The sequence below is a fragment of the Pelotomaculum isophthalicicum JI genome (assembly GCF_029478095.1).
In the GTDB taxonomy this organism is placed as follows: Bacteria; Bacillota; Desulfotomaculia; order Desulfotomaculales; family Pelotomaculaceae; genus Pelotomaculum_D; species Pelotomaculum_D isophthalicicum.
Genome location: NZ_JAKOAV010000024.1, coordinates 1 through 55,747, shown reverse-complemented (window position 1 = coordinate 55,747; position 55,747 = coordinate 1). Strand labels below are relative to the sequence as shown.

General features: G+C 44.9%; 48 protein-coding genes, 1 tRNA gene and 2 pseudogenes. 18 read left to right on the top strand and 33 right to left on the bottom strand.

Going from position 1 to position 55,747, the window contains the following annotated elements:
• Positions 1-638: 638 nt before the first annotated feature.
• Genes pseB through L7E55_RS12440 form a run of 4 tightly spaced genes read left to right on the top strand, consistent with a single transcriptional unit; the run spans position 639 to position 4,755 of the window.
• Positions 639-1,613: a UDP-N-acetylglucosamine 4,6-dehydratase (inverting) gene (gene pseB, locus L7E55_RS12455; RefSeq protein WP_277444598.1), complete on the top strand. Its 975-nt coding sequence runs from the start codon at positions 639-641 to the stop codon at positions 1,611-1,613.
• Positions 1,531-2,832 carry a UDP-4-amino-4,6-dideoxy-N-acetyl-beta-L-altrosamine transaminase gene (gene pseC / locus L7E55_RS12450; protein WP_277444597.1) on the top strand — a complete coding sequence of 434 codons (1,302 nt, stop codon included), beginning with the start codon at positions 1,531-1,533 and terminating at the stop codon, positions 2,830-2,832. The genes pseB and pseC overlap by 83 nt, the downstream gene beginning before the upstream one ends.
• 42 nt (positions 2,833-2,874) lie before the next feature.
• Entirely contained in the window at positions 2,875-3,270 is a 396-nt protein-coding gene (locus L7E55_RS12445; protein WP_277444596.1) for a DUF8042 domain-containing protein, read from the top strand.
• A 60-nt stretch (positions 3,271-3,330) separates the two neighbouring features.
• Positions 3,331-4,755 carry a glycoside hydrolase family protein gene (locus L7E55_RS12440; protein WP_277444595.1) on the top strand — a complete coding sequence of 475 codons (1,425 nt, stop codon included), beginning with the start codon at positions 3,331-3,333 and terminating at the stop codon, positions 4,753-4,755.
• 4 nt (positions 4,756-4,759) lie between these two features.
• On the opposite strand, the gene L7E55_RS12435 is transcribed toward L7E55_RS12440, so the two are convergent.
• From L7E55_RS12435 to L7E55_RS12400, 8 genes are read right to left on the bottom strand one after another with little or no spacing between them, the layout of a single operon-like run.
• Complete coding sequence (locus L7E55_RS12435) at positions 4,760-6,055, bottom strand: UDP-glucose dehydrogenase family protein (protein ID WP_277444594.1); 1,296 nt, start codon at positions 6,053-6,055, stop codon at positions 4,760-4,762.
• 2 nt (positions 6,056-6,057) lie between these two features.
• Entirely contained in the window at positions 6,058-8,442 is a 2,385-nt protein-coding gene (locus tag L7E55_RS12430; RefSeq protein WP_277444599.1) for a hypothetical protein, read from the bottom strand.
• A 12-nt stretch (positions 8,443-8,454) separates the two neighbouring features.
• Positions 8,455-9,474, bottom strand: a complete 1,020-nt coding sequence (locus L7E55_RS12425) for an NAD-dependent epimerase/dehydratase family protein (RefSeq protein ID WP_277444593.1) — start codon at positions 9,472-9,474, stop codon at positions 8,455-8,457.
• Complete coding sequence (locus tag L7E55_RS12420) at positions 9,458-10,684, bottom strand: ATP-grasp domain-containing protein (RefSeq protein WP_277444592.1); 1,227 nt, start codon at positions 10,682-10,684, stop codon at positions 9,458-9,460. The genes L7E55_RS12425 and L7E55_RS12420 overlap by 17 nt, the downstream gene beginning before the upstream one ends.
• Positions 10,674-11,867 carry a methyltransferase domain-containing protein gene (locus L7E55_RS12415; RefSeq protein ID WP_277444591.1) on the bottom strand — a complete coding sequence of 398 codons (1,194 nt, stop codon included), beginning with the start codon at positions 11,865-11,867 and terminating at the stop codon, positions 10,674-10,676. The genes L7E55_RS12420 and L7E55_RS12415 overlap by 11 nt, the downstream gene beginning before the upstream one ends.
• On the bottom strand, positions 11,837-13,030 hold the full coding sequence (locus L7E55_RS12410; protein WP_277444590.1) for a methyltransferase domain-containing protein: 1,194 nt from the start codon (positions 13,028-13,030) through the stop codon (positions 11,837-11,839). The genes L7E55_RS12415 and L7E55_RS12410 overlap by 31 nt, the downstream gene beginning before the upstream one ends.
• Before the next feature lie 18 nt (positions 13,031-13,048).
• Positions 13,049-14,851, bottom strand: a complete 1,803-nt coding sequence (locus tag L7E55_RS12405) for a cytidylyltransferase domain-containing protein (RefSeq protein WP_277444589.1) — start codon at positions 14,849-14,851, stop codon at positions 13,049-13,051.
• Positions 14,852-14,887: 36 nt separating this feature from the next.
• The gene (locus tag L7E55_RS12400; protein WP_277444587.1) at positions 14,888-15,925 is read right to left on the bottom strand and encodes an N-acetylneuraminate synthase family protein; all 1,038 of its coding nucleotides are present in this window, start codon (positions 15,923-15,925) and stop codon (positions 14,888-14,890) included.
• A gap of 1,120 nt (positions 15,926-17,045) precedes the next feature.
• Between L7E55_RS12400 and L7E55_RS12395 the strand changes: the two genes are divergently transcribed.
• The 8 genes and pseudogenes from L7E55_RS12395 (at position 17,046) to L7E55_RS12360 (ending at position 26,435) form a co-directional block, all read left to right on the top strand.
• Positions 17,046-17,798: a class I SAM-dependent methyltransferase gene (locus tag L7E55_RS12395; protein WP_277444586.1), complete on the top strand. Its 753-nt coding sequence runs from the start codon at positions 17,046-17,048 to the stop codon at positions 17,796-17,798.
• Between the two features lie 31 nt (positions 17,799-17,829).
• On the top strand, positions 17,830-19,848 hold the full coding sequence (locus tag L7E55_RS12390) for a motility associated factor glycosyltransferase family protein (RefSeq protein WP_277444585.1): 2,019 nt from the start codon (positions 17,830-17,832) through the stop codon (positions 19,846-19,848).
• A 123-nt stretch (positions 19,849-19,971) separates the two neighbouring features.
• Positions 19,972-20,409 (top strand): annotated as a pseudogene (locus L7E55_RS12385) (flagellin N-terminal helical domain-containing protein); the annotation flags it as partial.
• 210 nt (positions 20,410-20,619) lie between these two features.
• Positions 20,620-22,338 (top strand): flagellin, encoded by a 1,719-nt coding sequence (locus L7E55_RS17610; protein WP_338091222.1) that lies wholly within the window; start codon positions 20,620-20,622, stop codon positions 22,336-22,338.
• Between the two features lie 249 nt (positions 22,339-22,587).
• Positions 22,588-22,983 carry a flagellar protein FlaG gene (locus tag L7E55_RS12375; protein WP_277444584.1) on the top strand — a complete coding sequence of 132 codons (396 nt, stop codon included), beginning with the start codon at positions 22,588-22,590 and terminating at the stop codon, positions 22,981-22,983.
• A gap of 69 nt (positions 22,984-23,052) precedes the next feature.
• Positions 23,053-25,485: a flagellar filament capping protein FliD gene (gene fliD, locus L7E55_RS12370; RefSeq protein WP_277444583.1), complete on the top strand. Its 2,433-nt coding sequence runs from the start codon at positions 23,053-23,055 to the stop codon at positions 25,483-25,485.
• A gap of 65 nt (positions 25,486-25,550) precedes the next feature.
• Positions 25,551-25,961, top strand: a complete 411-nt coding sequence (gene fliS / locus L7E55_RS12365) for a flagellar export chaperone FliS (RefSeq protein WP_277444582.1) — start codon at positions 25,551-25,553, stop codon at positions 25,959-25,961.
• Between the two features lie 24 nt (positions 25,962-25,985).
• A complete protein-coding gene (locus L7E55_RS12360) occupies positions 25,986-26,435 on the top strand; it encodes a hypothetical protein (protein ID WP_277444581.1) in 450 nt (149 codons plus the stop codon).
• Between the two features lie 25 nt (positions 26,436-26,460).
• Here the strand turns inward: L7E55_RS12360 and L7E55_RS12355 are convergent, their stop codons facing one another.
• From L7E55_RS12355 to L7E55_RS12260, 21 genes are all read right to left on the bottom strand, one after another.
• Complete coding sequence (locus tag L7E55_RS12355) at positions 26,461-26,817, bottom strand: flagellar protein FlaG (RefSeq protein ID WP_277444580.1); 357 nt, start codon at positions 26,815-26,817, stop codon at positions 26,461-26,463.
• Between the two features lie 36 nt (positions 26,818-26,853).
• Positions 26,854-29,034, bottom strand: a complete 2,181-nt coding sequence (flgL, locus tag L7E55_RS12350; RefSeq protein ID WP_277444579.1) for a flagellar hook-associated protein FlgL — start codon at positions 29,032-29,034, stop codon at positions 26,854-26,856.
• Positions 29,035-29,057: 23 nt separating this feature from the next.
• Positions 29,058-30,395, bottom strand: a complete 1,338-nt coding sequence (flgK, locus tag L7E55_RS12345; RefSeq protein ID WP_277444578.1) for a flagellar hook-associated protein FlgK — start codon at positions 30,393-30,395, stop codon at positions 29,058-29,060.
• 211 nt (positions 30,396-30,606) lie between these two features.
• The gene (locus tag L7E55_RS12340; RefSeq protein WP_277444577.1) at positions 30,607-31,113 is read right to left on the bottom strand and encodes a flagellar protein FlgN; all 507 of its coding nucleotides are present in this window, start codon (positions 31,111-31,113) and stop codon (positions 30,607-30,609) included.
• Positions 31,114-31,118: 5 nt separating this feature from the next.
• A complete protein-coding gene (flgM, locus tag L7E55_RS12335) occupies positions 31,119-31,430 on the bottom strand; it encodes a flagellar biosynthesis anti-sigma factor FlgM (protein WP_277444576.1) in 312 nt (103 codons plus the stop codon).
• A 67-nt stretch (positions 31,431-31,497) separates the two neighbouring features.
• A complete protein-coding gene (locus L7E55_RS12330; RefSeq protein WP_277444575.1) occupies positions 31,498-32,625 on the bottom strand; it encodes a protein-glutamate methylesterase/protein-glutamine glutaminase in 1,128 nt (375 codons plus the stop codon).
• Positions 32,612-34,675 (bottom strand): chemotaxis protein CheA, encoded by a 2,064-nt coding sequence (locus L7E55_RS12325; protein WP_277444574.1) that lies wholly within the window; start codon positions 34,673-34,675, stop codon positions 32,612-32,614. Before L7E55_RS12325 ends, L7E55_RS12330 begins: the two co-directional genes overlap by 14 nt.
• 11 nt (positions 34,676-34,686) lie before the next feature.
• Positions 34,687-35,178, bottom strand: coding sequence for a chemotaxis protein CheW (locus L7E55_RS12320; protein ID WP_277444573.1), 492 nt, complete (start codon positions 35,176-35,178; stop codon positions 34,687-34,689).
• 196 nt (positions 35,179-35,374) lie between these two features.
• The gene (locus L7E55_RS12315) at positions 35,375-36,133 is read right to left on the bottom strand and encodes an OmpA/MotB family protein (RefSeq protein ID WP_277444572.1); all 759 of its coding nucleotides are present in this window, start codon (positions 36,131-36,133) and stop codon (positions 35,375-35,377) included.
• A 6-nt stretch (positions 36,134-36,139) separates the two neighbouring features.
• Positions 36,140-36,922 (bottom strand): flagellar motor protein, encoded by a 783-nt coding sequence (locus tag L7E55_RS12310; RefSeq protein WP_277444571.1) that lies wholly within the window; start codon positions 36,920-36,922, stop codon positions 36,140-36,142.
• Between the two features lie 180 nt (positions 36,923-37,102).
• Positions 37,103-38,173, bottom strand: a complete 1,071-nt coding sequence (gene buk, locus L7E55_RS12305; RefSeq protein WP_277444570.1) for a butyrate kinase — start codon at positions 38,171-38,173, stop codon at positions 37,103-37,105.
• A 51-nt stretch (positions 38,174-38,224) separates the two neighbouring features.
• Complete coding sequence (locus tag L7E55_RS12300) at positions 38,225-39,145, bottom strand: phosphate butyryltransferase (protein ID WP_277444569.1); 921 nt, start codon at positions 39,143-39,145, stop codon at positions 38,225-38,227.
• A 61-nt stretch (positions 39,146-39,206) separates the two neighbouring features.
• Positions 39,207-40,310 (bottom strand): DUF362 domain-containing protein, encoded by a 1,104-nt coding sequence (locus L7E55_RS12295; protein WP_277444568.1) that lies wholly within the window; start codon positions 40,308-40,310, stop codon positions 39,207-39,209.
• 92 nt (positions 40,311-40,402) lie between these two features.
• Positions 40,403-40,771: a toxin-antitoxin system HicB family antitoxin gene (locus L7E55_RS12290; RefSeq protein ID WP_277444567.1), complete on the bottom strand. Its 369-nt coding sequence runs from the start codon at positions 40,769-40,771 to the stop codon at positions 40,403-40,405.
• A gap of 69 nt (positions 40,772-40,840) precedes the next feature.
• Positions 40,841-41,320 (bottom strand): PIN domain-containing protein, encoded by a 480-nt coding sequence (locus L7E55_RS12285; RefSeq protein WP_277444566.1) that lies wholly within the window; start codon positions 41,318-41,320, stop codon positions 40,841-40,843.
• Positions 41,317-42,480, bottom strand: a complete 1,164-nt coding sequence (locus L7E55_RS12280; protein ID WP_277444565.1) for an ImmA/IrrE family metallo-endopeptidase — start codon at positions 42,478-42,480, stop codon at positions 41,317-41,319. Before L7E55_RS12280 ends, L7E55_RS12285 begins: the two co-directional genes overlap by 4 nt.
• 220 nt (positions 42,481-42,700) lie before the next feature.
• The gene (locus tag L7E55_RS12275) at positions 42,701-43,033 is read right to left on the bottom strand and encodes a hypothetical protein (protein WP_277444564.1); all 333 of its coding nucleotides are present in this window, start codon (positions 43,031-43,033) and stop codon (positions 42,701-42,703) included.
• Between the two features lie 122 nt (positions 43,034-43,155).
• Positions 43,156-43,497, bottom strand: a complete 342-nt coding sequence (locus L7E55_RS17755; RefSeq protein WP_420852044.1) for a fibronectin type III domain-containing protein — start codon at positions 43,495-43,497, stop codon at positions 43,156-43,158.
• A gap of 457 nt (positions 43,498-43,954) precedes the next feature.
• Positions 43,955-46,540 carry an ATP-dependent chaperone ClpB gene (clpB, locus tag L7E55_RS12270; protein ID WP_277444563.1) on the bottom strand — a complete coding sequence of 862 codons (2,586 nt, stop codon included), beginning with the start codon at positions 46,538-46,540 and terminating at the stop codon, positions 43,955-43,957.
• A 3-nt stretch (positions 46,541-46,543) separates the two neighbouring features.
• Positions 46,544-47,524, bottom strand: a complete 981-nt coding sequence (locus L7E55_RS12265) for a J domain-containing protein (protein WP_277444562.1) — start codon at positions 47,522-47,524, stop codon at positions 46,544-46,546.
• A gap of 118 nt (positions 47,525-47,642) precedes the next feature.
• Positions 47,643-48,092 (bottom strand): Hsp20/alpha crystallin family protein, encoded by a 450-nt coding sequence (locus L7E55_RS12260; RefSeq protein WP_277444561.1) that lies wholly within the window; start codon positions 48,090-48,092, stop codon positions 47,643-47,645.
• 561 nt (positions 48,093-48,653) lie between these two features.
• On the opposite strand from L7E55_RS12260, the gene L7E55_RS12255 reads away from it, so the two are divergent.
• From L7E55_RS12255 to L7E55_RS12235, 5 genes are all read left to right on the top strand, one after another.
• A complete protein-coding gene (locus L7E55_RS12255; RefSeq protein ID WP_277444560.1) occupies positions 48,654-49,064 on the top strand; it encodes a hypothetical protein in 411 nt (136 codons plus the stop codon).
• Between the two features lie 174 nt (positions 49,065-49,238).
• Positions 49,239-49,448 (top strand): spore coat protein, encoded by a 210-nt coding sequence (locus L7E55_RS12250; protein ID WP_277444558.1) that lies wholly within the window; start codon positions 49,239-49,241, stop codon positions 49,446-49,448.
• Between the two features lie 13 nt (positions 49,449-49,461).
• Entirely contained in the window at positions 49,462-49,830 is a 369-nt protein-coding gene (locus L7E55_RS12245; RefSeq protein WP_277444556.1) for a spore coat protein, read from the top strand.
• A 256-nt stretch (positions 49,831-50,086) separates the two neighbouring features.
• A complete protein-coding gene (gene acs, locus L7E55_RS12240; RefSeq protein ID WP_277444555.1) occupies positions 50,087-52,048 on the top strand; it encodes an acetate--CoA ligase in 1,962 nt (653 codons plus the stop codon).
• A 164-nt stretch (positions 52,049-52,212) separates the two neighbouring features.
• Positions 52,213-52,773, top strand: coding sequence for an FxLYD domain-containing protein (locus L7E55_RS12235; protein WP_277444554.1), 561 nt, complete (start codon positions 52,213-52,215; stop codon positions 52,771-52,773).
• A gap of 84 nt (positions 52,774-52,857) precedes the next feature.
• Here the strand turns inward: L7E55_RS12235 and L7E55_RS12230 are convergent, their stop codons facing one another.
• From L7E55_RS12230 to L7E55_RS12220, 3 genes are all read right to left on the bottom strand, one after another.
• Positions 52,858-53,079 carry a NifU family protein gene (locus tag L7E55_RS12230; protein ID WP_277444552.1) on the bottom strand — a complete coding sequence of 74 codons (222 nt, stop codon included), beginning with the start codon at positions 53,077-53,079 and terminating at the stop codon, positions 52,858-52,860.
• Between the two features lie 127 nt (positions 53,080-53,206).
• Positions 53,207-54,295, bottom strand: a complete 1,089-nt coding sequence (locus tag L7E55_RS12225) for a DUF4349 domain-containing protein (protein WP_277444550.1) — start codon at positions 54,293-54,295, stop codon at positions 53,207-53,209.
• 13 nt (positions 54,296-54,308) lie between these two features.
• Entirely contained in the window at positions 54,309-54,911 is a 603-nt protein-coding gene (locus L7E55_RS12220) for an RNA polymerase sigma factor (RefSeq protein ID WP_277444548.1), read from the bottom strand.
• 263 nt (positions 54,912-55,174) lie between these two features.
• Between L7E55_RS12220 and L7E55_RS12215 the strand changes: the two genes are divergently transcribed.
• Positions 55,175-55,260, top strand: a tRNA-Leu gene (locus L7E55_RS12215).
• Between the two features lie 171 nt (positions 55,261-55,431).
• Here L7E55_RS12215 and L7E55_RS12210 read toward each other — a convergent pair.
• A pseudogene (locus L7E55_RS12210) lies at positions 55,432-55,599 on the bottom strand (tyrosine-type recombinase/integrase); the annotation flags it as partial.
• Positions 55,600-55,747: the final 148 nt, after the last annotated feature.

Genomic DNA, 55,747 nt, shown 5'->3' with positions numbered 1-55,747 from the left:
ATGCATTACTGTAAAATCAAACAACCGACAAGCGGTGTCCGGATGCCTCCGGAATCACTGTCCGGATGTTTCCGGAACGGTGTCCGGATGTTCCCGGATTCGCTGTCCGGATAAACCGGAATACGCAGTTTATCCTTCTAAAAAGGACAAAATAATACCAATTATTTTAAATTTTTTTACACAAAATTCTATAAAAAACCACTTAATGCTAAAAATTATACATGAATAAAAATTTAATAATCAAACAATAAAAGACCTAAACACCTAGCCTTCTTTTTCCCGCTATCCCTGCGACAAAATATGCCATTACTAAGACCAGGCACATGCTACCTGTTAATAACCCCAACATATTTCCTTTTTCAACATTGTTCGCTTCTTTTAGGTAAATTTACCTAATTTTATCCCTCATCTATTTTGTAGCAAATAGGACCAAGGTACTATTTTTCTTAGGACTTATCCCAAATTGTCAATTAAGGTCATAGATATTCAAACCGAACTATTGTTAGTAAAGCGTTTTATACTGAGCAATAAGTCATATGAAAAAATATCCATTCGTGGACATAATTCGCAAGGAAATTGTCATTTTGTGTTGAATATTTTTAATATGAAAACTAAACAACACAAACAAGAGGTATGATATGAGTGTAATCGACAGTAAGACTATCCTCATAACCGGCGGCACCGGCTCATTTGGCAAGAAATTTGTAGAAATTGCCTTGCGCGAGCATAATCCCCAAAAAATTATAGTGTTCAGCAGGGATGAATTAAAGCAATTTGAGATGGCCCATCAATTTAACAATCACCCCGACCTGCGTTTTTTTATCGGCGACGTACGGGACAAGGACCGCCTCTACCGCGCCTTTGACGGTGTTGATATAGTGGTACACGCAGCCGCTTTAAAACAAATTCCTGTTGCTGAGTACAATCCCTTTGAGGCAATCAAGACAAATGTATTGGGCGCCCAAAACATCATTGACGCCGCCATCGATTGTGGCGTGTGGCGGGTAATTGCCCTCAGCACCGATAAAGCGGCCAACCCGGTCAACCTCTACGGTGCCACCAAGCTCTGCTCAGATAAGCTTTTCGTTTCCGGCAATTCGTATGCCGCAGGCAAGAACACAAAATTCGCCGTGGTGCGTTACGGCAACGTGGTGGGCAGCCGGGGGAGCGTCATCCCCTTCTTCAAGTCCATCCGCCACACCGGCAGGCTGCCCATAACCGACCCGCGCATGACTCGCTTCTGGATAACGCTAGATCAAGGAGTGAATTTCGTGATCGCTTCACTTGGCCGGATGCACGGCGGGGAGATCTTCGTACCAAAACTACCCAGCATGCGTATCACTGACCTGGCTGAAGCCATAGCGCGCGATTGCCAACAGGAGTTCACCGGCATACGGCCGGGTGAAAAAATACATGAAGTAATGATCACAGAGGACGACGCCAGGCACACCCTGGAGTTCAACGACCATTTCATTATCATGCCGGAATTCCCCTGGTGGAGCAGGGAAAAAGTTAACGGCGGACTTCCTCTTGAAGAAGGCTTCGTTTACTCCAGCGGCACCAATACTTGCTGGCTTTCACCAGAAGAACTACGTCAAATGGTCGGCGAATAAAATTGTCAAACAGGGGATTCACCCGTTAATGGCCAACTTTATACCTTACGCTAAACAACAGGTTGACGAAGATGATATAGCCGCTGTAACAGCAGTTTTGCGATCTGACTGGCTAACCACAGGCCCGCAGGTTGCCAGCTTCGAGCAGGCGCTTGCCGACACAACACGCGCAAAGTATGCTGTAGTGTTTTCCTCCGGGACAGCGGCGCTTCATGCCGCTTATTTTGCCGCCGGTGTTAAGCACGGTGATGAAGTAATTACTACACCTCTAACTTTTGCCGCCACGGCCAACGCCGCCCTCTATTTAGGCGCGCGACCGGTTTTTATCGATATAGCGCCCGGTTCTTTTAACATCAATCAAGCTTTGATAGAAGAAGCCATTACAAGTCGAACAAAGGTAATCGCACCGGTGGATATGACCGGCTTGCCGGCACCGGTTGAGGAGATTATGGAGATCGCCCGCGGCTATGGCATAATCGTAGTGGAAGATGCTGCTCACGCATTGGGAGCCAACTTCAATGGTAAGCCAGTTGGATCCCGGGCAGACATGACTGTCTTCTCCTTCCATCCGGTAAAGCACATTACTTGCGGCGAAGGCGGAGCAGTAACTACCAACAACCGGAGATACTACGATAAGCTTCTGGCATTCCGCTCGCATGGCATGGTTCGTGAGCCCTCCCTCCTAATGGAAAACCACGGCCCATGGTATTATGAGATGCAGCAATTAGGTTATAATTACCGGATCACGGACATCCAGTGCGCGTTAGGGTTAAGCCAGCTAAAAAAGCTGACACGCTTCCTCGCACGTCGGCGCGAGATCGCAGCTCGTTACAATGAAGCCTTTGAAAACTGCCCGCATCTGCTCACCCCACCGGTAGTACCCGGTGTAGAACCGGCCTGGCACTTATACGTACTTCGCTTGGCCGGTGACAACCCACCGCGCGGGGAGTTAATCGATAGGCTTTATAAGAATAGTATCGGCACCCAGGTACATTACCTCCCGGTCTACCGCCATCCGTACTACCGCGACTTAGGTTATCCAGCAGGTCTTTGCCCGAACGTAGAAGACTACTACCGACGAGCTATCAGTATCCCACTATACCCGGCAATGGGCAATACTGACGTGAAGCGGGTAATCAAGGTTGTAATGGAGGAAGTTAACTCACTGTATGAACGTTTATTAAGCTCAGACGTAGAAAATATTCACCATTCATCATAACAAATCTGACAAATAAAAATTAAATTAAAGGTGGAATTTGGAATGAAAAACATAAAAGAACTTTCAACGGAGATATTTGAATCGGCCATGGAGTATTTGCCGCGTCTATTGGACGGTTTATATAGAGCATCAGTCCATTTCAAGAACAACGAGTGTTTGGAAGGCTACGCGATACTGCACGATGCCAATGAAGGATTGATGTGGTTCAATGAAGTGGTACAGGGATTACCTGTATTACTTCCGCAGGAAGAAGACACAAACAACATAACAACAAATTGGCAGCGTTATATAAACGCACTTAACAGCATGCTTCCATTAATTGAAAAAAGAGATGCTAGCGCTTTAAGTAAAACCCTGGAAGATGAAATAATTCCATTTATCAAAATATTCTATGAAAAAATATCTAATTTAAAGCAGAGGACTGAATATTTACAATAAGTTAGAGAAGTGATAAGAAATGATCCTCGCAGGAAATAGCAAATTAAAGAGGTGTTAACCATGAGTAATCAAGGTTCAGAAAATATTAAGCTATACACGCATAATATTCATTCGAAAACAATTGTTAATATTGGTTCACGACTTGAGATGTTTTTAGATGACTATTTAATTGAAAATAGCAGCAGAGGGGTTAATATCAGGCTGCACTCACCCATAAAGCGTGAAATTGTGTTGGAAACCAATAAACCATGGGAAGGACCGGCTAGTGCTTATTATACTGTTTTCAAGGACGGTTCAATAATTCGGCTTTACTATAGAGGATTTGCCATTTCGGATACAAGCGAGAATCAGGTTACATGCTATGCGGAAAGTACAGATGGTATCCATTTCAATCGTCCTAACATAGGATTATACGAGTTCAAAGGTTCAAAGAACAACAACATCATCTTCATGGGATATGAGTCCCACAATTTTGCACCTTTCTTGGACATCAATCCAAACACCAAAGAGAACGAACGTTATAAAGCGATAGGCGCACGTTGGCCGAAAATAAATGGGCAATTTGAATGCCAGTTGCATGCCTTTAAATCACCAGACGGGATTAATTGGACAAGAATACGAGAAAATCCCATTAGGACAAAAGGTGCTTTTGACTCACTTAATGTTGCTTTCTATGATAGTTCTGAACAATGTTACCGTCTGTATTCCCGTAATTTTGACGTGGAAGGCTATCGGATCATTCAATGGAGTACTTCCAAGGATTTTATTAATTGGAGCGACCCGCAACCGAATCGCTATCCTCCCGGTTATCCCATAGAACACTTATATACAAATGCAACAATCCCCTGTCCAGGAGCAGAACACATTTATCTCTCATTTCCAAAGAGATTCGTTCCAGAAAGAAAAAAAGTTATTGAATGCAGCGAAAATGGAGTATCTGATGCGGTTTTCATGAGCAGCCGCGACGGAGCTTTATGGAACCGCTTCGCAGAAGGATGGATTCGCCCCGACCTGGATAAAAAGGATTGGACACATCGAAGCAATATGCCAGCCTGGGGTATTATTCAGGTTGACCCAAATGAATTCTCATTTTATATCAGTGAGAACTATTGTTGGCCTACTAACCGCTTGCGCAGGATGACGATACGACGCCACGGCTTCTCTTCAATGCATGCTGATTATAACGGCGGCGAATTTACCACTCGCCCCCTTACGTTTAATGGCAAACATCTTATTCTTAACTACTCCACATCCGCAGTAGGATTTGTTAAGGTTGAAATTCAGGACCAAAAAGGAAAACCGCTTCCAGGTTATACACTTGATGACATGCTTCCCCTTTATGGAAACGAGTTGGATTCACCAGTTGAATGGCAAACGGGTAGCAACATCGCATCCCTAAATGGTCAGATTGTTAGGTTCAGGTTTTTCCTTAAGGATGCAGATATTTATGCATTGAGAACCGGTGAACTTAAAATACAAAGATAGCAATTTACCTTCCCACCCCAATATAATTAAAACCAACTTCATTGATTATTTCAGGACTCAATAAATTTACGGCGTCAACCAAAACATTACCACTCATATTGTTAATAATCTTTAACCAGTCCAAGTTTTCAAAATCTCTCCATCCGGTAAGTATAGCTAGCGCATCTGCTCCTCTTGCAATTTCATAGGGGTCTTCGCTTAACTTCAGTTCCTTAATCAATTCACCAGCCTCTTTATTCCCCTGAGGATCATAGGCTATAACATCTGCTCCCGAATTAATTAACTCTTTGACTATATCTATTGCAGGAGACATTCTAACGTCACCTGTATCTGGTTTAAAAGCAAGTCCAAGAACGCCGACCTTTTTGTGGAAAAGGGTGTTATTCAATGCTCTCTTTATCTTTCTAACAATACTTTTCCTCTGTTGAATATTTTTTTCCAATACGCCCTTCAATAAACGTGAATCATAATCAAACAACTCAGCCATTTTAACGAGTGCCTGTAGATCTTTACCCAAACAAGGTCCACCAAAACCAATTCCTGCCTGCAGGTAACCTCTTCCAATCCTCTCGTCCATCCCCATAACATCAGCAACAACAGTAATGTCAGCTCCTACACGCTCACAAATGGAAGCTAGTTCGTTAACAAAAGACACACGGGATGCTAAAAAAGCGTTCGCCCCATATTTAATCATTTGTGCATTTATTATTGTTGTATAAATTAACGGTGACTGAAAAGTATTAAAAAGCTCGCCAATCCTGCGGGCAGCTAACTGGTTGCTGCTTCCAATAACCGTGCGTTGAGGGTGAAGAAAATCATGGACAGCCGCCCCTTCGCGCAGGAACTCTGGATTAAAAACCAGGTCATAATCCTTGCCTTCTACTTTCCCGTACCCTTTTAAAATATCTTGCACCAGTTCAAAAGTACCAATAGGAACAGTACTTTTTACTACAATTATTTTATACTCGTTTAATTTTTGGGCGATTATCTCTGCTACTTCTATAATTTGCCCCAAGTCTGCCTCGCCATCATTTCTAGGGGGTGTACCAACGGCGATAAATATAATACTACTGTCGAGCACAGCCAGACCAATATCTGTGGTAAAGTCAATGCGTTCCTTGTTTTTTTGAAATAGTTCCTCCAAACCATCCTCATAAATTAGAAATTTCCCCTGTTTTGCTAAAAAGACTTTTTCTTCACTTATATCAGCAGATATAACCTTATACCCAAGGTCAGCTAATCCAACTGCAGTAACCAATCCTACATAACCCATACCACCCAATATTGCAATACTATCCATAATTAGACTTCCTCCTGTTGACAACAGATTAATCCATTATTAATTGCATTACTAAATCTTCTTATCTGTTCAAGATCATTTTCATATCCTATATAGGAAATATCGTAAATATTATGCCCCCGCCAGAAGTGACCACTGGTTTCATCGGTTTCACAAATCGAATTATAAACTCTAAGGTAAAATAGATCATTAATTTCCCGGTAATCCACTAAAGGGACAGAATATAGAACAGATTTATTTGTAATTACTGCCACCCCTTTCTCATCATCACCTACCGCCAACCACCCTTCTGTAGCACCAAGGCAGTGCCCAGCAGAAACCCTGGGATCAACGGAATTTGACTGAGAGAGGTTTGCCCCAGACAAAGGAAACACTTCTATTTCCTGACCACCATTTACAGATGCTAGATAAAGCTTTCGCCTGTTATAAGAGCAAGGATCAAATGTAATTATCCCTAACCGGATTAATTCAGGATTTATGTTGTTAAACCTGAAATGATATCGCAAATCAACACGGGGAATATTCCTATAAACGAAATACTGCTTCCACAACTCACCAAGAGGCATACTTAACCGTATCATAACTGGTACACGGATTGGATAATCTTCGGGATTATCTGGCATCACGGGTTCTACAAGACCTAAATCAGTTATTTTACCATACTTTTTGTCAAAGATAATACAGTGACCGGTATACTGGTCAGTGGATAGTTCCATGTGGTTGTAAAAATCATGTGATATCGTGCCCGCCAACCTATTTTGAGCTATTCCAGGGAAATATAGGCTACCTATTGCTCCCCCTCTCCGGGGCAAAAACGAAATATCTACTTCACTGGTTTTTAATTTATAGCAAGGCAACCAGTTCGACGGCCTAATCTTATCCGAATTATTTTGCTTAGGTACTATTTGGGGCCTGATTAGTTGTCCCGGGTGTAAATAAGGAGTTATTACAAGCCGAACTTTTCGCAAACTACCATCTCTATAAAATGCCAAGGCTTCATTTTGAGTATTTATGCATCCTTCGCCAGTTTCCAGTGTTAACGGACCCCAAAATTGCCCTGGCGCGAAAGAAACATCAAATTCAAACGGATAACCAGCCCATTCAAATGAATGTGGGTTGTAAATCATTACAGTATATTTATCTGCTTGTCTATTATTTGAATTAATAACACTCTTTTTAAAACCATCTTCCTCATTGTTTAATATTTCTTTATTTATATTCAAAGAAGAAATAAGCTTACTTCTTGCTTCTGTCAATTCGCCATACAAATGTCCCAAACCCAAATTGAAAATATTATTTTTTTCTTCGGTCGTAAAAGTTCTGAAATCACTTCCCCAAAAATAAGAAAGCTCTTTCCAGCCTGAAGAAACATCATATACCGCCTTGTCCGTAGAAGGTAAAATTGCTTTCTGCATGGATTCAACGTCCTGAAGCAATTTAAAAGTCCTGTACATAAGAGTATTTTTTTTGGAATTTTCCCGCCCACAAACTGCCCAACGAACCACATTATATTTTGCCTGTTTTTTGCAGGGTATGGGATAGCTAGAAGAACATACGTCAACTTCTCCTTCCGGGGTCAAAACTTCCGCTACATTTGAGGGAGAAATTAAAGCAAAACGATGATCATCATTTAAAACATGTAAGAGTTCCTTAAGACGTGAAACCTCTTTCTGATTGGACGTAACAGGCAAATAAGCATCAATACTACCGGGGCGATAATCAAATATTTCCCAGTCCGAACCGTAAAAAGATATAGCCCGGTCATTGGCAGGATGATAATGAGATAACAAGAAATCAATATATCCTTTAAGATTAATCTCACCGTGAATATATCGCTGAAAACGTTGAAAAGAGATAAAACTGTTCCATATGATACCAACTCGTTTAATTTTCGCGCCTTTCAACCACTGTGGCTTATACCTCAAATCATTAGATAATTGAGCAGCAGCAACAGTGTTATCCCAATCTAAAAACAAGTAGCGGTAACCTGCTTGCCCGTAAAGCTCAGTTAGACCACGTGAAATAACCTGTTCATTTACATAAGCAACTTTAGGGTGCTTACCCAGTAAACTCTCATATATTCTTTGTCCCCATTCCAGATTTTCTAAATTCAAGCGCGCAGGTGTTAAAGGCATAATAACTTGCGAATAACCCGAGCCAATTATTTCCCATAGGCCGTCCTTCCATCCCTGCGACAATTCTTTAACAAAAGAAGCGTCAATTTTATTTAATACTTCCAATGACCATGCAGGAAATTCAAAGCCCAATGGCCAACCAAACTCTCTTGCCAAGTCCAGTAGGGGCCAGTAACATTTATCTAAGAGAACCGGATATTGATCCTCCGGAATGCTGGAAAACTGGAGATTACCATGGAAAATACCATACATATAAAGCAATCTTTAAACACCCTCTTGCATCCACCTTATTTGAGCGTTAAGGCCCTTTTCAATATCGGTTAAGGGTTTATAACCCAATTCCTGCCTTGCTTTTGTAATATCCGCTGATGTGCTATTAACGTCACCTTTCTGCTTCTCAGTATATTTTATTTTTGCTCTCTTTCCAATAAATCTCTCAAGAAGGAAAATTAGCTCATTAACAGTTACTTGCTGAGAACCGCCTATATTATAAATATTCCCAGATAAACCTTGTATAGCCAAATAATTAGCCTGTAAAATATCGTCTACGTAGGTGAAGTCCCTAGTTTGATTACCGTCACCATAAACTATAATCTGATTATCATTCAATAGCGATTTGATAAATTTATAAATACCCATATCAGGGCGCTGTCGGGGTCCATAGACGGTAAAATAACGAAGGCAAACCACAGGAACCCCATAATTCAGCCAATACAACAGGCACATCTTTTCTCCTGCCAGCTTAGTCACACCATATGGGGAAAATGGGTTGGGAAGTGTATCCTCAGAAACAGGAAAAGTATTAATATTTCCATATATTGAGGAAGAAGATGCATAAATAAACTTCTTCAAATTACAGCCCTTAGCCGCCTCCAATAGCTTTTGTGTAGCTAAAATGTTATCCCGCAGATAGATATCAAAATTCGCTCCCCAACTAGCCCGAACACCAGCTTGGGCAGCCAGATGAACAACTACATCCGCCGAGGTTAATAAATCTATTAATTCTGGATTTGGAATCATTGTCAAATCTTTTTCTATAAAGGTAAACAAAGGATAGGTCGTAGACTTACGTAAATTTTTTAATTTAATTTTCTTCGGATAATAATCGCGAAAAGCATCGATACCTGTTACTTTGTGGCCATCAACTAAAAATTTTTCTGTCAACTGTGATCCTATAAAACCGGCACTACCAGTGACAATAATATTCATATATCCACCGCTCTCTAAGTTAAGCTGTTTTACCAGTAATATTCGAAACCCAAATTGCTTAACGGATGGTTTCAATATTAATCAGGCTCTTTGCTTGTTTGGCAACTCTTAACGCTTCCTCATATGAAGCTCCGCTTGTGATAACAAAACATACTCTATCGGCTGAACTCCTATATTCCGGCACTAAATCACCTTCATTTACTAAAACAAATATCTCTTCTACCCCTGGTACCATTTTCGCTTTCTCTACCCCGTTAATTGACACCACTTTTCCTGGCTGAGGGAAAAGTGCTTGACAACGAGCATGCCTGTTTTTGCTGGGAACGATATCAGCATATTTAATTGGATTTCCAACGGCAATATCAATAGCTGCTTTAATATTATTAGTACCATGCGCCAAAGGTGTAGTATATTGGCAATGAAAACCACCACTTAACCGTGAGGTCATCTCCATGACTACAGGTCCTTCCTTGCCGGAAATAATTGTATCAACCTTTGCTGCACCAACATCTATTCCGATCACTTCGGAAGCTCTTCTTGCCAACATAAATAATTCATTCTGAAGATCTTTAGATAATATAGTGGGATTCACATGAGCCACTTCAACTCTATAAGGAAAATAATCATGAAAGGTATCTATTATGCTACATAAATGGTACTTCCCATCACAAACAAGCATTTCAACCGTTTGCGTTGGCCCTTCCAGAAACTCTTCAATAAGTAGACTTTCTTTTTCACAGACACCAAGCTCTTTTGAAAACTCAATAGAAGAATCCAATTCGGTATCGTTACTAATAACCCTCACGCCTCTTGAACCGCAATTATCAAGTGGCTTAATAATTACAGGGTAACCCACTTCCTTAATAAATCTAAGAGCATCCTTTTTATCATTCACTTTAGCAAATTTTGGTCCAGGTACATTTGCTTTAGCTAATTCTTGCCTCATTAATAATTTATCATTGCACTTATTAGCAACTTCAGGGGATACACCAATAAGTCCCAAAGCTCTTGCAGTATGAGCCACTGTAACCTCAACATCTGCACCGGCCGTGAAAACACCAACAATATTATGATTATTACTTAATTCTTTTGCCTCCCTTACATGACCGTCAATATCTCTTGTACTTAATAAAATAGGTATATCAGCATATTTAAAGCCAATAGCATTTGGATTCATATCAGTTACGATAACTTTATATCCCATCTTTTTGGCAGTCTCAATATTCTTAATGGATAACAACCCTGCTCCTATCACAATTATGGTTTTCTTATTATCAGCTGTCATTTTCCAATCCTCCATATATTTTTACTATATCCACATCTTTTCTTTTTAGTTTATTTAACTTATCATATATCTCATTTTCAAATGCATAAGAAGATATTAATATAATATCAGGATTCAATTTATTAATATCATCAATAGCATACACTTTCCATTTACCGACTTTGCTTCCGACTTTTGACACGTTATCATCGACAATACCTAACATATTGCAATTTTTAAAGTCAATCAATTCAATAAGAGCCTGAGTATGGATCCCTGCACCGTAAATCAAAACTTTCTTACCCATACTTATCCAGTTATCAATTAAATTATTAATATAAGATTTTATAGATTCAACCCAGTTATAAAACTTTAATAGAGCGACCTTAACATTCTCACGGTCATTATCCTGTTTCTTAACCTCATGATTGATCTTTCTGGCAATTACTCTTAGATTACTAGGATGATACATTAATAAGGGATGATCTGCCATATATATTTTCTCAAAACCAACTTTACTCAGCATAGAATTTAAGGTAACGGGAGAAAAATCATACATATGCTGATAAACGTGAAAAATAAATTCAGTTAAAGAAAACACAGGGTTATAAACATTAGGTACTTCCAAAAACAATACTCCGTCCTTTTTTAGCAAGTTATAAATATTAGAGAGTGTCTGGATTGGGTTCCCGAGGTGTTCCAAAACATGAAAGATAGCAACAACATCAAAGTAGTTTTTAGGTAGTTCAGCTTCTTCAATTGTTTTCTTTTGAATATTTAGGCCAAATTCATTTATCGCATAGTCTGCGGCATGCGATGATGCCTCAACCCCAATAACATCCCAACCTCTAAACATATTTAAAAAAAAACCATACCCCGAACCTAATTCCAAGATGGTTCCTGTGTCAGGTAAATTTAAAGCACTATGAATAAAGTGATACTGATCTCTTGCAGCTCTAATAAAATTATTATCTTCCCTAGTTAGATAACCACTAGGAAATGGTTGTATATAATCACCATAATAACTTTTTGCTTTTTCCACAGTCATTCTCGGGTTTAGATACGCCAAACCACATTCTCCACATAAACACTTTCTAAAACCATTACCTTCCCAAATAACCTCATAATTATCAGCATCACATAGATTACATTTGACAAATTCATAATCATTAATTATCTCGCTGTTTTCTTTCCGCAGACCCACAGGAAGCCCTCACTTTCATTATTTTCACCTTTACTGATGGTATATTGTAATAAAGAATTATATTCATACACAGTAAAACCACCTTTATCCAATACATCTGACAATTCTTTTTTTGTATATTCACGTACGTGGTAAGGGTTAATGATATAATCTCCTATCTTTCTAGGAGTGCTTATAATCAATAGCCCTCCGTCCTTTAAAACCCTACCCAATTCTTGAGCATATCCTAAATCATTTTTAATATGTTCAATAGTATCAAAACTAGTAATTTTATCAATTGTTTTATCTTGTAAAAAATTAAGGTTCGTAGCATCCCCAACGTAAAATCGCAAATTATCATTATTATATCTATTATTAGCCTTTTCAACATCTTTAACGGAAATGTCCACCCCAATTGCTTTCTCGCAATAAGCTGAAAGGAGATAAGTACCTCCTCCTGATGCGCAAGCCACATCCAAAACAGTATCAGTCGGTAACAGATATTTTATCGCAAATTCATATTTAGAAATTGAAAGATCACGCTTATCAGCATTCTTTAAATCCACATCAGTAGCTTCTTCCAATACATTCAGTAAAATCTCCTTAGCCTTTTCTATCTCATATTCCGATGGAAGCACTGGATCTATAATTTTTAAATTAAACTTATCTGTGTTAAGCCTAATATAAGCCATCGGCCTAATTATATAGGAATTATCCACTCCGGGTTGATGTATTAAATCACAAGCTTTTTTTAATGCTTTATAAGTAATAACGGAACCTCCCCCAAGAAAGGGGCTTTGCGATAAAAGAACTGCCTCTAGATTTACTGTTCCTAATATTTTTATCATATTTTCAAGCACATCAGGATTAAGCAGAATTTCATTTCCTATTACATGCACAATGACATCAGCTTCATATTTTTCAGCACAGTCAGTTAACCTAATACAGACATCATCCTTGTTGCCCATAAAGCATTTTACATTTTTTTTATTAGCAATTTCCTGAAAAACTAAGTTTTCCTTAACATCAGGTACAGCTATAACAATTTCATTTAATCTTTTGATTTTTTTTAATCTATTGATCACCATTTCAATAATCGTTTCCTCTTCAACCTTTTGCAAAACCATTGCAGGTCCTCCTGCAAAAGTTTTTGCATGTGCTTGTATTATTCCTATGATTTTCATTTTAATATCACCCTTTTATTAATTTATTTTTTTCATTAAGATCCCAGCTATTCTTCTTATACCATTTCCACTAAGTAAATCTCTTCCTTTTTGAGCCATTTTCGGTAGAACACTTCTGTCATTAATAAGCCTTGAAACCATTTCAAAAACGTCTTTTTTATCAACTGCCTTAAAAAAACCTAGATTAACTAAAAACCCATACTTTTTCATTTTTTCAGCCAACAAATCATGCTCTAAAGTTGGGTTGAGAGTAATTACAGGTACACCAAGAGAAGCTAATTCATACATAGTGACTCCGAAAGAAGTTAGAGCAATATCAGCGCTTGCCATTATTGGAGCAGGATTTTTTATATTAACATGGAGTATTACTTGAGGGTTATTATTAATCAATGTTTTTAACTCTTCAACGAAAGAATAAAACCTACCTACAATAATATTAATCCTTATTTCAGGCAATAGAGGCAATAAACTAATTAGTGACATCGCGGTCAAATTTTGCGAATCCCCACCACCCATGGCAATTAAAACATTAGGTATTTTATTTTCTGGTGTAGGATAAGCGTAATTAAATTCTTTTCTGAGCATTACATATTCCCATCCATGGTAAACTACCCCGGGATAATATTTCCCTTCTTCCGGTTGCCAATGCATACCAGGTATTATCACCACATCTGCAACAAAGGATCCTTCACCGTAATTATCAATGGAAATTACAGGAACCTTTGATTCTTTTAGCTTAACAACATATTCTTTATTTAATTTTTCTTTCAAGTCAAGAATTATAGCATTTGCTTGATATTCCTTAGTAAATTCAATGATTGACATTAATTCATCTTCTAGTGATACGTCTGCTGGTATTGTTTTCATCTTAAATCCCTTTTCAATAATTAGCTCTTCTGCTTCACAATGGTTTCCTTTAATAATAAAGGCAATACCACAAAAATGTTCTTCGGTTAAACAAGATGCAAGAGCTAAACACCTTACAATATGTCCCATGCCAATCTCATTACCAGCATCAACCCGAAAAAGAACTCGTTTACTCTTATCAAGCAGGCCTTTTTGGTGCACCAAAGAATTTATTTCTGCTATTCTAGGCTCCTTCTTCAAAAGTCCAATAACTTTCGCCAAATCTACAACTTCTCCATTTTTATATAATCTACGGTAAATTTCTCGCATAAATTCTAGATCCGCTTGGGTGTCTACAGAAATACGATGCTTATATGTATAAAAAACAGGATCATCCATTACTTCTACTTTTTCAAGAAGTTCAGGATACTCCATTAAACATGCCACCAGGTTTTCTCTTTGGTGGGGTTTGGTAGAATTTTTATCAACCTTTACCCACCCTTCCATGGAAAAGACCGCAATCCCTTCATGAATTGCTTCTTTCCCATTTAATCGGGAAATAACAGCACGTGACGCCCCACTTTCCAGTAAGGCTAAAATCAATTTTTCTGTTATCGGTGGATGAACTAAAGGACAGTCTCCACTAATTTGAACCAAAATATCTGCCCCGAATAATTCGGCCGCGGCTCTCGTCCTGTCCACAACATCTTCAGGGTCACCTTCATAAGCAAAAAAACCTATTCCTTCCTTTTCAGAAAAATCCTTTAAAGGTATATCCTCGCTTCGACTAGTTGTCGCCATGACTATCTGGTCGATACTTTTTACCCTTTTCAGCCTTTCAACTATATGACCTAATAATGGACGGCCACAAATATCCTTCAAGCCTTTTCGTGGAAGTCTAGTGGATGTTAAGCGGGCTAAAATTACAGCAACTACCTTGGGCTTGAGTCTTACATCCTTAAATGTATTTTCCATGTATACACACCTTTACTATCTATATATTTGTATAAACTAGATAAGCTTGTCCCATGTAATTGGCTCATTTTGCTCTATGTCTTCCTTGGCATTCTTGCCATAAACCATACTAGCAAATTCCGCCTCAATTCCATCTACCGGTCGCACGATTTTAACCATATCTTCTTTAATTTTTTGTCCTTTGTTAATTTTTATCCTGGCATGCATGCTGCGAAAAGCAGAATACCTCTCTCCTTTCTCGGCTTCGCAAGGTCTTTTTATGCCGTCTCCCATGGCCCGCTCAAGTTGCCTGATTTTTACGACCATGCTTGCAAAATCATTTATTTCCATTGCAAAAGCATGGTCTGGTCCTTGTCTGTTCCTATCGTCTGTAAAGTGTTTTTCCACCACACAAGCGCCCATTGCCACTGCAGCCAAAGGAACTGCATCCCCTGGTGTATGGTCAGAAAGGCCAACTGGCAGTTGATAGACCTGCTGTAACGTAATCATGGCTTTCAAGTTAACTTCACTGAAATCAGGGGGATATAAAGATACACAGTGCAACAAAACCAGATTATTATTACCTGCATTTTTAATAACCTCTACAGCACGTGCCACCTCTGACATATAAGCTAGACCTGTTGAAAGTAATATAGTTTTACTAAATCTAGCAAGGTATGATAAAAATGGATAATTTGTAATATCACTGGAAGCGACTTTAAAAACTGGCACATTAAACGTATCAAGCAGTTTCGCCTGCTCATTATCAAAGGGAGTGGAAAGTAAAATCAAGCCAAGCCTTCCAGCATAGTCAATCAATTCCGGGTACCAGCTGGTTGGTGTGGCTAATTGTTGCAATATTTTATAACTAGAATTTTCAAAACGTTGACCGCCTTTAATTTGTATAGGATTGAGCAATCCTTCCGCAGTAAATGATTGAAACTTAACGGCATCAACACCGCAATCGGCGGCGCACTTCATTAATTTCTTTGCTCGTTCGAGACTACCGTCATGGTTAGAACCGATCTCGGCAATAACCATAACCTTGTAGTTTTTATTAGATTCTGTTATTTTAGCAAATAGTGAATCCGACATACTTTTCCTCCCCAAAAATAAAAAGTAAATAATACAATTTACAAGGCTTCATGCAATTATTTGATTAATAACATTATTCTACAATTACTAGCAATTTCCTGCTTTTTTACGGGAGTTATAAGATGCTGGTTAGGCACATCAGAGTTATTGAATATTGTTAATCATTACCAAACCCTTACCACCGGAATGTCATTCTTTTAATAATTGTCGACGAAAATCCTATATATCTTTAATATTTTACAAGATAATTAGATCAAATAATTTTTACATGAAGCTAAATCGATGGAGTTATATTGCATAGCATTAAACAAAAAAATCTTATTTGATGGAATAAAGGCAAACATTAAACATATTAAAGCCCTGAGATTTGCTAATATTTGGGAACCTTTACAGCCTTTACACCTAAAGCTGTTTCAATCGAATAACAGTCCAATTTTACAAAAAATTACAATTTCTATCGTTTTTATTTAAATATTCATAAACCTTAAGGAAAAAGCATTGATCTAGCATCTGCCTAAATATTAACTGATAGCAGGATAAATGGAATAAGATGTCGAAATATACATCATTATGATCAGAGGATATAAACATACAACCAACCAAATATATCTCTTCCACTGTCAAAACAAGACTGGTTAATGTCATTGGTGGTAAATAATTAACTTTCCATAATAAGGAATATGACTTAATTATTTTACTACTATAGTTATTCTACATTTTTTCTGTAAAATTTTTTGATGCCTTAAGGGTCAGATCAATCAAAGGCTTGGAGTTTTGCAACTAGCTTTTTATTTCAACGATTCTTTCTCAAAATTTATATTAAATTATTATGACTTATTATAATGAAATCCTTATAAAAAATATAATTTACTACTCTCTTTATTTTATTTATAAAATTACGATATAATTATTATAGTATAGAATTGAGATTTGAATGATTTTCAAAAAACTACAATAAATATTTTTAGTAAATTATTTTTAAAAATTAATCAAATTTATTATTGTATATACAACTACACATGATGTTTAGCTTTGTATATGTATCAATGTAAGTCGACTTTACCGTTCAGTTAAAAAACAAGAAAATAAAAATAAAAATCATGAAAGGGTTAAATTTAACATGAATCTCAATGAAAAACAAGAGTTAAACAAAAAACTAGAAAACATTTTTCTAAACTATTACAAAAATACTGGTTTTTTTAACCAGGAGAAACATGACATTACTTATTACAAAAACAGGTTCCTCAGAGAGAGATTCGTTGAGAGAATTTTGTTTACGGTTATGACTGAATTTAATATTGGCTCACTATCAAGTAAATCAGTCCTAATCGTTGGATTAAGCCATGAACTAGCTTCATTTTTTATGAAACTTGGGTCCGAGTCCCAGAATATTACGCTAGCCGATGTAAGTGCGAAGGCACTGGAAAGAACAAAGGACATGTTTAGCAACCACCTGGAGTTCGTCAAAATTGATCTTGATAGGCTCTGTTTTGAAGAGGACACTTTTGACGTAATTATTTGTTTCAATTACCTTTCTAACATCCCGGTCGACGGGGTAATCAGAACACTTGCTGGTGAAATTAACAGGATCCTGAAGCCCGGCGGTATTGCATTTGTTTCATTTACAAACGAAATCTCCTCACACGACGATATTAAAATGTCCGGTGTAATGCGCACCTTCCGAAAAGAAGAAATCCTTCAATATTTCGAAGAATTTAAATTGGTCAACGTGCTTCATTTTTTACCTTACAATTTTTTACTATTTTCCATTAATGAAGAACATATATTTCCGAAAAAAATCGGTACAATTGAGGATATTCTGATCGAGAAGAATGAAAGGTATACCGATTCCATACTGTTATTGACGAAGTAATACAACAGTTCACCCTGAAAGGTGGTCGGACATGGCCAAAAAGAAAACTAAGAAAAAATCCGGCGTCCCCTTCCAGCCAGGTCGGGGTGCTCCAGCCGTCTTAGATAAACAAAAAATTATCCTTTTCAGCGACAGCTTCCATACAACGACTCATTTTTATCGAGACAACATGCGGGCGCTCAAAGAACACTACCCCGAACTGGCCCGAAGGGTGGAGCAATGTGCTTTCACACCCCGTTACCGGGTAGTGCCCTCCCTGAGGCCGGACGGCACGCCAAACCTCTACTGCACGGAAAAGGACTTACTTTATTACGATAATACTGACCCCCTGAAAGATGCTAAACTACAGCTAAAGACCCTAAAATTGAAAAACGCTAAACTAGCCGTGTGCCTTGGAATTGGGTTGGGCTATGAAGTACTTTATTTTTCTACAGATATTGCTGATAGTGTTAACACCAAAGAAATAATTATAATTGAAAAAGACCTTGAAATATTTAAACTTGCCTGCTGTTATACAGACTTGGCTTCAATTATAGCTAATCCAAGGGTATTTCTTTTGATCGGCGCTAGCGAGAATGATCTGTTTATTCCTCTTAAAAAGAACTTGGCAAAAGGTGGTTTTATTTACCTTCGGGCTTTAAAATCAGTTTACCACCCTTCATCACTCCATTTAAATAAACTTTATTATATTACCGTATTAAAGACCATCCGGGAAGTCTCTTCGCAAACAGTTCTAGGATTCGGTAATTCCCCGGAAGATTCCTTGATCGGCATAGAAAACATGCTAGCCAATCTTTCAGTCATCATTCGAAACCCTGGTATAAACCGGTTATTCGGCGCATTTAAGGACAAGCCAGCCATCGTGGTAGCAACCGGGCCTTCTTTAAACAAGAACAAACACCTTTTAAAAGGTCTGGAGAATCGCGCCTTAATCATCTCCGTTGACGCTTCTCTGAAAATCCTCCTGGATATGGGGGTAAAGCCGCACATGGTCACCGCACTGGAGCGGGTTATAGATGTGCAACGTTTTTTCAAGGATATTCCGACGGGGGAATTGGAAGAAGTTTACCTGGCAGCCTGCCCGGTAATTCGCAAAGAAGTCTACGATATCTATACCGGCCCGAAGATCATCGTTTACCGTAGCTTTGACCATTTTAAGTGGCTCGGCGTAGACCGCGGCATGTTGAATATTAAAGCATCCTCAGGAAACATGGCTTTTAAAATAGCCGCCGCACTTGGTTGCAACCCGATCATTCTTTTGGGGCAAGACCTGGCTTTAAGTAGGGATGGAGAAACCCACGCTCGGGGCCATGCATTAGGAGAAAACCAGAAAGCATATCATAGTGATGTCCTGGAAGTACCAGGAAATGATGGGATGCCAATTAAGACTAATACGACATTTTATGGTTTTTTAAAAGGCTATGAGGAAGATATTGCTGAATATAAAGGAACCTGTATCAACGCCACTGAGGGAGGCGCATTTATCCAGGGAACCCAGGTAATGCATTTTGCAGAAGTAATCGACCGCTTCCTGCAAAACGATCTAGCCCCAATAGAAATCATACGCCGCCTGTTGATACCACCAGACGATGGCGAAATTAAAGAAATTGTCGCACAGATGTTTGACAGGATAGACCGTACAACCGCCGAACTGGCGAGGATATCCGGTGTTTGCAGCGAAACGGAAAGAATGATCCGAGAAGCTGAATACTTCCTGAAACCGAAGGAAGGAAAGCTTCCTCAAATTGAAAGAGTCCGTGAATTTGTGAAGACAATCATGGAACAAAAGAAAAACTGCATTACTGATTATGAAACTTTCCAGTTGTTCTTCATGCACGTTATCCAGTCCTTCACACTTAAATTCGAGATGGAAATACAAGCACTGGGTGACCTGTATGAAGATGAGGCCGTTGAACTGGCGGAAAATATTTTAAGACAAACAGAACTCTTTTCCACCATCGGAAGGCTGGCAAACACCTGCCACGCAACTCTCTTGAAGTACAGGAATATACTATCCTTTGAGTTCCCCGGCGTAGAAAACGTAACCTAATATTCGCCAAAATAATTATCAAACCTATAAAGTATTCACAAAATCCGCCGATAAGTAATATAGGCGGGTTTATAATATCGCCGATTAACAATATTTTCACAAATGTAAAGGAGTGAAAAAAAGGTGATTATTTACCACAACATTCCAGCCCTGAACTCTTGGCGCAATCTAAGCGTCAACAATTCATCCATGGCCAAATCGCTGGAAAAGTTATCTTCCGGATTGCGCATCAACCGGGCTGCCGACGACGCCGCCGGGTTGGCTATCTCGGAAAAAATGCGCGGCCAGATCCGAGGCCTCAATCAGGCCGTTCGGAACTCCCAGGACGGCATCTCGTTAATCCAGACCGCTGAAGGCGCTTTGAACGAGTCTCACTCGATCCTGCAGAGGATGCGTGAGCTTTCGGTCCAGGCTGCCAACGACACCCTCACTTCAAATGACCGGGCCGAGATCCAAAAAGAGATCGATCAACTCACTGCGGAACTGAACCGGATCGCCAACACCACTGAGTTCAACACCAAGAAGTTACTAGACGGCTCAGCAGCCGCCCTTACCTCCAGTGACAAACTGTCTACCAAAATTTTTGTCCGCGACGGCCTGCGCACCATCGACCAATTCGGCCAAAAGAAGACCAACAGCGGAAACTATGAATTAAAGATCAATGTAAAAGAACTGGGCCAGACCGAAGTACAAAAGACCGACATCTTCAAAGTCAAACACGTTTATAACGGCATTGATAACTTGCAACTTAATTCAACAGCCCATGTAACAATGGTAGGCGCACACAACTATGTTTCAGGTAGCTATACCTTGACAACAACTGTCGGAGGTGCTGGAACAGGTTATTCAGCCCATTTAACGCAGCAATTCACATCAGGCGGCGCCGGCTCCATTTTCGGCTCAAGCACAGCAGCAATTACTATATCTGCGGCCGGTACCATATCGGCAAACGAAAGCATACTGATTGAAATAACTAACGTCACAGCCAGTGGCGACATTACGTACCGAATTTCCACCCACAAGTACGACGTGGACGGAACTTATACATTTAACCAGACAACTCAGACAAAAAACATTACCTCAGGAACTACTTCAGTGGCTCTTAGTGCGGGTGCTAGTATCGGAACATCGTTTACTTTTACTATTTCAGCAGGACAAACCAACACGTTGAAGGTGGGCGACAAGGCTGTAATCAACCTGAAAGCAGCTGCTTCAGCTTTGGTGACAACCCACAATTATACATTCAGCTCAAGTTCAACACAATTAGTCAGTCAGAGCTACCAGAACGGCTACCTCGATAAGACTCAGCGCACTTTCAACCTGTACTCTCTAAACACAGCCACAGGAACAGCCTTTAACGGCACATTCACCGTCGGTTTTGACTACGATTACGCTACAACACAGAGCACAACCACATTTGATGTGTCACCTGCCTTTGGACGAGCGGCTTCTCTGGACACCAAACTATATGACATCGACAAGTTCTGGGATGCCAGCGGTAACTTCATGCTGACCAGCCCACAGCAACTCAAAATGATCCAAGGTGACGGAAAACAGACCAGTATTACCTTGGACAGCAACGACACCATCTTCACAGTCCAGCAAAAGCTTAACAACGCCATACGTGACGGTCTGGAGCAGGGCGATTACGTAGATACTACCCTGCAGAGAAACTTCGTCGAGTATGTGTACAATAAAAATGACAGCGCTGAGTTTAAGAATAAGACTGGATACTCCGTTGACGGCACATTCGTAATTCAGAGCGCTATCGCCGGAAAGAGCGGCGAGATCCGCTTCTCGGGCGACGACAATCTGATCAACGCGCTCAGCCTGGCCAACATCCAATCTTCGAGAGAGAACACGTTCAACGTCTGGTACAAGGACGCTCACAGCACCGACCCGTATGATATCAACCCGAACGCAACCATCTCGGGCAACCTGCTGGTGGGTGTGATTCACAAGAACGTGGACGTGTTGTTTGACTCCAACGCCAGTATCAGGACAATCACAGCTACCAATTCGGGCACCGGCTTCTTCCAAATGGTCGCTGAAACAGACCAGACAAAGTACCACACGACTACAGTTCACCTGGCGGATAACACCATGGTCTTCCAGATTGGCGCCAACCCGAACCAGGACGTCAACGCCTCCATCGGCAACATGGGAGCCAGCGCGCTAGGAGTGGACAACATCCTGGTAACCGACCGCAGCTCGGCTACCAACTCCATAGCCAAGATCGACGCTGCCATCAACAGGGTTTCCAGCGAGCGGGCAAAAATGGGTGCTCTGCAAAACAGGCTTGAGCACACCATCTCCAACTTGGGAGTGGCCTCGGAAAACCTGACCGCAGCCGAGTCCCGCATCCGCGATGTCGACATGGCTCAGGAAATGATGAACCTGACCAGACTGCAAATCCTTGGTCAGGCCGGCACAGCGATGCTGGCGCAGGCCAACGCGTTGCCGCAAAACGTCTTAAAACTGCTAGGCTAATAGTTATTCAGTTCAGTAAATAAAAATAATAAGCTATACAGCTTCCTTGAAAGAGGACGGTCGGCACCTGGCCGGCCGTCCTCATATAATTAAACATCACATATTTAAAGTTACATATTTTGATTATACTTAACCTGAGCCAGCAAGTACATAAAATTAATTTAATCGAGCATTTATTAAAATGACAAATATGCATAAAACCGGTTATTTAGTACATTAAGGTCTATTTTCAAACTGGGGGTTAAAAAGATGGAAATCATCCCGAGCAATACTATGTCAGCAACGCCCAAGATCAAACCAGACGATTTACCAAATGTCACCGGTAGCAATAAAGTTAAGGATACTTTGGGAATCATCTCGCCGGAAAAGGATCAAGAGAAAAGCAAATCCGTTACAGATGAGAGTCAACGTAAGGATCTTAATAAAAAAGACCTGGAACAAGCCATAGACAAACTGAACAAGATGTCGGAGCTTTTCAACTTCCGGTTGCAGTTCCGCGTACACAAAGAAACGGGTCGTATTTTTTGCAAGGTTGTCAACCCGGATACGGGCGAGGTATTGAGAGAGATTCCTTCTGAAAAAATACTGGATATGATTGGCAAGATAGAAGAAATGGCAGGCTTGATTTTGGACAAATATGTTTAACAAGCCAGTGGAATAAGAATCCATTTTGTTTAGATTTATGATATAGTTATTTTAGCGAGGTGATAGAAAATGGCGGGTATTCAAATTGGAGGCATTGTATCAGGTTTTGATACGCAATCCCTAATAACAGCACTGACAGAGAACGACAAAAAACCGTTGACGTTAATGCAGGATAAAAAGGACCGCTTGGCGGCAACGCAGTCAGCCTGGAAAGATGTCAACACGCGGCTGACCAACTTGCGCAGCACGGTAACCCAGCTTAAAATGAGCGCCACGTTCAACAGCAAAACGGCAACATCTGGAGACGAAAAGGTGTTTACAGCGTCTGCAAGCACTTCGGCGGCTGCCGGGTCATACCAGATTAAGGTAAATAAACTGGCCGAGTACAACCGTTACGCCTCCAGCAGCGCGGCGACAATCACCGGCAATTCCAGCGCGACGTCATCTACCGCGCTTGGCTTGACCGGCGGCTTTACTTTTAAGTCAGCAGACAGCACCAGTACCGGCTCAATTACAGTAACATCAACTGACACTCTGAGCTCCATTCAGCAAAAGATAAATAATGCTAATGCCGGTGTTACAGCATCTATAGTCGAAAACAGCCTTGTTATAAAAAGCAACACCATGGGTGCGAAAGGTCAAATTACTTTAACCGACGCCGGCGGCGGAACGGCTTTCACCGACCTTGGATTAACGCAGACGACGGCTGCGCAGGATGCCGAAATCGTATATGAAGGAATGACCATAACAAGAGGCACCAACAGCATCAGCGACGTAATCAGCGGCGTAACACTGAACTTAGTGGGAGTAAGCACCACAAATGTTTCGCTGACTGTGGCCACTGACACTACCAAGGCTTCAGACGCGATTAAGGCTTTTGTCGAACAGTATAATTCACTGATGGATTTTATCGCTGAAAAAACGGCTGTCGACCCACAGGACACCTTGTCCACCCGGGATTCAACCGATCTCACTCCGTATGATGCCAATCGCAAACGCGGCGAGTTGCAGGGCGACCCGACAATCATCAGCCTGGTGTCGCAAATCCGCACAATGGTCAGCAAAAATGTAGCGGGCTTAAATCCCGTACTGAGCGCGCTAAGCGCTATAGGTGTTACAACCAGCTACTACTCTGGTGACGGAGAAAAACAACTGGCTACTCTGGTCATTAACGATGCAAAACTGCAGCAAGCCCTGGCTGACGCGCCGGGTTCCGCTTCTGTAACCGGGCGCGGCGAAACACCGGTGAAATACAACAGCTTTATTTCAAAAACAGCCGCGGGCATTACCGGGAATACTTCAGCCACAGCCACCACCGTCTTAAACTTGACTGGCAGTTTTACTGTAAAATCAAGTGACAGTTCTACTACAGCATCAGTAACTGTGCTGGCAACTGATAGCTTGACCAGCATCATGAATAAAATTAACGCCGGTAGTGCAGGAGTAACCGCTTCAATAGTAGACAACAAGCTGCAGGTAACAAGCAATACCATGGGTACGCCAGGCCAGGTAGTCCTGACCGACACCGGCGGCGGCACGGCTTTTACAGACCTGGGGTTTGCAGTAGATACTGCAGTATCCAGCGCGGACAATGCCATCCAGTCCGGCCAGTCAGGCAGGCTGATAGTTGAAATAGACGGCAAAGACTACAATATACAGTTCAGCGGGCCAAAAACCAGCCAGCAGGTTGTTGACGATATCAACACCGTAATCGGCTCCGTAGCCACGGCGTCGATTAATTCCGACAACCGCCTGGTAATCACGAACCGCTCCACCGGGGTGAATTCAGTAATCAGAATTAAACAGATCATGGAGGATCACGCCGGCGACCTGGCAAAACTAGGGCTCACGCAGGGTGACTCAGGACGGGGCAAGGATCTTGCTGCGCTTTTCACCGCTCAAGTCTCAGAAACTCAAGGCACAATAACCTCATTTTCAGCTCTGGGGAGTACACCTGTCACAAGCAGCGGCACACTGGGCTTGCGAATTGACGGTACTGATTACTATGTTGCTTTTACCGGCGCATACAACAGCAGCGACGCGGTCAGCAAGATTAACAACGTGATTGGCTCAGCCGGGCAGGCTTATCTTGATTCAAATAATTGTCTTGTAATACGATCGCTTAAATCAGGTACAAGCTCAAGCGTCCAGGTAACCAGGATTGATGCCGGACTGACCGGGCTAAACCTGGCCGTGGGAGAATACGGCGCCGGGGCGAAAGGCGTCACAGGACTGGCTATAACTCTTGACAACTACTATGCTTCATATGTCGCGTCCGGCGGCATTCTTTCGAGAAAACAGCAGTCATTAACTGATCAAATGAATGACATTCAAGATCAGATGGATGCTCTTAATGCGCGCATCAAGGAAAAAGAAGACCGGCTATGGCAGATGTTTTCCGATATGGAGACAAAGCTTCAAAAACTGCAGGCTCAGAGCCAGACTCTTAGTTCTTACCTCGGATTGCTCACAAGCAGTTCCAGTAGCAGCAGTTCCAGTTAGAACGATATTGATTCAAAACACGGTAAAAGGACCACCAGAACAAGACAGACGGAGGGATACATACATTGAACTCAGATAATCCTTACAACAAGTACCGCAAAAACGCCGTCATCACGGCCAATCAGCCGCAGTTGGCGGAAATGCTTTACACCGGGGCTGTAAAATTCATCAGGCAGGCTATAAGTCACGTTAAAAACGACAACAAACAGGAAGCGCACAACGCTATTATACGGGCGCAGGAAATATTTGAATACTTGGCCGAAACTCTGAACGAGAAGGCTGATATCGCGTTTAATTTAGCTCACCTTTATGATTACTCTTACCGCCGTCTTGTGGACGCCAATATTGCCAAAGACGCCGAAATATTGAAAGAGGTACTCGGACTGGCTGAGAGCCTGCGTGACACCTGGCATGAAGCCAGACAAATAGTGGCTGAAGAGTCCGAACACGCGGATAATGCTGATAAGCTTGTTTAAGAAAGGAAAGGTGTGGTGATTTGTTTGCATAATACGGATAGCGGTGGACATTTGCCTGCCAACATAAGAAAAGCGATCGATGAAAAGCTGGCTTTGCTGGGGCAGATTGCCTCAATGGCAGCGGAGCAAGCATTGTTGGCAGGCAGTCTTGCCGAACCGGAGAAGTCTGCCGATTTCGACCGGCTGCTAGACAAACGGCAACAATGTATAGATCAGATTGACGCTATTGATAAGCTAGTTAATGATAAAAACATTATTCCATTTCAAGAGTATGAAGAAGAATTGATCCCAAGAATGAAAACAATCCTGGAGCAAATCCAGAATCTTGACAAAAAAACATATACAACTATTTTCAATGAAATGATAGTCTTGAAGAACCAACTAGGCGACTTATCACGCCGCAAAAAAAGCTTAACAGTATACAGTACAAATATACTTGCCCGCAAGAGCATGATTGTGGACAAATCCAGGTAAGGTAATAAAAGACAAAGACACCCTCTTACCTCTGACTATCCAGCATCACGCCCGAAAAACCGCCTGTGCTTTCATAGTCAGCCAAAAACTTATCCGGAGACAGCCTGCGCATCACTTTACCGCTTTTCTTATCAACCACCGCGATGTAAACCTCTTCACTTTCTTCCGCCAACAAAAACTCATATGTAAGATTATACATCTTAGAGGAGTTTTTCAGCTTTTCCAAAGCTTTGATTAATTCCTTGCGGTTAACTGCCGCCCCCGCCAGCCCCATTTCCATGTTCATTGTCTGGTTAACCTTGGCCTGCGCCTCGGCTGGGCTGCGCTGAGGCATTGCGTCATAAACTATCAGCGACTGAAGGCCGCCCGCGCCAATCTTCATTATTACCACTTCCCACTTAAAAGCTCAATCCCACATTTACCTTAAGTAGTCCAGTAAATTGGTCTGCATGATCTTGGCGCCGGCCGCCAGCGAGGCCTGGTAAGTCAGCTGTTTCTCACTAAGTTCCACCGTCGCTTTGGCCACATCGGTACTGTAGTACCCGTCCATCATATCGTTTATGTTTACCTCAAGGCTGGTATAGTGTTCATCGACCGACTCCAGGTGGTTGGTTCTGGCGCCGACTCTCACCCGCTCCTGCAATAGCCAACCGGTTTTTTCATCAAGATAATCCAGGCACTGGTTGATCTTGGCCGTCTGGTTATTCTCGAGTTTCTTTCGCAGATATACCAAGCAGTCGAAGATATTCCCCGCGGTAAAAGTCGCCGCGTCCGTAGAATCGCTCAAAGAACCGTTGAATGTAAGGTCAATACTACCATCATAGAACTCACCGTTACCCTCATCCAGTGTAAAAAATTTAAGATTGGCGCCTGAGTCGGCCGCGCCATTATTAAAGACCCAATTTCTTTCTTTCCCGTCGTAGTTGACACCTATGCTGTCATCCCCGGCAACTGTCTGAGCGGCAACGGAAATAACCGCTTTATCGCCCGCCTTGACAAACCTGGTGAGGTTTATGTTCAAATCAATATCATGAGTACCGGAACCGTCACCAATAATAAGATGTGCCGGTGAATCCGGATTGCCATCCTTGGGATCAGTGTCAGTAAAAACTTGGTCAACACAGCCGTCGTACCGGTTGCCGTCCTTATCATAGGTATGATAAGTAAACCTCACAGTCACATCTTCAACACCAACACCACCACTCTGATTTAAAGCCAGATTCAGCACAGCGGGATTATCAACCTGGGTAACTTCTATTTTTGAATCCTGCCCCGTGGATTTCGAGCGAAGCACCAGATTATTGCTTCCATCAAGGTAAGCTTCTCCTGCCGTTCCCAGCACGCTGTTAATTTGGTTAACAACGTCGTTGTTGCTGGTTACTCCGGAAAAGGTCACTAAATAGTCAACACCGTCAATTTTTAGCCCTAACTTGCTGCCGTCGGGTAAAACTGACGGCGGTATGGCAAGGGCCGCCGAAGAAATAATCTCGGCATTGTCCTGGGTATAGTTAACTTTAGTCACTTCCATCAAAATAGAACTATTAAAGGTATTGGACGCGCTCACAACCCCCACATTGCCGACAATAGTATTTTCAGCCTGGGAGTAATAATCGGTAACCACGGCTGTAGAATCGCCCGGACTGGCTCCGTCTACCGTACTCACCTTGTACTTGCCGAACTGCAGGCTGTTAAACCCCGCCAGCAGCTTTAATTCTGACAGGTTATCATCAATCGACTTGACCTTGATATATGTCCCTGGATTAGTGTTGCTTGAGCTCAATACCAAATTGGAATCAGCGTCCATAGCCGCACTCCCGTTAACCCCAAGCACGCTATTTATCTTGGCAAGCATCGTGGCTACGGTAGACTCGCCGGAAAAGTCGATATTATAATCATTGCCGTCGATATTCAGCACCAGTTTCCCGCTAAGGGGTGTTGCTGTCAAAATCGCGTCCGTGATTCCGCCAAAAGATTTGATAACATCCTGTCCAGCAGTGATATCGACAGTATCGACCGTTGACCCGGCTCCCTTGGCCACATCCACCAGCCTGTCGAAGAAAAACTTTTTGCCGTTGATATTTACCGCATATCTTCCATCTGGAGCAATTTCACGCAGCACATCACTGTCGTCGCCGGTGAAAGTGAAGTCGTCGCCGCTCCGGTGAAACGGCGTGGCGGTATTTTTTAAACCAGCGAAGATATATTTGCCGCCCAGGGAAGTGTTTGACACTTCAACCATCTGGTCTGTCATAGCGTCAATCTGCCTGGCGATGGCATCCCTGTCGTCCACAGTCAGAGTGTCGTTCGCGCCCTGAACCGCATATTCACGCGCTGATTGCATAATAGTCGTGGCATTACTCAAACCTACGTCTGTCTGCTCAAGCCATCCCAGGCCGTCGGTGATATTGCGCTGGTACTGCTTGTTTAAGTTCAGGTTGCTCTGCAAGGCCATAGTCTGGCTGAAACCGGCAGGATCGTCACTCGGCCGGTTAATCTTGGTGCCCAGCGAAATCTGCTCCTGCGTTTTGGAGATCCCGTTCAAATTTTTCTGAAATGCGTATTGCATGCTGTTTGAAATCATCTTTTGGGTGACGCGCATTCTTGATCACCTCTCATAAAAACTTATACCGCCATGCGGTTAATCAGGGTGTCGAGCAGGCTGTCCATCACTGTGACTGTCCTGGCCGATGACTGGTAGGCGTACTGGTACTGGATCATTTTAGTCAGTTCCTCGTCGCTGGAAACACCAATCAATGACTCCCGCAGGTTATTAACCTGATCCATCACCGCGTTCTGCGTGCCGAGCCGGTCCGCCGACCCCTGGGTGTCGGCGCCGACCATAGTGGTCAGGCCGCGGTAGTAGCTCTCAAATGTGGCGGTATTGCCCAGCATGGTTAAATCCGTGCGCAAACCTCCAATGTCAAGCGCCTTGTCGCCGTTGACATTGGTAATCGCCGACTTCACTTCCGCCGACAAGTCAATGTCCGCCGCGCCGGTGGCGGTGAAAAAATCCGGATAAGTGCCGGACGATGTCGTGGTCGCGTGCAATGCGTTGACCGTATCTGTCAAACCTAAGGCTAGCTCATCCATCATTGCCATGTAATTGTCAACTTTGTCGAGGGCATTAATATAGCCGACCAACATGCCTGTCTCCGTATTTGAGGCCGCCCAGCCTTCGGCATCAGCACGCGTTATATCTACCTTGCTGTTATCCATGGCAACCAACTCCTGGCCATACAGGGACACTGACACATAACCGTCTGAAGAATTTTCCACTGTAACCGGGCCCAGTTTACTGAGTTCATCCAGCAGCAAATCTCTTTTGTCCAATAAGTCATTGGGTTGCTCATGCAGGTCGATTATACGCGCTATGGCCGTGCTGACCTCTGTAATCTGCTGAGTGAGGCTGTTGATCCGATCAACCTTGTCGTTTATCAAACTGTCCACATTCTGGCGCACGTCGGAAAGCTGTGTGTAGGTTTGCCGGAAAGTAGTGGTCAGTTCAGCGCCCGCCTCACGCACAGCTGCTTTAGACCCAATATCCTGGGGATTGTTATTCAGGTCCTCCCAGGCGTTGAAAAACTTGCCGATCAGGGTCTGAAGCCCGTTCGTCTCATCCGGCTCGGGGAAAGCAGCCTCAACCTTTTTCAGCGACTCGTTCAAGCCTTCCCAGTAACCTTCCGAACTGGCCACATCCCGCCACTGGTTGTCCATATATAGATCACGGTAGCGGCGTATGTAACTAATCTCCACCCCGGTGCCAATCTGGCCAGGAATGAGCTCCTGGTTTAAAACCGGGTTGCAGTAAGGATCGGTGGCCACATGCACTGCTTCCTGCCTGCTGTACCCATCCGTATTGGCATTAGACAGGTTATGGCCCACCACATCCAAAGCCCTGCGCTCGGATGTCAAGCCGCGCCGACCAATTTCAAGGCCGAAAAAAGTACCTGGTCCGGACATATTAAAAACCACCTTTCAATAGGTGTTAGTAACTACTCAGTAGTCAGTAGTCAGTAGTCAGTAGTCAGTAGTCAGAATAATTTTAGGGTACAGCTCAAGTGTTTAAAACGCCTAAAGGAATGTAAGAAATCCCTACTGGATTCTGAATACTGACTATTTAAATTCTAAACAAGTGAATATTAACCGGTGTTATTTATAAATAAATATGTAATCAAACTGTCTTATTTACCAACAGCTTTTTAAAACTTCCCTGGCCGACACCACCGTCCACCCCGTATGTAAGTCCTTCGCCCTGATTAATAGCGTTCAACATTATTCTGTTTAACGTTAGCGCCCGCCTGGTCATAATTGCGTTAATCTTATTCACTTCACGCAGCAGATCAGCCTTTGAGCGCATTCCCTTTAAAAGGATGTCCAGTTTTTCCCTAATTTCACCGCTTGCGTAGGGGAGAACATCGGCAAGTCTGCTGCCGGGTGAAAGCCCTAGTTCAGTATCCAGCGCCGCCTGAATACGCTGGCGTTCTTCCTCCGCAGCGGTCATGTCGGCAATCAGACTGTTAACCCGCTTGACGGCCTCTTCAATGGCACCCACATCGTTGTCCCGGAGGGCTGCCATTTGTTCCTCACATACTGAATAGAGGCCGGCCATGAGGCCGTCCTCGCGGGTAAGACAATCAACCAGGAGGTCCAAGGTTTTACCACCCGGACGGTTATTCAATATTATCACCGCCTGATGTCTATGCTCAGCTTATCTTCCAGGATACCGCCGGCAATCTTTCCGGCGTCCGGCTTATAGGCGCCTTCCTGTATACGCTTCTTAATTGAAGCAACCAAATCCTCCCGGACATCGGGAAGTTCCTTAAGTGCCGCCCTGTAAATCTGGGCCTGACGCGCCTCAGATGAGATGTCCAGTATATCGGCACGCTCTGTTTTATTAGCGCCGCAATTCTTATCGGCTTTAATTTTTTCTTGCTTTTGCAATTGGGCGGTATACGCCTTCGTAGCGTCAAAGCCGTTAGTCCCTTTAATGATCACCGGCTTCACCTTCTTTCCGGCTACTCTTATATCCTATAATAATTATCGGCAGCCGGCTACAGAAACTTTACAGCATATTAATAATTTCCTGGGCAATCTGCGGAAGTGGGGTGACACGGTCGGCAGCTCCCGCATCCACTGCCGCCCGGGGCATGCCGTAAACCACACAACTGCTTTCCGCTTCGGCGATAGTGCGGCCTTTACAATTTTTTATCTCTTTCATCCCCATGGCGCCGTCCCGGCCCATGCCGGTCATCAGCACTCCTATGGCGGAATCTCCGAACACACGCGCGGCTGAAGTCATTACACCGTCCACCGATGGCCGGAACCCTCCCGGGGGTACCGGCGCGCTCCCCCTGTCCAGAATCACGGAAACACTGCCGCCCCTGTCACGAAATGTCAAGTCGAACCCGGCCGGAGCCACCAGCACGCGGCCTGTTCTAATCAAATCGCCGTCTTCGGCGTGGCGCACTTCCAGGTGGCTTTTCCTGTCGAGGTGCTCGGCCAGAGGCTTGGAAAAGCCTACCGGGATGTGTTGCACAATAACCACCGGGACGGGAAAATCGCGTGGCAAGGCGGGCACCACCTGCTGCAGCGCGGCAGGACCGCCGGTTGAGCAGCCAATCACCACAACACGGGTACGGCCGGTAAAGCGCGCTACAGAAGAAACCGCTGTCCTGCGTTCCGCCGCCGGGACAGCGCCGCCCGCCTGGCGTCCGGAAGCCATGGTAGTTCCGCCAGCGCCGACAGGCTTTGATGTATGCATTACACTAAAAGGCCGCCGGGCAAAACGGGAAAGCGGCACTGCGGCAGCCACCCTAATTTTACCGGCCAACTCTTCCACCATTGGATTGAGCCGGGAAGGACCGGTGGGTTTGGTGATAAAATCCAGCGCACCGGCAGCTAGCGATTCAATGGTCGCCCTGGTACCTAAAGCGGTGAGCGTGCTGCACATAATTACCGGCAGAGGGCACTCACGCATAATCCGGCGCAACGCTGCAAGCCCGTCGAGCACAGGCATTTCGACATCAAGAGTCACAACATCTGGTTTGAGCACCTTTACCTTGTCCAGCGCGTCCTGGCCGTTTACAGCCGTTCCAATCACCTGAATGTCCTTGTAATTGCCTAGCATCTTACTGATCAGTTGGCGCATCAGGGCGGAATCGTCAACGACCAAAACCTTAGCTGGCGGCATATACTGCCTCCTCGACCCCGATCTCCTTCACCAGGCTCCTGACATCAACAATCAAAGCCACCTGGCCGTCACCAAGAATGGTGGCGCCGGAAAGGCAAGGCACTTTACCAAGGTAATCGCCCAATGATTTTATCACGATTTCAAGCTCACCCAATAATTTATCTACTATTACTCCGACTTTCTTTTCCCCGATACCAAGAACCACTACAAACAGGCGATCCATTTCCGCGCAACTTTCCCGCTCAAAAATATCGGAGAGCCTGACCAAAGGCAACACTCTTCCCCGTACCAGAATAACCTCGTTATGCTTCACTTTCTTGATTTCCTCAGCCTTGACACTGATTGTCTCCACGACATTGGTAAGCGGGAAGGCAAATTGTTCGTTGCCCAATTCCACCATTAAAGCCCGGATAATAGCCAGCGTGAGGGGCAGTTTGATGGTAATAGTAGTGCCGACCCCAGGCGCGCTGACAAGATCAATAATCCCGTTTATTTGATCAATGTGGTTGCGAACTATATCCATGCCCACGCCGCGGCCGGAAAGGTCGCTGACTTTGGTGACAGTGGAGAAACCAGGCATGAAGATCAGGTTCAGTGCTTCCGGGTCAGACATTCTCTGCGCCACCTCACTGTCAATAAGGCCTTTTTCCACAGCCTTGGCGCGGAGCCGGGCCGGGTCCATCCCTTTTCCGTCGTCCTGCACGGTTATGATAATGTGGTTTTCCATGTATGAAGCCTTAAGTTTCAAAGTGCCGTTCCTTGGCTTACCCAGCTTAACCCTCTCTTCCGGTCCTTCAATCCCGTGATCGAGAGAGTTCCTGATCAAGTGAATGAGAGGGTCGCCGATCACCTCGATGACATTGCGGTCGAGCTCGGTCTCGTGGCCTTCAACAATAAAGTTTACTTCCTTGTTCAGCTTTTGGGCCAGGTCGCGGACCATTCTGGGGAAACGGTTAAACACTTGCGCCACCGGCAGCATCCTGGCCTTCATGATCTGTTCCTGCAGGTCGCCGGCAACTTGACCCAGGTGGCTGGAAATCTCATTCATCGTTTCGACCATATCCCCGGACCCTGAGCCGAAACGCCCTTCAAAAATCTCCGCGAAACGGTTCAATCTGGTGCGATCTATCACCAGTTCTCCCACGAGATTCATCAGCGTATCCAGCTTTTGGACATCCACCCGGACAGTCTGGACAGTTTTCACTTCATGATCGGCCTTTGCCGCTTGCTCCGTCTTTTCCGCCCGCGCTCCCGCCGCAACCTGCTCCCGCACTTCCTGACCGGCGGCTAGTTTAATTTGGCTTACCTCGACCTTTGCCACTTCCGAAACAGTCATCAACAGGTTTCTAATCCGGTCCGGGTCTTCGCCGGTAAGTAAAACAACCCGGAAGCCGGCGTCAAAATTACCTTCCTGAATATCATCGGCGGACGGCTGGCTTTTAATAACCTCACCCATCTGCTGAAGGGTTTCAAAAACCAGAAAAGCGCGGACGGATTTCATCTGGCAACTGGATTCCAGCTCAACATTTATCCAGAAAGCCTGGAAACCTTTCATCTCGGCTTCCCTGATCACATCCTCGTCGACTGCCTCCAAGCCGCCTTCAACAATGGCAGCCGGCTGTTTTAACACTCCTTTGCCGCTTTCCGGTTTGCCACCCGGCGCAGGAGCGGAACCGGCCCCCTGAAATTGTCTCAAACTGGTCACCACTTGTTCGATGTCCACTGAAACATCTTTGCCGATAATTTCGTCCCGCAGTATTTGCAGGGTGTCCAAGGCCATAAAAAGCGTATCCACCAGCGGGCCGGATACGGGAAGAAGCCCCTTGCGCATCTGGTCGAAAAGATTTTCTATTTCATGAGTGAGGGAGGCCATTTTATCATAGCCCATGACAGCTGACGATCCTTTAATGGTATGGGCGGCCCGGAAAATCTCCTGGAGCGCTTCCTGGCTTCCCCCTTCACGTTCCAGCACTAATATATTTTCATTAAGCACCTGAATTTTTTCTTCCAGTTCATCTAGGAAAACGCTGATTTCTTCGTCTGAAAACATATTCTCCACCCCTATGCTGTTTCTATTCCAAACCTCTGAAGTTCACTCTGCTCGTGTTCGTATAGTATTTTCTCCAGGTTGAGCAGGATCACCAGCCTGCTGTCCAGGATGGCTATGCCCCTCAAATAAGCCGCGTCAATTCCGTGAATCATCGGCGGAGGCGGTTCAATACTGTCTAAAGGTACACGAAGCACTTCCGAAACACCGTCGACAATCATACCGATGGTGTTGCCGCCCACGTCCACAATAATAATCCTGCTGGAACTGGTTCTCTCCGTCAAAGGCAGGTTAAACCGCTTGCACAGATCAATCACCGGGATGATTTTACCGCGCAGGTTGATCACACCTTCAACAAAATGAGGAGTGCGCGGCACCCTGGTAATTGCCTCCATCCTGATTATTTCAAAAACAGCGTCAATATCAATACCGTAAGTCTGCTCCGTCAGCTGAAAAACTACCATTTGGTCTTCCTTGCTGTCAATCTGCTTTTCACCTTTAGCCATTCGTACATACTCCTTTCTAAATTCAAGTATTCAGTAGTCAGGAGTCAGTACTCAGAATGTTTAAAGACGATAACCGTACTTTCATACTTCTCCTGACGACTCCTAAGTATTTAGGAGTCAGACACCCATGAAGCTTCGCTTCATCAAACTGTTCCCCATTCTGACTCCTGAATTCTGACTCCTGACTCCTGTCTTTTTATTGAATCTGTTCATTGTAAGGAGGTTTGACCGACATAGGTTCAGCCGTTTCGTATTTGCTTTTCAAAACCACTATGTCAACCCGGCGGTTTTTCTGGCGATTCTCCGCCGAGTCGTTCGGTTCACGCGGGCGGAATTCACCGTAGCCTGTCGCGGAAAGCCTGCGTGGCGGAAAGTTCAGTTCCCGAATTAATTCCTGCACTACGCTGGTGGATCTGGCCACTGACAATTCCCAGTTTGAAGGAAATTCTTTAGTATTAATCGGCAGGTTGTCGGTATGCCCTTCAACCCTGATAAATTGCGTCGTCTTGATCAAGATTAGCCCGACTTTGACTATCAAATCCCTGGCGCTGGGTGTGAGCTGGGCGGAACCCAAGGGGAAAAGGGCCACATCCTGAAAGCTTAACACGATACCCCGCTCCTCCATGTTAACCCATACCCTGCCGTTCAACCCGTTTTGATCAATATACGTTTGTAATTCGTTCTTAATTCGCTCCAGTTCTTGCTCCTCAGCTATCTCCGCCTCACCGGAAACCCCGGGCGCCAGCGAAGCGCCGGGATTGGACATCACCGACTGGCCGCCCCCCATAGCTCTTGAGAGCGAAACAGCCATCGCCTCAAACTTTTTTGAATTAATGCTGCTAAGAGCGTACATGACCACAAAAAAGATCATCAACAGGGTAATTAAATCGGAGTAGGTCAGCAGCCACCTCTCCATGCCTGCTTTACCTTCAGGTTCAGGCTCTTTCTTCCTCATCTACAACTACTCTTCCTCTCCAACTTCTTGCGCCGCCGCGCCGCCCTTCGGCTTCAAAAAGGCAGTCAGCCTTTCCCGGATCAATACAGGGTTGTAGCCTGCCTGGATGGACATGATTCCTTCCAACATCATTTCACGCAGCATGGCTTCTTTTTTGCTGAGATTTTTCAACTTGCCGGATATCGGGATCCATAAAATGTTGGCCGAGCCGACACCGTACAATGTAGCGATAAACGCGAGGGCGATAGAGGGCCCCAACTCCTCCGGCGATTCCAAGTTGCTGAGCACGTGCACCAGCCCCATCACCGTACCGATAATACCCATGGTAGGCGCAAACCCCCCGGCAGCCTCAAATATACTCGCGCCGACATGGTGACGCTCCTGCACGGCGTACATTTCGGTCTCCATAATCTGGCGGACCAACTCCGGGTCTGTACCATCCACAACCAACTGAATTCCTTTGCGCATGAAGCTGTCATCCACGTTGGGCAATTCATTCTCAAGGTACAAGAGTCCTTCCCGGCGCACTTTATCGGCCAGGGATACCAACTGCTCAATCAGAGCTATTTCATCGGGAAGTTTCTGAAAAAGGATAATTTTAAATAATTTTGGAACAATCATTACTTCATTCAACGAAAAAGAAATAATCGTCGCGCCAATTGTCCCGCCAAAAACAATCATAGCCGCTGTGGGCTTAAGCAGTGCTAAGATATTTCCTCCGTCCAAAACAAAAGCTAACACAAGAGACAATACACCTATTAAGATACCGGCAACTGTAGTAATCTCCACGCTAAAGCATCTCTCCCCGCAAGTAAGTTGCTAATAACTTAATTTCGACATATCCCTTTTTATTCCTCCATTACTGGATTAATTTTCTTTTTAAAAATAAAAGAGAACAAACAAAAAATATCCCGTATCACTGTCAAAGTGGTACGGGACTGTTATTTAAATCATTATTCAGATCAATTATTAATAAACCTTCACTGCCTCCAGTCCGGCCAGCACTCTATATCCACCAGCCGCCAGGGCCTCCATCTCATTTTCACCCGGATAGACACGGACCGGGGCGATAAAACTAACCCTTTCCTCAATCCATCCCACGAGCATACGGCTATGGGCAATGCCGCCAGTTATGACGACAGCGTCGACATCGCCTTTTAGGATTGCGCCGCAAGCGCCTATTTCCTTTGCCACCTGGTAAGCCATTGCCTCATAGATTAATTTTGCCTGCTTGTCGCCTTGCTCAATCCTCTTTTCTATCTCCAGCGCGTCCGCCGTCCCCAGGTAAGCGGCAAGTCCGCCTCCTCCGACTACTTTTTTCATCATCTCTTCCCTGGTATAACGGCCGCTGTAACACATTTCCACCAGTTTCCCCACGGGCACCCCCCCGCTCCGCTCGGGCGTGAACGGGCCGTCACCCGCCAGCGCGTCATTCACATCGATAACCCGGCCCCGCAAATGAGCGCCTACCGATATCCCGCCACCCAGGTGAGCGACGACGAGGTTTATTTCAGAATAATCTTTACCCATATCTTCCGCCGCCCGCCTGGCCACGGCCTTTTGGTTCAGCGCGTGAAACAGGCTTTCTCTGGGATTTTCCGGCATTCCCGAAATGCGCGACACAGGTTCTTTTTCATCAATGCATACCGGGTCCACGATATACGCCGGTATACCTAGCTCACCCGCGATGGAGCGCGCAATCAAACCGCCCAGATTCGAAGCGTGCGCCCCGCGTCTTTCCGCTTCCAAATCTTCTATCATTTTTTTATTTACCAGATAGGTGCCCCCCGGAACGGGCTTAAGCAAGCCACCCCTGCCGACCACAGCGTCAAGCTCCCCGGGCTGAACACCTGATTTCACCATGGCATCCATAACAAGCCGCCGCCTGTAGTTAAATTGGCCGGTGATTCCTTGAAATTTTCTCAGTTCTTCACTGCTGTGTCTCAAAGTCTCGGAATATACGGGCTCGTTGCCCCGAAAAACCGCAAGCTTGGTCGAAGTTGAGCCAGGGTTGATGATCAGCTGCAAAAAATTTTTCATATCCATGCAACCCCCTTTGGATACTGAAACTTGGTCAAAAATCAATCATACTTATTTCTTCTTCTTAACATTTGCCATGTTTGCCATGAGCACCCCGACAGCGACTGAAACCAGTTTCGCTTCGGAAGAATCGGCACGCGACGTCAGGATTACCGGGACGCTGGCGCCCACAATCAAGCCGGTTATTTTAGCCCCGCCCAGGAATACCAACGCTTTATAAAGAACGTTGGCCGCGTCGATATTATCCAGTACAAGGATGTCGGCCTGGCCGGCGACAGGACTTTTCACGCCTTTAGCCCGGGCTGATTCTTTGGATAAGGCCAGATCCAGGGCCAGCGGCCCGTCAATGATGCAGTCCTTGATTTGGCCTCTTTCAGCCATCTTGCATAGCATACCCGCGTCCACAGAACTGGTCATGTCAGGATTTACCAGTTCCATATGAGAGATGATTGCTACTTTGGGAGTTTCAATTCTCAGTGACTTGGCGACAAACACGGCGTTTTTAACCATATCAACCTTTTGGACAAAGGTGGGTTTGATGTTCATCCCCGCATCCGTCATCAGCATCAATCGATTGTAACCGGGTGATTCGAACACAGCCACGTGACTTAAGACTTTCCCGGTGCGGAGCCCGATATTCTTATCCAGAACAGCCTTTAACACAGTTGGTGAGTTAACCGCGCCTTTCATCACCATATCGGCTTCCCCGCTGTGGACCATTTGAACCGCTTTTCTGGCCGCGTCATCGATATCCGGTTCGTCGATTACTTCAAAATCACTGATATCAATGCCCCTTTCGCTTGATATTCGGGCAATTTCGTCGGCATCACCAACCAGTACGGCATTAGCGATGCCGTTTTCCTGACATTCTCTGGCGGCCTCGATTACCTCCCCGTCTTGGGCTACAGCTATGGCAACCTTTTTCGGAGGGCATTTTTTAGCTTCCCCCACTATGTCCGCAAAACTTTTCATTTAGCAATCACCTCTCTATTTAAGATAAAAATTAAACTTGTATATATACATATTTGTTGATTCAGCAACCTATTAATTCATATTTCTTGGTGCCCAGCCCGATTTCTTCGGCGTAATCCAGCTGGCGCCGCCAGTCAATGCCGGGATACAATGCGAGAAACTTATCCTGCACGTCCCCTTTGCCGGCCAAACGGCTGCCCGGCAAGACCTTTTCCCGGTTAACCAAATCGATGCAAGCCTGATCAAGGGCAACCGGGTCGCGTGAAGCCAGTATGCCGATATCCCTCACCAAGGGGGCGTCACTAAAACCACAACAATCACAATCAGGGGTTACCTGGGTGACAAATGTGATAAAACCGCATTTGCCGTTCTTATTTTTAATAGCGCCTTCAGCATATTCAACTATTTTCTCCTGCATCAGATCGGGATCGGACTGCCAGTCAATCTGAATAGCGCCGGCCGGGCAGGTTACGGTACATTCACCGCAGCCGATACACTTACCGGGATCGATAAAAGATACTTTATGCTCCATTGAGATTGCTCCAGCCGGGCACCACTGGCCGCATCTTTCACAACCCTTGCACTTGTCGGCGCTCACCACGGGGTGAACGTCAGAGTGCATCATTAATTTGCCGCTTCTGGAGCCCAGCCCCATCCCCAGATTCTTAATAACACCACCAAACCCGACAAGTTCATGGCCTTTAAAATGAGTAACCGCGATCATGGCGTCGGCGTGGCAGGCGGACGAGCATATTTTCACTTCATTAAAATGCTTCCGGTTGATCTGCACATTCACGTATTCTTTTCCAGTCAACCCGTCGGCGATGACCAGCGGGGCGCCCACCACCGCATAGGCGAAACCGTTCTCGACCGCTGTCTGTAAATGGTCGACGGCGTCTGTACGGCTGCCTTTATAGAGGGTGTTACCGTCCGTTAGAAACGGCTTACCGCCCAGCTCTTTCACCTTGTCTACAATCCGGCGCACAAACTGGGGGCGGACATAACCGGTGTTGCCGCGTTCGCCAAAATGCAGTTTAACGGCGACCAGATCCCCAGGCGCGATAATTTCCCGCAAGCCGGCCCGCACAAATAATTTTTCCACCTTGTCAAGCATGCTTTGATTATGTCCCGCCCGCATGTCTGTAAAATATACTTTCGCGTTCACCGCATAATCCCCCGCATAACATAAATTTACTTTATGATTTCTATTGTTTCATTTGTTATTCCTGCCTGTAAATAAAACAATTCATTAAAAAACTAAACTGTCTTCCTTCCTATGTTAATACTTATAAACAGATGAGATAAAAACTGATTCGCACTGACCCCTTCTTTTTTTGCTGTTTCAGCGACCAGTTTATGTAAACTTTTAGGAATCCGCAAAGAAATGCAGCCATTATATTCCTCACTACCGACAAGCTCGGGTATGGCAATACCGGCTTCAAATGAAGCTTTAATCCATTCACTTTTGGCAAGCATGGCATCTTTGATGGCCTCTTCTATGGTGTCTCCAGTCCCAACGCAGTAGCGCAGCTCAGGAAACTCGACAATATATCCACCGTCATCGGTGTCCGGCCGCACATTAAAAGGGTAATCAAGGTTTAAATAATAATTAAGATCTTTCTCCATGCTTAAATCAACTCCTATGGGTAAGCGGGGGGGAGCAAGCGGGAGATAAGAAGCAGCAGAAAAGTTGTGTTAAAAACTCCAATTTTCAACTTCCATAAATTTTTCAAGATCTATGCACTTTACCTTAAAGTACTCACATATATTGGGAATTTTTACGCCATTGGGGCGGTTAGCCTCATTTGTTACTACCGTACCATTAATAATTTTGGCTTTAGCAATAATAAACGGGTCTGCTACCGGCTTTCCTTCTAAACGGTTTTTATTAGATATAATAGCCTGAAAATGTTCAATCTTAAATATTTCCTGAACAAATAACATTTCTTCTTCACTTGGTATTGAAAATATTTTAGAATTCTTCCTTGCCCATTGATTGATTCTTCGATCTTTTTTATAATGACCGTCAATCTCATGTTTTACTTCACGAACGGACGTAATCTGTCCGATGTCAACACCATGATAAAACCGCTCCCAAAGGGTAGGAAACCTTGATTCATAGTAGTAACCAAATAGGTCCATAAATACATTCGCATCAAATACATATATATTCATCTTGCCCACCTCTTATGAAGTGCCATTTCAAAAGGAAGCAGGCTATCCATTTTTACATTGAGGTAATCAGCCAATTGAGCTTCGCTTATTACCCTCCTGTAATACTGATTAAAAGCAATTTCCACGTATTTGTTTCCCAGGTAGGTACTTTGAGTATTGTAATAATCACCTCCGCCTTTTTTCTCTTGCCGTTTCTTTTTAGCTTCATCAATCCATTTAGCGGTTAGTTTTTTGTATGTCGATTTGCTCACTAAACCCCTGTCAAGAAACTTCCGAAGTATTACCTCCCTACTTACCTTGTAGGTATTAGCAAGGCTAGATATTGTATCTTCATTAACCTTAACACCTTTAATATGAGTATTAAAGTCATCTTCCGGCACAAGAAGCTCTGCAGCAATCTGATTGCATAGCACCTCAACATGCCTGTCCTGTTCAGGCAACAAATCAATAAAATCGTCCTGAAGCTTATCAATTCCACTAGTTTCAAAGATTAAATGTCCTAGTTCATGAAACATTGTAAATATCTGTCTTGTTTTAGGCATAGAGTTATTAATAATAATTAGGGGAAAAACCTTATCAAAAATACAAAAACCTGAATATCCATCATGTCTAAAAGCATCTTTGAACACAAAGATACCCGAGTTTTCAAAGGCAGTTCTCCAGTTTTCCAAAGCGGTTTCTTCGCTATCCCAGCTTTTCTGTTCCTGAAGGGGTGTTTTCAGATAATCCCTGATAGCAAGTGATAACTTTTTAATGCCATAGTTCTGCCAAGTCTTAAAGTTGCTGAATAGCTGTTTTGGTGAAGGATTTTGTCCATTACACAGTTCATAAAGATTCTCCTGCTTTACAATGGCCTTTCTTATTTGTCTAATAAGCAAAGCAGGTAAACTGTTGAATTCCGATTCCGGAAGTGTTCTGAAGGACCGTTTAGTGTCATCTTCCTGAGGAGGTTCAGGAAAAAAGAACAAAGCAATAGGTCTTTTATAGATTTCATATGCAAGTTTTTCAAGCTGAACATAATATGGGGCGTCAGTTCCGCTTTCCCATGCTTCAATAACATCTACACTTTTCTTAAACTTATATGCTACATCATCTATGGTCAGATTCGCGGATTTCCTTGCCCATTTCAAAACCTGTGGATTTACAGGCGCCTTAACCATTTTAACCACCCCAACCAAACCTACCGTAATTTATTATATCATTTCTCAATCCTATACAAATACTGTGGGTTGAAGTTATTTCGACACGGGACATAATACCACATCAACCAATATAGAATATATGTTCGCAGTAAATACTATAGAATCCTGCAAAAGACAATAATATTGTATAAAAAACCTGCTCCCAAGAGCAGGGACTGTAGTTAACTAAATAACTAATCTAATAATGATTTACCTTAAAGCAGACAATCTTATCAAAAATGAGGTAATCTGTTCTACTGGTGTACGGAGATATAGGGGTCTTGCTAAAGGTATAGAATGGATCTCCCACACCACCAGAGGCCTTACTCTTGTACCAGTTAATAAAGTTCTGAATTTCCGTCATGGATAGATCGTAATCAATATCCGAGCCGTTGGCCATTGTTACCCAAAGAACTGCCCTGCCTTCACTACTGGGAGCCTGCGGGGTGGCAGATGCCTCATTCGAATTGCTGCTTTCACCACCGGCGTTAAGGGCGGTAACCTCATAGTAATATATTGTGCCGTTGGTCACGGATGTATCTGTTTAGGTTGCCGAATTTACACTACTCGCAATAGTGGTGTATGGTCCACCGGAAGTCGTCGCCCTTTTAACGCTATAGCCTGTAGCTCCAGTAACTGCATTCCAGGCTAGACTCACTTGAGCATTGTCTGCTGTAGCCGATAAACTGTTGGGGAGCCGGGCTGCGGCTCTTGGGGGGTCACGGAAACCTCGTTGGAATTCCCACTTTCACCATTGGCATTGACTGCAGTTACCACATAGTAATATGTTGTTCCATTGGTTATAATAGTGTCAGAATAGTTTGTCTCAGTTACAATGGTTGCCAAAGTGGTATACGATCCACCTGCTGTATTAGCTCTCTTTACATTATAGCTCGTGGCACCCGTGACAGCAGTCCATGTAAGACTCAATTGGGCGTTCCCTGCTGTAGCTGAAAGACCAGTTGGTGCAGAAGGAACTGGATTTAAATTTTCCATCATTTCTATTTCTGAATATATACATCATTTGAAAAAAGACAAAACATAATTTTATAAATTTTGTAATACCAGTTAATTTAAAAATAATTATTTTCCATCATTTTACAACACAAAATGACAACTAATTTTGCCAAAGTAAGAAAGCTAATTCATATCATTGATACCATATATATGTAACAAGAGGAAAAACACTAATATTGCTTTAAACACAAAAGCCCCACTCCGTAGAGCGGGGCTCGCAATACGAGGACTAAGCCGGTCTTGGAAAAGTCCACGGCTTACCACTTGAATAATTTTCTTTATACTGTTTTCCTAAAAAAATCAAACCCGGGCAGTTGGTGTTCCTGTCCGTAAATCAGAGGAGGGGTCAGGCTTTACTTTGTGCGTTTCTAGAAACGCACAAAGTAAAGCCTGACCCCAATTACCGTTAACCACGTTTGCTCTACAACAATTTAGGTCAGCGCTTTTCAAAAACCAGCCCGCCAGCCGGGTCGGCACTCACCAGGATTTTATCGCCCGCGGCCCCTTTACCTTCCAGAATGTGCACTGAAAGCGGGTTTTCCAGCCGTTTCTGGATCGCGCGTTTAAGCGGCCGCGCCCCGTATACCGGGTCAAACCCTTCCTTAGCCAGGATCGCCCCGGCTTCCGGCGCAACCTCCAGGGATATGCCCAGTTTAGCAAGCCGCTGCTTTAACAAGTCCAACTGGATATCAACGATTTTAGCAATCTCCTCCATGCCGAGGTTATTGAAAATAACCACTTCGTCGACACGGTTCAAAAACTCGGGACGGAAACTGGCCTTCAGTTCTTCCATCACACGCGCTTCCAACTCAGCCCGGTCGCCCCCGTTTAATTCCCTGAACCAGTGGCCGCCCAGGTTGGAGGTCATGATCACCACGGTGTTCCGGAAGTCAACCGTCCGCCCGTGCCCGTCGGTCAGCCTGCCGTCGTCCAGCAGCTGGAGCAGGATGTTAAACACGTCCGGGTGCGCTTTTTCAATTTCGTCGAAAAGAATTACCGCGTAAGGACGGCGGCGCACGGCTTCCGTCAACTGGCCGCCTTCGTCGTAACCGACGTAGCCGGGGGGCGCCCCAATCAAGCGCGACACGGTGTGTTTCTCCATGTATTCGCTCATATCATAACGCAGCATCGCCCGCTCGTCGTTAAACAACAGGTTGGCCAGCGACCTGGCCAGTTCGGTCTTGCCCACTCCCGTCGGGCCAAGAAAGATAAACGAGCCCATCGGCCGGTCCGGATCGGAGACTCCCGCCCTCGCCCGGCGAATGGCGTCAGCCACCGCCTGTACCGCGCGGTCCTGGCCGACCACCCGCTTACGGATGAATTCCTCCATCTGCAACAGCTTTTGCACTTCACCTTCGAGCATGCGGGAAACCGGGATGCCCGTCCACTTGGCTACTACCTCTGCGATATCTTCCTCATCCACTTCTTCTTTCAGCATCTTGTGGGCTTTCTGCAAATCTTCCAGCTTCTCATTTTTCTGCTGCAGGCGCTTGTTCAATTCAGGTATTACCCCGTAGCGCAATTCAGCCACCTTGCCCAGATTGCCGTCCCGCTCGGCGGCCTGCTCAGCCAGTCTGGTTTCTTCGATCTGCCCTTTGATTTCCCGGATGTCCTGGATCAGCTCTTTTTCCTTGCGCCAGTGATCTTTCAATTCTTCCATCTTGCCCTTCAGACCGCGCAGTTCATCCTCCATTCTGGCCAGCCGCTCCAGGCTACCCTTGTCCTGCTCTTTGGAGAGGGCTTGCTTCTCTACTTCCAGCTGTCTGATCCGCCGGTCGATCTCGTCAATCTCAGTGGGCATGCTGTCTATTTCAATGCGCAGCCGGGAAGCCGCCTCATCGATCAGGTCGATGGCCTTGTCCGGCAGAAAACGCTCGGTGATGTAACGGTGGGACAACGTCGCGGCGGCAACCAGGGCGGCGTCCTTTACCCTCACCCCGTGGTGCACCTCGTACTTTTCTTTTAAGCCGCGCAATATGGCGATGGTGTCCTCCACGCCGGGCTCACCGACATAAACCTGCTGGAACCGCCGCTCCAGGGCGGCGTCTTTTTCAATATGCTTGCGGTACTCGTCCAGGGTGGTGGCGCCCACACAGCGCAACTCGCCCCTGGCCAGCGCCGGCTTCAGCATGTTGGCCGCGTCGACTGCTCCTTCGGCGGCGCCGGCCCCTACCAGGGTGTGCAATTCATCGATAAACAGGACGATCTCACCGTTGGCCTCGTTGATTTCTTTCAGCACCGCTTTCAACCGGTCTTCAAATTCGCCCCGGTATTTCGACCCGGCCACCATCGCCCCGATGTCCAGGGCAAGCAGCCGCTTGTTTTTCAGGCCTTCCGGCACGTCACCGCTGAGAATGCGCTGGGCCAGCCCTTCCACGATGGCGGTTTTGCCGACCCCCGGCTCCCCGATCAAAACCGGGTTGTTTTTGGTACGCCGGGAGAGCACTTGGACCACCCTGCGGATTTCTTCGTCTCTGCCGATTACCGGGTCCAGTTTCCCCTTGCGGGCCATTTCGGTAAGGTCACGAGTAAAACGGGCAAGCGACTGATATTTATCCTCCGGGTTCTGGTCGGTAACCCGCTGAGTGCCGCGGATCTCCACCAGGATTTTATACACCCGGTCCGCCGTCACCCCGGCCTGCCGCAGAATCCGCCCGGCTTCGCCGTCCCGCCGGGCGATCATTCCCAGCAGGATGTGCTCGGTGCTGAGGTATTCGTCCTTTAAACGTTCGGCCTCCTTCCAAGCCAGGTCAATCGCTTCGGAAAGCCCCCTGGAAACATACATCCCGCCGCCGCCCTGCACTTTAGGCAGCCGTTCGACAGCAGTTTCGACCTGACTCTTCAATTTCGCCGGCTCTATCTCCATCTTCCGCAATATTTGACAGACAACCCCTTCTTCCTGTTCAAGCAGGCCCAGCAAAACATGTACTTCCTCCATTTGCTGGTGGCTGTGTTTGGCCATCATACTCCGGGCCGCTTCAAAGGCTTCCTGGGTCTTCAAAGTAAGTTTATCCATACGCATCGTTCAACCCCTCCTTCCGGGTTTTTTCAACATATTAACCAGGCGGGCGCGTGGATTTTCTTTATTCAACTCCGCCAGGGTCTTATACAGTTCTTCTTCACGCCGGGTCACAGTCTCGGGGATCACCACTTTGACTTTTACCAGCAGGTTTCCGGGGTTGCTCCCGCCGGGGTCCGGCATTCCCATGCCGCGCAGGCGAAAAACCCTGCCTGTTTGGGTTCGCGGGGGTATTTTCAAGGAAACCGTACCCTTTAAAGTCGGAATGTCCACTTCCCCGCCCAGAACCGCCTCAGTCACAGTAACCGGCACTTCACACTCCAGGTCCTTATCCTGAATCTTGAAGAGCGGGTGTTGCCGTATACTGATGGACAAGTACAGGTCACCGGCCGGACCGCCTTTTTGCCCGCTTTGTCCCTGCTGCGGCACTCGCAGTTTATGGCCCTCCCGCATGCCGGGCGGGACTTTAACTTTCAAATGACGATTATTGACCAGAAATTCCTTTTCCGCTCCGACGAAAGCTTCTTCCAGGCTGAGTTCCAGCAGCGCCTCCGTATCCGCGCCGCCTCCGCCCCGGCCACGTCTCTCCCAAAAGAGGTCTGTGTCGGTAAACGGGTCCATGTCGCCGAAAAAAGTTCTGAAAAAGTCGCTGAAACCCCCGTATCCCGGGCTCTCATAGTGGAAACGGACGCCGCCGGGCCCGGCTTCCCGCCATTGCCCCCGGCCTTTCTGATATTTGCTCCAGTCAAAATTTTGCCAGTCGGTGCCGACATCCGCGCCAATTTCGTCGTACTTCTTCCGCTTTTCCGGATCACTTAAGACTTCATAAGCTTCGCTGATTTCTTTAAAACGTTCCTCAGCTTTTTTATCACCCGGATTGGCATCCGGATGATAGCGCCGGGCCAGTTCCCGGTATGCCTTTTTTATCTCCTTAGCGCCGGCTGTCTTTTCCACTCCAAGTATGCTATAATAATCCTTGTAATGCACACCGGTTCACCCCCTTACCACAGAATTCCGGTTATTTACGTTAATTATTATTACAAAAAGGCGAGGGTAAAAATCCCTCGTCCGTAAATATATATCAACCAACCGGGAGACAAATGTTTTATCCTTCAATATCAATATTGATTTCTTTATTTTTAATGTCCTCTTCCTTAGGAAGAGAGATTTCCAGGACGCCGTCCTGATAGCGTGCCTTTAATTTTTCGTGTTTCACCGGCATATTCAAGGTAAACGAGCGGCTGAAAGAACCGTAGCTGCGTTCGACTCTGAGGTAGTTGGCGCTTTCTTCTTTTTCTTCCCTCCGGCGTTCTGCCCGGATAGTCAGCAAATTATCCACTAAACCAACTTTGATGTTTTCTTTGTTGAAACCCGGTAGTTCCGCCTTAATCTGGATCGCCCCAGGAGTGTCTTTAATGTCTACGGGAAATGCTCCTTCCTGGGTTAGGGCAGCTTCAGGCTCCCTCCAGAAACGAAAGTTATCGTCAAAAAGTCTGTTAATCGACGACTGTAAACCTGACAAATCACGAAAAGGATCCCATTTTACCAATGCCATGAAAAACACCTCCTGATTGATTTATCAATTTCATTCTTTTATTGGCAAACGCTCCCGGCGGTCGAGTGTCCAATTATTTGACCTTGACCATCTTTGACCTTAGTATAATCCATACCCAACGGATTGTCAAGTTTTTCTTTGTAGTTTTTTATCATTAAGGGATATAATTTTTCATATGACAGCAAAGCTATTTTATAATATTGGCGCTTACCGGAAGGGCACTATGAATAATGAAAGGATTGAACCAAATTGCCCTTGATTCTGGGGTCAATTTTAATTTTAGGTTTTCTTATTGGTGTGACCACTGTGATCTACTTTCAAAACAAGCCGCCGCGCGGCAGAAAACCATGATAAAAGACAAAAATGAGCCCACAAGGGGCTCTTTTTTGATTAGAATTCAGAATTCAGGAGTCAGGAGTCAGAATAAAAGAATGAAAGAATGGTTGATCGTCTTTAATATTCTGAATTCTGACTCCTGACTCCTGACTACTTTATTGTAATGAGAAATATCTGGAGATAAACAAGCATAAACTTACATTAAAAAGAAAGGAGGGTTCATTAGTGCGAATTCTCTCTGCTGTTATCGCCGGTTTAGTTACGGGACTCCTGTTTTGCCTGCTCGTCTTTCTGGCAAGCCCTAAAGCCGCATTCATGGCGTTTTTGATCGCCTGGGTTGCATTCAGCCTGCTGCTTTACCGCAAGGCGGAATCGAGCGGAAAAATTTGGTCCAGAGCATGTTTTACCGCCGGGGTAGAATGCCTGGCCATCCCTCTGGCATCATTGTTTCTGCCTTTCTTCTGCGGCCAACAGGCAGTGCAAGCCGCAAAGCAAAGCGCGTGCAGCGCAAGCCAAGCTTTTGGATCGGCGTTTGGCGGCGGCTTGATAAATATGCTGGCCGGTTCCGCCGGAATCCTGATCGGCTTATTGCTAATCTTAACCGCCTATTTTTCCTTGAAACCGGTAAGAAGATAGTAGTTTTTATTAAATTATGCCTTCAAGCACCTTAAAGGTGCTTTTTTGTTTTATGCGATGGCGCCGAAATACAGGCGGCAAAAGAAGAATTTGCTTCCAGGAGTCTAGTAATTTTGCATTTTTTTCATAGATCCGGGCCAAACTATTTTAAACCGAATAAGGAGGTGGATATCGTTGACACAAATTACTGAAATGGAGCTTCTCCAAATAGGGGAACAACTCAGGTCGGAAGCGCTGGCCATCGCCAAGTACGCGACGTGCGCCCAGCAGTCCACCGACCCGAAACTTCAGCAGATTTATTCTGCCGCCGCGGACAGGCACCGGGGCCACTATGAAACAATTTTAAGAAGCGTGCAAAACTTGGCCGGCCAAAGACAATTCTAAGGAGGTGAAAACAATGCTGGAAGAAAAAGACCGTTTAACTGATTCCCTGGTTATGGAAAAATACATCGCCGACGGCTATAATACCGCCGCCATAGAGGCGTCAAACCCACAACTCAAAGAAGCTTTTATCAATGTTTTAAGAGATGAATATCTAATTCAACACGAAATATTCAACGAAATGAACAACCGTGGCTGGTATCAGGCCAAAACGGCGAACATTAATGATATCAACCAAAATCTTAACAAGTGGGGCCAGGAGTTGCAGCGTGTGCAAACTACCGCCTACCAACGAACCGGTGCGCAGCCCGGCAATTACCAGGCGGTTTTCCCCAAATACGGGTTTCAATCCGGAACCGGCGCGCCACAAAATCCGTTAACCTAAACCTCTTAATTACCCCCTGTCCAGGGGGTAATTATTACTTTCACACTCCTGTAACAACCATTCACCCCCGGTTTATTTTCATTTCACATAATGCTCTTAACCATTCGACCGCCCATAATGCATTTAGGGGGCCTATTCTGTTAACTAAAAGCAAATTTCTTAATTATTTAATTATAATGATGTACTATATTAACGGTCGAAATCTGCATAAGAGCCGATGGAATCTAATATCCAATAATATCATGGAGGGGAAAACATGGCGGAAATGAAATCGATGATGGTTGAAAACAGGGTTTTCAATCCATCCCCGGAGTTTGTCGCAAAAGCCAGGGTTAACAGTTTGGAACAGTACAAGGAGATGTACAAAAGGTCTGTCGAAAACCCGAACGAGTTTTGGGCACAGATGGCCGAAGAAAACCTGACCTGGTTCAAGAAGTGGGAAACAGTTGAAGAATACAGCTTTACCGATGATATTTACATTCGCTATTTCGCGGGCGGCAAGCTGAATGTATCATACAACTGCCTGGACCGCCACCTGGACGGCCCGCGGAAGAACAAAGCCGCGATTATCTGGCAGGGCGAGCCCTTAGAGGATAGCAAGACTTACACTTACCAACAGCTTCATAATGAAGTTTGCAAATTCGCCAACGTCCTGAAGAGCCAGGGAGTTAAAAGAGGAGACCGGGTTGGCATATACCTGCCGATGATCCCTGAACTGGTTATCGCCATGCTGGCCTGCACCAGGATCGGTGCCATCCACTGCATCGTATTCGGCGGTTTTAGCGCCGAAGCGATTCGCGACAGGATGCTGGACGCTAAAGCGGAAATACTGATCACCAATAACTTTGGATACCGTTCCGGCAAATTCCTGGGTTCCAAAGACGTGGCCGACGCCGCCATGGCCCAATGTCCTGACATCAAGAAATGCATCGTGGTCAAGAGAGTGGACAAGGAATGCAACATGGTGGAAGGACGCGACGTATACTGGGACGATTTGATGGCGACAGCTTCGAACAAGTGCGAACCGGAAGCAATGGATTCGGAAGATCCCCTTTTCATTCTATATACAAGCGGCAGCACCGGCAAACCCAAAGGAGCCATGCATACCACTGCCGGATACCACCTCTATGCCATGATGACCGTCAAGTATTTCTTCGATATTCGCGATGAAGACGTTTATTTCTGCACAGCTGATATCGGCTGGGTAACCGGGCACAGCTATTGTGTATACGGCCCGCTGGGATTAGGCGCGACCTCCCTGATATTTGAAGGCGTGCCGAACTATCCCGCGCCGGACCGGTTCTGGCAAATTGTAGAGAAATATGGAGTAAACATTTTATATACAGCTCCCACCGCCATCCGCGCCATGATGAAGGACGGCGATCAGTGGCCTAAAGGCAGAGACCTCAGCTCCCTGCGCCTGCTGGCTTCGGTCGGCGAGCCGATTAACCCGGAAGCCTGGATGTGGTACTATACAGTCATCGGCAAGGAAAAATGCCCGATTGTTGACACATGGTGGCAGACTGAGACCGGCGGGCACTTAATCGCCCCAATGCCGGGCGCCCACCCGATGAAGCCCGGTTCGGCCGTAAATCCGTTCTTTGGCGTGGTTCCCGTACTGCTTACGGCGGAAGGCAAAGAAGCCGGCGTGAACGAGGGCGGCCACCTTTGCATGAAGAAGCCTTGGCCCGGCATTATGCGCGGCGTTTATGGCGATCCGAACAGGTTTAAAGAAACTTACTTCGTACAACAGCCCGGCCATTATTTCAGCGGCGACGGCGCGCGCAAAGATGAAGACGGTTACTACTGGTTATTAGGCCGCGTGGACGATGTTATCAACGTTTCCGGACACCGGATGGGCACCGCGGAAGTTGAAAGCGCTTTAGTAGCGCACGCGACAGTAGCGGAAGCTGCGGTTGTTGGTTTCCCGCACGACATTAAAGGTGAAGGCATTTACGCTTATGTGACGCTGAAAGAAGGCGTGGAAGGCACAGACGAGCTTAAGAAAGAGCTTGTAGCGCACGTGCGTAAGGAAATTGGACCGATTGCCTCGCCTGACAAGATTCAATTCACTCCTGGCATGCCTAAGACCAGAAGCGGTAAGATTATGAGAAGGATCCTGAGGAAAATCGCCGCCGGCGCTGTTGACGAACTCGGCGACACCTCGACACTGGCCGATTCCACCGTGGTAGACAACCTGGTGGCAAACAGGCAGTAAGCATTAAATAGTGATAAACTAAAGACTTCTGAAAGCGGGCTCGAAGAATTGAGTCCGCTTTTCATTGTTGCACACACGGAACATTAACAGGTATTTTTTCGTCTTTTATATTATAAATATTGTATTTGCAACTCTTGAGGGAATAATACCAAATGCGGGGGATCATGATGGGAGAACGCTTAATAAAATTGCTGTTGATTGGTGTTATATTAAGTTTAGCTTGCACAGCGGGTGTATTTGCCGACACAAAAGGTATAAACCTAATTATTAACGGACAAAAACTTGAAGGCGCGGGAGTTATGGTAGACGGTCAGGTAATGGTTCCAATTGAGACGCTGGCCAGGAGCATGGGCGGCACATTTGAATGGGCGCCTGAAAGCGAAACCGCTTCAGTAACACTGCCTGTTCCAGACCCAAAAACGGGTATTGACCTAACAGACGACTACGCGATTAAGGTTAATAAAATAACAGAAGGTATAACGATACTAACCGTATCAGGAGAAGTGATTAATACGGGCAATCGCAGGTTAACAACATTGACGGTATACGGCAAACTGCTGAACACTGATAACCAGGAACTCACACGAACATATAGCACAAACCTTGAACCGACAGAGTTAGCCCCAGGTGAAACAGGTACTTTTGAGGTCATCTTCATGGATTACGATAAATTTAAAGAAAACAACGCAAGGTATGGAATTTACGTTCAAGGATTCCCTCTATAACAAAACCATCATATCCGTTAATTCATTTGCCGTGGAAAAGAAACTTTCATGTTAATTAAAGACCCTCTTCGCAGAGGGTACTTTTTAAACAGATATAACTTCTTTTACTTCCGGAATCTCCTGCTTGAGCATCCGCTCAATACCCTGCTTGAGGGTTATTGTGGCGCCCGGTCAACCGCCGCAAGCACCCTTCAACCGCACTTTAACCAACCCGTCGGGATCGACTCCCACAAGCTCAACATCTCCCCCGTCTCTTTGGAGAAAAGGCCGTACTTTATTGATTACTTCCTGAACTTTTTCCTTCACTTCACGACCTCCCTTCTTGTATAAATTTTATTTATGGACAACTATGTTTCTCATCTATTTATTTTATCTATTATATCCGTTAATGACAAGAAAAAATACTGCCCTTTAAATAATGCGGCAGTAAAATTCACTGCAGGTTTACTTTTATAGTCGCAACATGTGTATCGTTTAACAGTTTACTATACAACTTCTTCTGCTGTTCCATATCTGTTTGCACCTTGTCAAGCTGCGCTTGCGCCGCCTGCGTTTCGGCAGATGAACCGGCATTTTCAATCGCTTTTAGAGACATTTGCTTTTCGTTTGCTAAATACCTTATATTATTCTCATAACCTGATATTTTTTCACTGACATCTTCACCAGCAATTCGTCTCGTATCTGTGTTACCCATCTCCCTGATGCTGCTTAACACATTATCAAACCGGTCTGCAGGCACCTTTACAGTGAGCGTTCCTTCTTCAGAACTTCCCGGCGCCAAGTAACCCCCATTTTTATCAGCCAGGTCGGCGATTTTTTCCGGCACAACAGACGGATTCTCTGTTGACAGGGCAAGAGTAGCATCAAGCAACAAATTATGCGGTTCCTTATTGGAAGCCGGAATATAACCATAAGCAACTTCTGTGATAATAGCCCCTTCTTTTTCAGCCATTTTTTGCGGGACAACGGGTATTCCGGCTGGCGAACTGCCATCGTTGGCTGGTAAGCCAGGAATATTATCAAGTTTATCCTCATACCCCGGGCCATCCTCTTTTGGGTCAGTTTCGTTTATATCTACACGTTCATTACTTTTTATTTCAGCGTCTGGTTTTGGCTCGTTCCGTTGTTCGTAAACCAGCAACGAAGATATTTTTTGGTACCATTGCCCCGGCGGCATCCCATAAATCAACGTGGTTATACTAAATATAACCACGAACATGGCGGCAAAAGAGCACGCACGCAACCAGCCACTCTTTTTGAAGGTCTTAAAAACACTGCCCAAACCGGTCTTTTCACGTGCTGGATATGTTAAGACCTCATTTATTACCTGGGTGCCGAACTCAGGGGGTGACGCCATCTCCGGCAAGTTTTTAATGAAATTGACAGTTTCATTGAGAATATCATACTTTTCCCGGCAACTTGCGCATACAGCCAGGTGAGAGGCAACAACTTCACTTTCCGATGGGTCAAGTACTTCGTCTAGATAAGGTGAAAGCAGTTCCTCAATTTCCAGGCACTGCACCTCTCATCCCCCCTCATTTAGCTAGACGTGAGTCCTTGCTCCAAAGTTCCCTCCGATCATTAAAAATTTCTTTAAACGCTTGCCTGGCACGGCTTAATCGGGACTTAACCGTGCCTAGGGAGCATTTTAATACATCAGCCATCTCATCATATGACAAGCCCTGTATTTCTCTCATGACTAAAATTAAACGATGCTCCGGCGTAAGACTATTAATACATTGCTGGATCATATCATTAAACTCTTTTTGCTCAAATTCTTCCTCAGGCGAGGGAGTCAGACCGGATACCCGTGACATAATATGGTCACCGTTATTTTCAATTTCATTGTCCAGAGACATAAAATGATATCTTTGCCTACGGCGTATTTCATCGCGACACGCATTAGCGGTGATACGGTAAAGCCAGGTCATGAAACTGGATTCACCTCGAAAACTTGGCAAGGCATGGTAGAGCCTTAAAAAAGCATCTTGAGCAAGGTCGGACGCGTCAGCATGGTTGCCTAGAAAACGGTAAGCCACCGTGTAAACTTTATTCTCATAACGGCGGACAAGTTGCTCAAAGGCTTCCATATCCCCGTTTTTACTTCTCTCAACGAGAATGTTATCAGCCGGTTGCATCTTCACCCCTCCTTTGCGAAAGGGCCACCTATATAAAAGGTAACAGAACATTCATAAAAAATGCTCGATGGGGTTACTATCCCCGTACCCGATAATTTATCAATATGCATTTCGACATTACACCTACTAAATCCTTTAACAAGTTAAGTATTTCGAAACAGCCTATCCGGTAATATATGCCACAAGAACATCACTATACTGCCTTCAGCATATTGACGGCATATCTTTTTTCTGCTAGAATAAACCTTGCTAAAAAATAATTTGCCGATGTGGCGGAATTGGCAGACGCGGCGGTCTCAAAAACCGTTGGATAACTTCCATGCCGGTTCGACTCCGGCCATCGGCACCAGAAAATCAATGCTCTTAAAGCCGTGATATAAGCGGATTTGAGGGCTTTTTCTTTTCTTGCGGCACTTTTCTGTTTGCCGCCCGGCATACCGTCACCTGATACATTTTAGCGCATATTTGCAGTGCTCTCATCTCCCTATTTACCTGGCATTCCGCCCGCTTTGGAGGGATGTCAGGAGGGATATACGCCGATGATGGCGTTGGCCGAAGCGACCTTGGAGCTAAAATCCAGGTGGGTGTAAATGTTCGAGGTGGTGGAAATATCACTGTGCCCCAACCACTCCTGGATCTCTTTCAGGCTGACTCCGTTGGCGTACAACAAACTGGCGCAGCTATGCCGCTTATGTAACGCGTTACATAAGCGTCACACTTTTTCGGTGGGCTCCTTCAAACAGATGGTTGATGCTGGGCTAGACATGTACGTGGCACTTCCCATCCTGTCCACATATCTTGGACATAAGACGATTTATGCCACGGAACGGTATGTT

Bases quoted from the DNA above. Each gene is read 5' to 3' on its own strand.
- L7E55_RS12375 (WP_277444584.1), top strand. From the start codon at position 22,588: ATGGAAATCATCCCGAGCAATACTATGTCAGCAACGCCCAAGATCAAA.
- acs (WP_277444555.1), top strand. From the start codon at position 50,087: ATGGCGGAAATGAAATCGATGATGGTTGAAAACAGGGTTTTCAATCCA.
- flgL (WP_277444579.1), bottom strand. From the start codon at position 29,034: ATGCGCGTCACCCAAAAGATGATTTCAAACAGCATGCAATACGCATTT.
- L7E55_RS12235 (WP_277444554.1), top strand. From the start codon at position 52,213: ATGATGGGAGAACGCTTAATAAAATTGCTGTTGATTGGTGTTATATTA.
- L7E55_RS12220 (WP_277444548.1), bottom strand. From the start codon at position 54,911: ATGCAACCGGCTGATAACATTCTCGTTGAGAGAAGTAAAAACGGGGAT.
- L7E55_RS17610 (WP_338091222.1), top strand. From the start codon at position 20,620: ATGGTAGGCGCACACAACTATGTTTCAGGTAGCTATACCTTGACAACA.
- L7E55_RS12300 (WP_277444569.1), bottom strand. From the start codon at position 39,145: ATGAAAAGTTTTGCGGACATAGTGGGGGAAGCTAAAAAATGCCCTCCG.
- L7E55_RS12285 (WP_277444566.1), bottom strand. From the start codon at position 41,320: ATGAATATATATGTATTTGATGCGAATGTATTTATGGACCTATTTGGT.
- L7E55_RS12355 (WP_277444580.1), bottom strand. From the start codon at position 26,817: ATGAAGATTGGCGCGGGCGGCCTTCAGTCGCTGATAGTTTATGACGCA.
- flgK (WP_277444578.1), bottom strand. From the start codon at position 30,395: ATGTCCGGACCAGGTACTTTTTTCGGCCTTGAAATTGGTCGGCGCGGC.
- clpB (WP_277444563.1), bottom strand. From the start codon at position 46,540: ATGCGTATGGATAAACTTACTTTGAAGACCCAGGAAGCCTTTGAAGCG.
- L7E55_RS12260 (WP_277444561.1), bottom strand. From the start codon at position 48,092: ATGGCATTGGTAAAATGGGATCCTTTTCGTGATTTGTCAGGTTTACAG.
- L7E55_RS12315 (WP_277444572.1), bottom strand. From the start codon at position 36,133: ATGAGGAAGAAAGAGCCTGAACCTGAAGGTAAAGCAGGCATGGAGAGG.
- L7E55_RS12290 (WP_277444567.1), bottom strand. From the start codon at position 40,771: ATGGAGAAAGATCTTAATTATTATTTAAACCTTGATTACCCTTTTAAT.
- buk (WP_277444570.1), bottom strand. From the start codon at position 38,173: ATGAAAAATTTTTTGCAGCTGATCATCAACCCTGGCTCAACTTCGACC.
- L7E55_RS12325 (WP_277444574.1), bottom strand. From the start codon at position 34,675: ATGTTTTCAGACGAAGAAATCAGCGTTTTCCTAGATGAACTGGAAGAA.
- L7E55_RS12410 (WP_277444590.1), bottom strand. From the start codon at position 13,030: ATGAAAATCATAGGAATAATACAAGCACATGCAAAAACTTTTGCAGGA.
- L7E55_RS17755 (WP_420852044.1), bottom strand. From the start codon at position 43,497: ATGGAAAATTTAAATCCAGTTCCTTCTGCACCAACTGGTCTTTCAGCT.
- L7E55_RS12330 (WP_277444575.1), bottom strand. From the start codon at position 32,625: ATGCCGCCAGCTAAGGTTTTGGTCGTTGACGATTCCGCCCTGATGCGC.
- L7E55_RS12320 (WP_277444573.1), bottom strand. From the start codon at position 35,178: ATGGCTAAAGGTGAAAAGCAGATTGACAGCAAGGAAGACCAAATGGTA.
- L7E55_RS12390 (WP_277444585.1), top strand. From the start codon at position 17,830: ATGGCCAAAAAGAAAACTAAGAAAAAATCCGGCGTCCCCTTCCAGCCA.
- pseB (WP_277444598.1), top strand. From the start codon at position 639: ATGAGTGTAATCGACAGTAAGACTATCCTCATAACCGGCGGCACCGGC.
- L7E55_RS12395 (WP_277444586.1), top strand. From the start codon at position 17,046: ATGAATCTCAATGAAAAACAAGAGTTAAACAAAAAACTAGAAAACATT.
- L7E55_RS12445 (WP_277444596.1), top strand. From the start codon at position 2,875: ATGAAAAACATAAAAGAACTTTCAACGGAGATATTTGAATCGGCCATG.
- fliD (WP_277444583.1), top strand. From the start codon at position 23,053: ATGGCGGGTATTCAAATTGGAGGCATTGTATCAGGTTTTGATACGCAA.
- L7E55_RS12245 (WP_277444556.1), top strand. From the start codon at position 49,462: ATGCTGGAAGAAAAAGACCGTTTAACTGATTCCCTGGTTATGGAAAAA.
- L7E55_RS12280 (WP_277444565.1), bottom strand. From the start codon at position 42,480: ATGGTTAAGGCGCCTGTAAATCCACAGGTTTTGAAATGGGCAAGGAAA.
- L7E55_RS12400 (WP_277444587.1), bottom strand. From the start codon at position 15,925: ATGTCGGATTCACTATTTGCTAAAATAACAGAATCTAATAAAAACTAC.
- L7E55_RS12440 (WP_277444595.1), top strand. From the start codon at position 3,331: ATGAGTAATCAAGGTTCAGAAAATATTAAGCTATACACGCATAATATT.
- L7E55_RS12405 (WP_277444589.1), bottom strand. From the start codon at position 14,851: ATGGAAAATACATTTAAGGATGTAAGACTCAAGCCCAAGGTAGTTGCT.
- L7E55_RS12420 (WP_277444592.1), bottom strand. From the start codon at position 10,684: ATGACAGCTGATAATAAGAAAACCATAATTGTGATAGGAGCAGGGTTG.
- L7E55_RS12430 (WP_277444599.1), bottom strand. From the start codon at position 8,442: ATGTATGGTATTTTCCATGGTAATCTCCAGTTTTCCAGCATTCCGGAG.
- L7E55_RS12435 (WP_277444594.1), bottom strand. From the start codon at position 6,055: ATGGATAGTATTGCAATATTGGGTGGTATGGGTTATGTAGGATTGGTT.